Annotated in this window: 48 protein-coding genes, 2 tRNA genes and 3 pseudogenes (1 of these 53 running past the window's edge); 31 read left to right on the forward strand and 22 right to left on the reverse strand. The window is 65.4% G+C overall.

The window, feature by feature from the left end:
- Nucleotides 1-348 precede the first annotated feature (348 nt).
- From ACGFI7_RS32785 to ACGFI7_RS32795, 3 genes are all read left to right on the forward strand, one after another.
- Nucleotides 349-2,817 (forward strand): DrmE family protein, encoded by a 2,469-nt coding sequence (locus ACGFI7_RS32785; RefSeq protein ID WP_393411415.1) that lies wholly within the window; start codon nt 349-351, stop codon nt 2,815-2,817.
- Nucleotides 2,814-6,281 carry a helicase C-terminal domain-containing protein gene (locus ACGFI7_RS32790; protein WP_393411417.1) on the forward strand — a complete coding sequence of 1,156 codons (3,468 nt, stop codon included), beginning with the start codon at nt 2,814-2,816 and terminating at the stop codon, nt 6,279-6,281. The genes ACGFI7_RS32785 and ACGFI7_RS32790 overlap by 4 nt, the downstream gene beginning before the upstream one ends.
- 713 nt (nt 6,282-6,994) lie before the next feature.
- Nucleotides 6,995-8,185, forward strand: coding sequence for a hypothetical protein (locus ACGFI7_RS32795; RefSeq protein WP_393411419.1), 1,191 nt, complete (start codon nt 6,995-6,997; stop codon nt 8,183-8,185).
- A gap of 738 nt (nt 8,186-8,923) precedes the next feature.
- Here ACGFI7_RS32795 and ACGFI7_RS32800 read toward each other — a convergent pair.
- On the reverse strand, nt 8,924-9,640 hold the full coding sequence (locus tag ACGFI7_RS32800) for an Eco29kI family restriction endonuclease (RefSeq protein WP_393411421.1): 717 nt from the start codon (nt 9,638-9,640) through the stop codon (nt 8,924-8,926).
- Nucleotides 9,641-9,743: 103 nt separating this feature from the next.
- Nucleotides 9,744-10,358: an Eco29kI family restriction endonuclease gene (locus ACGFI7_RS32805; RefSeq protein WP_393411423.1), complete on the reverse strand. Its 615-nt coding sequence runs from the start codon at nt 10,356-10,358 to the stop codon at nt 9,744-9,746.
- Between the two features lie 132 nt (nt 10,359-10,490).
- Here ACGFI7_RS32805 and ACGFI7_RS32810 point away from each other — a divergent pair, with 132 nt between their 5' ends.
- Nucleotides 10,491-11,774: a DNA cytosine methyltransferase gene (locus ACGFI7_RS32810; RefSeq protein ID WP_393411425.1), complete on the forward strand. Its 1,284-nt coding sequence runs from the start codon at nt 10,491-10,493 to the stop codon at nt 11,772-11,774.
- A gap of 410 nt (nt 11,775-12,184) precedes the next feature.
- On the forward strand, nt 12,185-12,568 hold the full coding sequence (locus tag ACGFI7_RS32815) for a very short patch repair endonuclease (RefSeq protein WP_393412155.1): 384 nt from the start codon (nt 12,185-12,187) through the stop codon (nt 12,566-12,568).
- Between the two features lie 53 nt (nt 12,569-12,621).
- Here ACGFI7_RS32815 and ACGFI7_RS32820 read toward each other — a convergent pair whose 3' ends face one another.
- Genes ACGFI7_RS32820 through ACGFI7_RS32830 form a run of 3 tightly spaced genes read right to left on the reverse strand, consistent with a single transcriptional unit; the run spans nt 12,622 to nt 17,329 of the window.
- The gene (locus ACGFI7_RS32820; RefSeq protein WP_393411427.1) at nt 12,622-13,230 is read right to left on the reverse strand and encodes a hypothetical protein; all 609 of its coding nucleotides are present in this window, start codon (nt 13,228-13,230) and stop codon (nt 12,622-12,624) included.
- A gap of 2 nt (nt 13,231-13,232) precedes the next feature.
- Nucleotides 13,233-14,906: a DEAD/DEAH box helicase family protein gene (locus ACGFI7_RS32825; protein WP_393411429.1), complete on the reverse strand. Its 1,674-nt coding sequence runs from the start codon at nt 14,904-14,906 to the stop codon at nt 13,233-13,235.
- Nucleotides 14,903-17,329: an ATP-binding protein gene (locus ACGFI7_RS32830; RefSeq protein ID WP_393411431.1), complete on the reverse strand. Its 2,427-nt coding sequence runs from the start codon at nt 17,327-17,329 to the stop codon at nt 14,903-14,905. Before ACGFI7_RS32830 ends, ACGFI7_RS32825 begins: the two co-directional genes overlap by 4 nt.
- Nucleotides 17,330-17,729: 400 nt before the next feature.
- Here ACGFI7_RS32830 and ACGFI7_RS32835 point away from each other — a divergent pair, with 400 nt between their 5' ends.
- The 4 genes and pseudogenes from ACGFI7_RS32835 to ACGFI7_RS32850 all read left to right on the forward strand — a co-directional run.
- Nucleotides 17,730-18,350, forward strand: coding sequence for a DUF4365 domain-containing protein (locus ACGFI7_RS32835; RefSeq protein WP_393411434.1), 621 nt, complete (start codon nt 17,730-17,732; stop codon nt 18,348-18,350).
- Nucleotides 18,351-18,385: 35 nt separating this feature from the next.
- Nucleotides 18,386-19,525 carry a hypothetical protein gene (locus ACGFI7_RS32840; RefSeq protein ID WP_393411436.1) on the forward strand — a complete coding sequence of 380 codons (1,140 nt, stop codon included), beginning with the start codon at nt 18,386-18,388 and terminating at the stop codon, nt 19,523-19,525.
- Nucleotides 19,526-20,361: 836 nt separating this feature from the next.
- A complete protein-coding gene (locus tag ACGFI7_RS32845) occupies nt 20,362-20,676 on the forward strand; it encodes a hypothetical protein (RefSeq protein WP_393411438.1) in 315 nt (104 codons plus the stop codon).
- Nucleotides 20,677-20,816: 140 nt separating this feature from the next.
- Nucleotides 20,817-22,187: pseudogene (locus tag ACGFI7_RS32850) on the forward strand (IS481 family transposase); the annotation flags it as partial.
- Between the two features lie 21 nt (nt 22,188-22,208).
- Here the strand turns inward: ACGFI7_RS32850 and ACGFI7_RS32855 are convergent.
- The 4 genes and pseudogenes from ACGFI7_RS32855 to ACGFI7_RS32870 form a co-directional block, all read right to left on the reverse strand.
- Nucleotides 22,209-23,057, reverse strand: a pseudogene (locus ACGFI7_RS32855) (IS630 family transposase); the annotation flags it as partial.
- The gene (locus ACGFI7_RS32860) at nt 23,050-23,445 is read right to left on the reverse strand and encodes a hypothetical protein (protein WP_393411440.1); all 396 of its coding nucleotides are present in this window, start codon (nt 23,443-23,445) and stop codon (nt 23,050-23,052) included. The pseudogene ACGFI7_RS32855 and the gene ACGFI7_RS32860, both read right to left, overlap by 8 nt.
- 779 nt (nt 23,446-24,224) lie before the next feature.
- Nucleotides 24,225-26,321 carry a hypothetical protein gene (locus ACGFI7_RS32865; protein WP_393411442.1) on the reverse strand — a complete coding sequence of 699 codons (2,097 nt, stop codon included), beginning with the start codon at nt 26,319-26,321 and terminating at the stop codon, nt 24,225-24,227.
- 17 nt (nt 26,322-26,338) lie between these two features.
- A complete protein-coding gene (locus ACGFI7_RS32870; RefSeq protein WP_393411444.1) occupies nt 26,339-26,572 on the reverse strand; it encodes a hypothetical protein in 234 nt (77 codons plus the stop codon).
- Between the two features lie 478 nt (nt 26,573-27,050).
- On the opposite strand from ACGFI7_RS32870, the gene ACGFI7_RS32875 reads away from it, so the two are divergent.
- Entirely contained in the window at nt 27,051-28,931 is a 1,881-nt protein-coding gene (locus tag ACGFI7_RS32875; RefSeq protein ID WP_393411447.1) for a DNA/RNA helicase domain-containing protein, read from the forward strand.
- A 61-nt stretch (nt 28,932-28,992) separates the two neighbouring features.
- Nucleotides 28,993-29,538, forward strand: coding sequence for a GIY-YIG nuclease family protein (locus tag ACGFI7_RS32880; protein ID WP_393411450.1), 546 nt, complete (start codon nt 28,993-28,995; stop codon nt 29,536-29,538).
- A 64-nt stretch (nt 29,539-29,602) separates the two neighbouring features.
- Here the strand turns inward: ACGFI7_RS32880 and ACGFI7_RS32885 are convergent, their stop codons facing one another.
- Nucleotides 29,603-29,902: a hypothetical protein gene (locus tag ACGFI7_RS32885; RefSeq protein WP_393411452.1), complete on the reverse strand. Its 300-nt coding sequence runs from the start codon at nt 29,900-29,902 to the stop codon at nt 29,603-29,605.
- A gap of 122 nt (nt 29,903-30,024) precedes the next feature.
- On the opposite strand from ACGFI7_RS32885, the gene ACGFI7_RS32890 reads away from it, so the two are divergent.
- From ACGFI7_RS32890 to ACGFI7_RS32905, 4 genes are all read left to right on the forward strand, one after another.
- The gene (locus tag ACGFI7_RS32890; protein ID WP_393411454.1) at nt 30,025-31,038 is read left to right on the forward strand and encodes an HNH endonuclease; all 1,014 of its coding nucleotides are present in this window, start codon (nt 30,025-30,027) and stop codon (nt 31,036-31,038) included.
- Between the two features lie 610 nt (nt 31,039-31,648).
- Complete coding sequence (locus ACGFI7_RS32895; protein ID WP_393411456.1) at nt 31,649-32,344, forward strand: NUDIX domain-containing protein; 696 nt, start codon at nt 31,649-31,651, stop codon at nt 32,342-32,344.
- Nucleotides 32,345-32,357: 13 nt separating this feature from the next.
- Nucleotides 32,358-33,500: a purine phosphorylase gene (locus ACGFI7_RS32900; RefSeq protein WP_393411458.1), complete on the forward strand. Its 1,143-nt coding sequence runs from the start codon at nt 32,358-32,360 to the stop codon at nt 33,498-33,500.
- Nucleotides 33,497-35,155, forward strand: a complete 1,659-nt coding sequence (locus ACGFI7_RS32905; RefSeq protein WP_393411460.1) for a hypothetical protein — start codon at nt 33,497-33,499, stop codon at nt 35,153-35,155. Before ACGFI7_RS32900 ends, ACGFI7_RS32905 begins: the two co-directional genes overlap by 4 nt.
- 438 nt (nt 35,156-35,593) lie before the next feature.
- Here the strand turns inward: ACGFI7_RS32905 and ACGFI7_RS32910 are convergent, their stop codons facing one another.
- Entirely contained in the window at nt 35,594-36,061 is a 468-nt protein-coding gene (locus tag ACGFI7_RS32910; protein WP_393411462.1) for a hypothetical protein, read from the reverse strand.
- A gap of 354 nt (nt 36,062-36,415) precedes the next feature.
- A tRNA-Arg gene (locus tag ACGFI7_RS32915) sits at nt 36,416-36,488 on the reverse strand.
- Nucleotides 36,489-37,579: 1,091 nt separating this feature from the next.
- On the opposite strand from ACGFI7_RS32915, the gene ACGFI7_RS32920 reads away from it, so the two are divergent.
- Nucleotides 37,580-38,674 carry a D-alanyl-D-alanine carboxypeptidase family protein gene (locus ACGFI7_RS32920; RefSeq protein ID WP_393411464.1) on the forward strand — a complete coding sequence of 365 codons (1,095 nt, stop codon included), beginning with the start codon at nt 37,580-37,582 and terminating at the stop codon, nt 38,672-38,674.
- Here ACGFI7_RS32920 and ACGFI7_RS32925 read toward each other — a convergent pair.
- Together ACGFI7_RS32925 and ACGFI7_RS32930 are read right to left on the reverse strand one after the other, a co-directional pair.
- Nucleotides 38,671-39,237 carry a Flp pilus assembly protein CpaB gene (locus tag ACGFI7_RS32925; protein ID WP_393411466.1) on the reverse strand — a complete coding sequence of 189 codons (567 nt, stop codon included), beginning with the start codon at nt 39,235-39,237 and terminating at the stop codon, nt 38,671-38,673. The genes ACGFI7_RS32920 and ACGFI7_RS32925 overlap by 4 nt on opposite strands.
- Complete coding sequence (locus ACGFI7_RS32930) at nt 39,234-40,040, reverse strand: S-methyl-5'-thioadenosine phosphorylase (protein WP_393411468.1); 807 nt, start codon at nt 40,038-40,040, stop codon at nt 39,234-39,236. The genes ACGFI7_RS32925 and ACGFI7_RS32930 overlap by 4 nt, the downstream gene beginning before the upstream one ends.
- Nucleotides 40,041-40,183: 143 nt before the next feature.
- Here ACGFI7_RS32930 and ACGFI7_RS32935 point away from each other — a divergent pair, with 143 nt between their 5' ends.
- The gene (locus tag ACGFI7_RS32935) at nt 40,184-42,151 is read left to right on the forward strand and encodes a DHA2 family efflux MFS transporter permease subunit (RefSeq protein WP_393411470.1); all 1,968 of its coding nucleotides are present in this window, start codon (nt 40,184-40,186) and stop codon (nt 42,149-42,151) included.
- 534 nt (nt 42,152-42,685) lie between these two features.
- Here the strand turns inward: ACGFI7_RS32935 and ACGFI7_RS32940 are convergent.
- The 3 genes from ACGFI7_RS32940 to ACGFI7_RS32950 form a co-directional block, all read right to left on the reverse strand.
- Nucleotides 42,686-43,003 carry an FmdB family zinc ribbon protein gene (locus ACGFI7_RS32940; RefSeq protein ID WP_393411472.1) on the reverse strand — a complete coding sequence of 106 codons (318 nt, stop codon included), beginning with the start codon at nt 43,001-43,003 and terminating at the stop codon, nt 42,686-42,688.
- A gap of 69 nt (nt 43,004-43,072) precedes the next feature.
- On the reverse strand, nt 43,073-44,578 hold the full coding sequence (locus ACGFI7_RS32945) for a potassium/proton antiporter (RefSeq protein WP_393411474.1): 1,506 nt from the start codon (nt 44,576-44,578) through the stop codon (nt 43,073-43,075).
- Nucleotides 44,579-44,602: 24 nt separating this feature from the next.
- Entirely contained in the window at nt 44,603-45,172 is a 570-nt protein-coding gene (locus ACGFI7_RS32950) for a 5-formyltetrahydrofolate cyclo-ligase (protein WP_393411476.1), read from the reverse strand.
- A 24-nt stretch (nt 45,173-45,196) separates the two neighbouring features.
- On the opposite strand from ACGFI7_RS32950, the gene galU reads away from it, so the two are divergent.
- The 10 genes from galU (at nt 45,197) to ACGFI7_RS33000 (ending at nt 50,784) form a co-directional block, all read left to right on the forward strand.
- On the forward strand, nt 45,197-46,099 hold the full coding sequence (gene galU, locus ACGFI7_RS32955; RefSeq protein ID WP_393411478.1) for a UTP--glucose-1-phosphate uridylyltransferase GalU: 903 nt from the start codon (nt 45,197-45,199) through the stop codon (nt 46,097-46,099).
- Nucleotides 46,086-47,273, forward strand: coding sequence for a gephyrin-like molybdotransferase Glp (gene glp, locus ACGFI7_RS32960; RefSeq protein WP_393411480.1), 1,188 nt, complete (start codon nt 46,086-46,088; stop codon nt 47,271-47,273). Before galU ends, glp begins: the two co-directional genes overlap by 14 nt.
- The gene (gene moaC, locus ACGFI7_RS32965; RefSeq protein ID WP_393411482.1) at nt 47,270-47,740 is read left to right on the forward strand and encodes a cyclic pyranopterin monophosphate synthase MoaC; all 471 of its coding nucleotides are present in this window, start codon (nt 47,270-47,272) and stop codon (nt 47,738-47,740) included. Before glp ends, moaC begins: the two co-directional genes overlap by 4 nt.
- Complete coding sequence (locus ACGFI7_RS32970; RefSeq protein WP_393411484.1) at nt 47,725-48,213, forward strand: molybdenum cofactor biosynthesis protein B; 489 nt, start codon at nt 47,725-47,727, stop codon at nt 48,211-48,213. The genes moaC and ACGFI7_RS32970 overlap by 16 nt, the downstream gene beginning before the upstream one ends.
- A gap of 45 nt (nt 48,214-48,258) precedes the next feature.
- The gene (locus tag ACGFI7_RS32975) at nt 48,259-48,891 is read left to right on the forward strand and encodes a GNAT family N-acetyltransferase (RefSeq protein ID WP_393412157.1); all 633 of its coding nucleotides are present in this window, start codon (nt 48,259-48,261) and stop codon (nt 48,889-48,891) included.
- Between the two features lie 124 nt (nt 48,892-49,015).
- Nucleotides 49,016-49,579, forward strand: a complete 564-nt coding sequence (locus tag ACGFI7_RS32980; RefSeq protein ID WP_393411486.1) for a hypothetical protein — start codon at nt 49,016-49,018, stop codon at nt 49,577-49,579.
- 50 nt (nt 49,580-49,629) lie between these two features.
- Nucleotides 49,630-49,703 (forward strand) — tRNA-Ala (locus ACGFI7_RS32985).
- A gap of 83 nt (nt 49,704-49,786) precedes the next feature.
- A complete protein-coding gene (locus ACGFI7_RS32990; RefSeq protein WP_393411488.1) occupies nt 49,787-49,960 on the forward strand; it encodes a hypothetical protein in 174 nt (57 codons plus the stop codon).
- A 150-nt stretch (nt 49,961-50,110) separates the two neighbouring features.
- Complete coding sequence (locus ACGFI7_RS32995; protein ID WP_393411491.1) at nt 50,111-50,245, forward strand: hypothetical protein; 135 nt, start codon at nt 50,111-50,113, stop codon at nt 50,243-50,245.
- A gap of 86 nt (nt 50,246-50,331) precedes the next feature.
- Nucleotides 50,332-50,784 (forward strand): hypothetical protein, encoded by a 453-nt coding sequence (locus tag ACGFI7_RS33000; RefSeq protein WP_393411494.1) that lies wholly within the window; start codon nt 50,332-50,334, stop codon nt 50,782-50,784.
- Here the strand turns inward: ACGFI7_RS33000 and ACGFI7_RS33005 are convergent.
- On the reverse strand, nt 50,748-51,638 hold the full coding sequence (locus tag ACGFI7_RS33005) for a haloalkane dehalogenase (RefSeq protein WP_393411496.1): 891 nt from the start codon (nt 51,636-51,638) through the stop codon (nt 50,748-50,750). The genes ACGFI7_RS33000 and ACGFI7_RS33005 overlap by 37 nt on opposite strands.
- A 129-nt stretch (nt 51,639-51,767) precedes the next feature.
- Here ACGFI7_RS33005 and ACGFI7_RS33010 point away from each other — a divergent pair, with 129 nt between their 5' ends.
- Nucleotides 51,768-52,628, forward strand: coding sequence for a MarR family winged helix-turn-helix transcriptional regulator (locus ACGFI7_RS33010; protein ID WP_393411498.1), 861 nt, complete (start codon nt 51,768-51,770; stop codon nt 52,626-52,628).
- Between the two features lie 338 nt (nt 52,629-52,966).
- The gene (locus tag ACGFI7_RS33015; protein WP_393411500.1) at nt 52,967-53,296 is read left to right on the forward strand and encodes a hypothetical protein; all 330 of its coding nucleotides are present in this window, start codon (nt 52,967-52,969) and stop codon (nt 53,294-53,296) included.
- Between the two features lie 92 nt (nt 53,297-53,388).
- Here the strand turns inward: ACGFI7_RS33015 and ACGFI7_RS33020 are convergent, their stop codons facing one another.
- Nucleotides 53,389-53,568: an ATP-binding protein gene (locus ACGFI7_RS33020; RefSeq protein WP_393411502.1), complete on the reverse strand. Its 180-nt coding sequence runs from the start codon at nt 53,566-53,568 to the stop codon at nt 53,389-53,391.
- Nucleotides 53,569-53,997: 429 nt separating this feature from the next.
- On the opposite strand from ACGFI7_RS33020, the gene ACGFI7_RS33025 reads away from it, so the two are divergent.
- Complete coding sequence (locus tag ACGFI7_RS33025) at nt 53,998-54,459, forward strand: hypothetical protein (RefSeq protein WP_393411504.1); 462 nt, start codon at nt 53,998-54,000, stop codon at nt 54,457-54,459.
- Nucleotides 54,460-54,476: 17 nt separating this feature from the next.
- On the opposite strand, the pseudogene ACGFI7_RS33030 reads toward ACGFI7_RS33025, so the two are convergent.
- From ACGFI7_RS33030 to soxR, 3 genes and pseudogenes are all read right to left on the reverse strand, one after another.
- A pseudogene (locus tag ACGFI7_RS33030) lies at nt 54,477-54,734 on the reverse strand (IS21 family transposase); the annotation flags it as partial.
- A gap of 81 nt (nt 54,735-54,815) precedes the next feature.
- Nucleotides 54,816-55,673 (reverse strand): class I SAM-dependent methyltransferase, encoded by an 858-nt coding sequence (locus ACGFI7_RS33035; protein ID WP_393411506.1) that lies wholly within the window; start codon nt 55,671-55,673, stop codon nt 54,816-54,818.
- Between the two features lie 328 nt (nt 55,674-56,001).
- The gene (gene soxR / locus ACGFI7_RS33040) at nt 56,002-56,484 is read right to left on the reverse strand and encodes a redox-sensitive transcriptional activator SoxR (protein WP_393411508.1); all 483 of its coding nucleotides are present in this window, start codon (nt 56,482-56,484) and stop codon (nt 56,002-56,004) included.
- A 54-nt stretch (nt 56,485-56,538) separates the two neighbouring features.
- Here soxR and ACGFI7_RS33045 point away from each other — a divergent pair, with 54 nt between their 5' ends.
- Nucleotides 56,539-57,671, forward strand: partial view of an MFS transporter gene (locus ACGFI7_RS33045; protein WP_393411510.1) — the 5' portion only. 406 nt of this gene lie beyond the right edge of the window; 1,133 of the gene's 1,539 nt are visible here — the first part of the coding sequence; it begins with the start codon at nt 56,539-56,541; the stop codon falls past the right edge of the window.

Consider the following 57,671-nt stretch of genomic DNA (forward strand, 5'->3'; position numbering starts at 1 on the left):
ACAGCCGGGCACCCACGCTGACCACAGCGAGGCAATCGACCTCCAGCCGAATCCCTCAGCCAACCAGCTCAAGGTCGAGAAAGATCGAGGCTAACTCTACCCATATATCCTATTGCGTGTTCTTGATGGCGCTCGATGCAGATTAGAGTTGATTTATGGCGTCGAGTCCTATCGAGAATAAGTTTCATGTTTTCGGAAGAATGTGCTGCATCAACCCCAAATGCGCAGAATCGGTTGCGTGGAGTCGCTCGGTAGGGGATAGTTTTACTTGCCAGAGAACCTCGACAGATAAAACTTGGGCGTCGTGCCCTCGTCACTCCGAGGTCCGTACAGGCATTGGAGTTCGTCGTGGACGCTGTCCCTTATGGAACTGCGGACGATCGGTGTCCGCAGGTTCCCCTGCCACCCGCCTTAGGTGCGGGCCTTTCTTCTTGCCTGCTTGAAGGCCGTCTTTCATCTGGTGGCAAAGTCCTCGAGGCCTCTCTCCTGGATGTCGACGCGTTGCGAGCTGTCGAGTACGCAATGACCTGCCGCGGCTCGGTCATGATCTGTCCTGCCGATCCCCTTTCTCCCTTGGCTGCGCTCCTCGCAGCGGCAGCGCACATCGACGCCATGGTGCGCAACCGCCTGATGGTGGGACAGGCTGGCCCCAGCCCTTTGCGTGTGGGTGTCGTGACGACTGACTACCGGTTGCGGGGCTTCTATCGTGGGCTGGCCGTGCAGGAACGCGTCGGCGTCGGTGGCGTGCCCATGCGTGCGATCGTGCCAGCTGCGACGGTCGGTGCGAACGGCATGTTGAGCGTGATCGACAGCGAGAATGGGTGCTGGTCGACGGTATTCGTTGACTCGATTGATGCGGTCCGCCGTCTGGGCGAACTGGACCTACTCATCGTCGATCTGCCTGCCGAGGGTACGGCGAGCCTGGCAGAGATTGGCATGCCGACCGTTGTTGTTGCTCGGGATCCTGCTGACGCGGCTGCTCTGCGCGCTGCTTCTCAAATGGCGGTTTTCGGGTACGACTGGGCGGTGCAGTCAGGGACTGCCTATCACGCACTCGTCGAGGGGGAGGGCGCGGTCCGAGTTGCCAATCGCGCGCGCCGACGGGTGCGTATCGTGCCGGTCTTGGCGCCGGCTGTGTGCGACAACGCCCGTTTGTTCTGGGATGACATCGCGTCGCTGGTGCGACTTGCCGGTCGCTCGCTGTTCGTCCGCAAGCTGGTCGTAGCTGCTTTTGGCCTGTTCCATGACCTGGTAGGGCTGGCCATGCCCGTGAGCAGCTATGAGCAGCTATGTAGTCGTTCGTTGGATCGTCGTATCGACGAGCTCGCCCGTGGCGCGATGATCTGCAGCGTTGGCGAACTTCGTGACGAGTGGCTTCCCATGATCGAGGCGGAGCTGGCGGGGCTTCTGAGCGCACTGCGTGCGGCCGAGCGTGCTGGCCTGGCGGATGGCAATGGGTATGGCTCCAAGGCCAGCGCTCTACCACCGTTGCTGTCTGCGGGCCTGGACGAGGGCAAGGACGTGCTGGTGGTGACCCGTACGGCGATGCTGGCTCGCGTGTATCGGGAGTACCTGGCGCAGCGGTGGCCGCTGGTGCGGGTAGCATCGCTGGGCGAGTTGGAGGACACCGCTCCTGCGGATGTAGCGGTGCTACTGGGTATGTCACCGAGTTGGGGACGTTGGGTCTACCGGTCCGGCATCGCCGCAGAGCTGGTGGTGTTGGCCTACACCGCATCGAATTCCGACCGGCAGGCTGAGCGGGACATTGATGACGGCTTCGACGAAGCCACCATCGTGGCAAAAGCCATCATGATGCAGACGAAGGTCGGACTAGAAATGTCCGTGCCGAGCCAGCGCATACGAGCCTGTGCCGCTTTGCGCTCTGGGCAACCAATGGCAGGCGGCTTTCAATACCAGGACTTCGACGCAGTCGAAGCAGACATCGACATCCAGGTAAGTGTGCCGCACCCGCCGGAACTACCTCCTCGACTATGGGACGGCCTCCTATGGAGCGGTGTCGAATTCGACCGGATCCCTTCCTCCAAAATTGCATCCGAGGTGGACACTTCGGAGCTTGGCGCAGGTCTTCGTGTGCGGTTTGTGGACGGTACCTGGGCATGGCTGCACGCCCACAGTCTGGTGTGGCGGTGGTGCCGTTCTAGCGGGCGCACCGAGCAGGTCGAAGCCGACCGTCTGGATGCTGGCGACCAGTTGGTGTTCATTGACGGTGACGCCCACAAAACTCTGTTGGCCAAGGTATTGGAGGTTGCGGGGGAAGTCCCGGAACTCGCGGTGGCTACCGTCTGGGTAGAGCAGTGGCGTGCCGCAGTGAGACGTGCCCATACCGTGCACCGCACTTACCATGGGTTACATCGGGCATTGGTGAAGTTTGGCTGCCGTGTCCAGGCACAAACCGTTCGCCTTTGGTGCACTGGGACCACCATCGGTCCCGACGACCCGGCTGACGTGCGGCGCCTGGGTGATCTGCTCGAAGACCGCGTCTTGACGACCAACCACTGGGAGATATGGCGCGCGATGCGGACACTGCGCCATTCGCATGTTCGGCTGGGCCGTCGCCTGACCATGTTGACTCGTCTGCTCGGGCCAGCGACCCAAAAGGGCCGTTTACCTTCCGACGAAATTCTCGATCAAGCTAGTGGGTTGACGGCGGGCGATGTTGAGACCGCAGTGGTGGTGGTGCGCGTGGCACAGATCGAGCGCTACGCCGCCGTTCCACTGATTGTGACCGGTCAGCGCCGCGATGCCGACGATCCTGATGAGCCCTTCGACACCGACCAATGCGGGGAGCAACCATGAGTATCTTCAACCCAGAGTTCACGCCGACCAGGGCGCATCAGGAGGCGATGGCAGATTACCTGGCGTCGGCGGTGGTGGAGGACGCCACTGGGGTAAGCGGAGGAGATACCTGTGTGGGCGAGCCCCCCTCGGCTCGGTATTACCTCGCCAGCCTGGCACCGACGGACTTGAACCTGTCAGTGAACGTTGTGCGCATGGGCCGGGCCACGCCATCCTCTTTGGGATTCGAGTTTGAGATCACGGGCGATGCCGCCGAGCTATTGGTGAGCGCATCGGCGAGCTGCTACTACCGGCGGATGCCGACCTACACCGAGCAGATCAACTATCTGGCAGACAGACTGGGCACGGCCGATTCCTATCGACTGGCTCCAGTATTCCAAAAGGTCGACGTCGAGGTGGGTCCCCTGCCGGTCGCGGTAGGTACTGGCACGCCGACCGTTGTGGTTACCGGCCAGCAGCAGTTCGCGTCGGAGTTCGCCCGCGTCCGCGGCACAGCTGAGGCCGATCGACGTGTGGAGCGACGACATGGCGACGACCGACGTGAACGCTCTGTTCCCTCTGATGCCCTGACATCAGAGGAGGCCTTCGAGACCTGGGTTGAGCAAACCAACGCCGGCGATGCGGTCTTGCCGTCCTTCGAGGCACACATCCACCTGACTAGCAGGCCTGTGGAGGGCCGAATTCGGGTGGCGGTGAATCTAGAGAACAAGTCTACGGACCCAACCGTTGTGGTTCAGGGACGTGGCCGCTCAGCTGGCCAGGAGCGCCACGACGAATCGCGTGACCATTTCCTGTTCCGGGCGCGGCTTGCCGTTCGTGCACAGGCAGGGGTTGTACTTCCAATCCGCATGAATTTGGGTCCTGACGCCTACCGCTATGACCGAGATCTACCCGGCTATGCCAGTAACTGCGGAGTGGAGAAGCTTACCGACTCCGAAGACCGACTCGTGGGCCTGTGTAGCGTCCCAGCGCCGGTACATCAGACCAGCAGAGCCTTTGCCCGCCAGCATGCGGCCACCGAATACGCGATCTTGGAGTCCGACCCGCTGCCGGTCCTCCGTGAACTGGCTGAGGATCTGGCCGCCTACCATGACGATCCCGCGTGGAGCATCGACGGTCTCGAACCAGATCTTGCTTCACGAAAGGCTCAAGACCGGGAGGCATTCAGTCACGAGATCGCCCGCTTCGCCGACGGGCTGCAGTGGCTGGAACGGGATCCGCGACTGCTGTTGGCCTTTAAGCTGACCAACAAGACGATGTACCGCCTCGGGCAGAAATCCGAGCGCCTGCACTCCGGGTGGCGTCTGTTCCAGTTGGTTTTCCTTGTGAGTCAACTGTCTGCGCTGGCTTGGCGTGAACACGACCCTGATGAGTTCACTAAGGGTCTGTGGGGCGACCCGAACTCCGGTGACCCCACGCAAGCGGTCAGCGTCCTTTGGTATCCCACTGGAGGAGGGAAGACCGAGGCATATCTCGGTTTGACAGTGTGTTGCCTGTTCTACGACCGAGCCCGTGGCAAGATCAGTGGCATCAGCGCGTGGTGCCGATTCCCGCTACGGCTGCTGTCATTGCAGCAGACTCAGCGACAGTTGGACGTCGTGGCTATGGCCGACCTCGTACGAGCTGAAGCGGCTGATGAACTGCGGCAGGTAGGGGGCGCCCCCGGTGCGCCATTCAGGATCGGCTTCTACGCCGGTGGCTCCAACACGCCGAATTCCTTGAACGAGGCTGGACTGGTCGACCGGCTGCGCCGTGACGAGACGGCTCGCAACCGGTATCGGCTGGTCGACCGGTGTCCCTATTGCCGACAGCGCAGCATTGTCGTGCCGCCCCCCGATCCAGACGCCCTGCAGCTCCAACACCGCTGTCAACACCCAGAGTGCGGCAAGACGCTACCTCTGTATGTCACTGATCGCGAAATCTACCGATACCTGCCAGCAGTATTGGTCGGCACGCTGGACAAGCTCGCCGCCATCGGCCTGTCCGACCGGTTCGGTTCGTTGCTTGGGGACGTTGACTGCAAGTGCAAACTGCACGGCTATGGGCGCGGCGGTAAATGTCACGAACGCGCGTCACATCACCCGAAGGTGCCTCTGACCGAACTCGATCGGCCGCTGCACGATCCGTCCCCAACGCTAGAGATCGTTGACGAACTGCACATGGTGAATGAGGAACTGGGGGTCTTCAGCGGGCACTATGAAGGGCTCCTGGCTGCGGTGCAACAGACCCTGTCGGCCTCTACCCGCCCCGACCGCCGTGGTGTCCGGATGAAGGTGATCGCCACTAGTGCGACGATCCGTGGAGAGGATCGCCAGTGCGAGCACTTGTTCGGGTTGCGTTCGGTCGTGGTTCCACTTCCTGGTCCGTCGCTGCACGAATCCTTCTACTGGCAAGTCGACCCCGAGGCGCCACTGCGCCGCTTCGTCGGGGTGCTGCCCACCCGGACCACGGCGGAGATGACGGTGGTCCGCATCCTGACCGCGGCGCACACCGCAATCCGCCGCCTGCAGGAGCGCGTCCTCGTCCCCGAGTCGCTGGCAACCCTTCCGGCCGCCGACCTAGACGCCCTAGTGGACCTGTATCGCACCAGCCTTACCTACGTCACTAGTCTGGTGGATTTCGGCAAAATCCGGCGCTCGATGGACACCCAGGTCAACGAATATCTGCGCCAAGACGGCTGGGAGGAGGTGAAGGTCGCCGAGCTCAAGGGGGAGACCCCGTTCGACCAAGTCGGCGAGACCCTCAAAGACCTCAGCACCCCTGGGGGACATAACGAGGCGGTCGTGGCTACCAGCATGGTTAGTCACGGCGTTGACGTCGATCGGCTCAATCTCATGGTGTTCAATGGCATGCCCCGGGCCATGGCCGAATACATTCAAGCTAGCTCACGGGTTGGCCGTGCGCATCTCGGCATTATCTTCATGATCTTCAATGCGGTTCGGGAACGCGACCGCTCGCATTTCCGTTACCATGGGAAGTTCCACGAATACCTGGATCGCATGGTCGAGCCGGTTGCGATTAACCGGTGGAGCCGTTTCGCAGTGCGTCGGACTCTGCCCGGGGTGTTGATGGGCTATCTACTGCAGGTAGCAAACCGCGCATTTTGGGATGCTGGTGGGGCGCCCGCCCACTTGCACGAGTTGGGCCGCGTCAAAGCCGCGTTGCGTGTTCCCTCGGCGGGTGGGTTGCCTGCGGTGCAACTACAGGCGCTGCTGGATTCCTTGTACCAGGCATATCTCGGCGACCGAGATGAGGCACATGAACTAATCAACGATCTCGACGAGCGCGTCCGCAGGGCGGTGGACACATTGCGAGCGGCTGGCGCGGCTGCTGGGGCTGTGGGGGGCAGTCGTGCCTACCGTGCCACTGCGGACAATCTTGGGATGGAGCACCAATCGATGACGAGCCTTCGAGACGTCGCCGAGGGCATCCCGTTCATCACTCTTCCGGACCGGAGGTCCTAGTGGCGTTTGACCCTCACGACCGCGATATGCAGCGCGCCCGTGGTCAAGTCCTATTCCGATACCGGCCTGACCAGACCTTCGATCACAATGGTGGTTTCATCGCGCAGGTCCGCCAGTACGCTCACGACGAGACCTACGATGGCCCGACCCTGGACCGAGATTTTCTAATTACCGAAGCAATGCGGTTGGTCCGTCGGTGGCGAGCTGAGGGCCGAGCCCAGGGAGGCGTGGATCGAGCTCCAGAGTTCCCCACCGATCAACCACTCGCCTCCGCCCATTACCAGATCGTCATTCCAGGCAAGGTCTTCTGCCGCGTCTGGCCACGCGTGATCCGCTGCGCCCGCGCCGTTTGCGGACGTGTCTGGGAAGCCCAAGATCCCCGCGCCGGCCACGACTGGCCCGGCCCATGCCCCAGCTGCGGCCATGTCAACGGCAATCGGCAACTGCAGTTCGTGTTCGCCCACCCGTGCGGTGAACTCCAACCGATGAAACCTCCCGGAAACTGTGGGCGTGGCCATAGCACCTTCCGACTCAATGACCGTGTCAGCCGGTTCAAAGACTTCCGGTGGGAGTGTCTGTCCTGCGGTATTAGCCTGCATCTTCAGGCTTTCTGCCCCAACACTGCGGGATGCTCATGGCCGACCAAGACGATGGCCCCTCTGCTGCATACCGCCGGGTCAGCCTACGCCGGACAGGGGTTGAACCTAGTTAACGTGCTTACCAAGGCCCAAGCCCGTACCACCAAAGCGCCCGGCTACATCGTCGCGACTCTGGCGCGCTGGCTGGGGGAGTGTAGTCAGGAGGACTACCAGCGCCTAGTGTCCGCCCCTACTTCCGCAGAGGTCCCGCAAGAGGTACTCGACTCGATCGCCGCCATGTACAACGCGGGGCTGACGGAACAAGCCGAGGCGCTACGTCGCCGGTTCGTTCCCGTTGACCTGGAGCGACTCGCGGATTCGGTACAGAAAATCCTCGGCTACGACCCGCTACAAGACGAACGAGGCCAGGCGCTAGCCGCCAGCCTGTCCACCTACCAACGAGTCCTGGAACTGGACCAACTCACCCTCGACCGGTTGAAGCAACAGGCCGCCACTCCTGCACGGCGTGACCTGTACTCTACCTACCCGGCCGTGCTATCCCATGCCGGCTATGACCCCGACCGTACCTGCCTCCTGGGTGACTTCCCGGTGACATATCTCGCAGTCGGTTACTCCCGCACCGGCTTCAGCCCGGCCGAGGCCGATCTCGTCCCCCACCGGGGAAAGGTCTCCCGCGGGTCACCGATGACCACCCTGCTCTTCGCGCACCCCACCACCACCGAGGCCTTGCTGTTCGCGCTGGACGAAGATCGCGTCCGACGATGGATCTTGGCCAACAAGCTCGTGCATTCGTCTCGCGTGGGCAACGCTGCCGACCTTCGACGGTGGTTCGTCGCTCACCTCAACCCTGCGGACGGACAACTCCCCGACTTCCCTGCCGATATCAAACCGAGCCATCCACAATGGGCCGCGCGCCAACTGTTCGGATTGCTGCACACCCTTGCCCATCAGATGCTTCGCGCGCTATCTGTCGACTCGGGCTACTCGGAGACTTCTCTCTCGGAGTACCTGTTCCCCTACGAACTATCCTTCGCCCTGCATCCCAACGGACACAGCGAATTCAGCATCGGCGCACTGCGTACTGTCCTGGAGCAAAATCTCGACGCCGTGGTTAACAGAGCACTCGACAATGATACTTGCCTCTACGATCCCCATTGCATGCACGCTACTGAAGGCGCCGATCACGGCTGTCTCCTCCTCCCTGAAACCGCCTGCCGTTGCTGGAACCGCTACCTCTCGCGCTGGTATCTGTACGGATCCCCAAAACGCAACATAGTCGGATATTGGAGTCCCGAGTTGCAGTGATATTGGAGTTAGCCCGGTTTGTGGGCACCTGTTCTCTGGGGAACCCTATTCCCAGATAGTCGTTTGGCACAGCAGACATCCTTCCGCCGGAGTTTCGCCGGCAGATGGTGGAGCTGGTGCACGCGGGACGAACGCCGGAGGAGCTGGCCAAGGAATTCCAGCCGTCCACGCAGTCGATCTGTACCTGGGTGAGTCAGACATACCTGGATGACGGTCGCCGCCGTGCTGATGGCCCTGGCCAGCCCCGAGAAGGACGAGCTGGCCCGGTGGGTTCGCTCGTTTTTCGCTGCACAGCTGGTCATCGTCGCCGGAGTAGCAGCCGTGAAGGTACGTGGCGCCCTGGGTGTCATAGTAGACGGCCGGCAACCGGTTCGGCTGGCTGCGGATGCCCAGCCCGTCCGGCGTGGGCCGGATGCCGAGCACCGAAGACGAAGGTCCGCTCGGGCAGCCGAGCCAAGGCGTACTCAATCTGATTGAGCGTGGTCTCGAAGTTCCGGTCGGGTGAGTCTTCAAATCATATGCTGAGCAGCAGCACCTGGACGCCCTCACCACCGCCTGTTCACCTCGGCCATGCTTTACGACCATGTCCGCGCCTTCGCCGACATGATGCTCAACCAGCTCAAGGCAGGCCAGCCCGATCTCGCTGTAGGCGGTGGATCACATCGCGAACGATGTCCTCGTCACCTTGGACGAGTCAGGCGATGACCGGCGCAGCTATTGTCCCTTTGGAGCCCAGTTTCAATCGATGGAGAAGAGTGTGGTGGGTTCTTCGGGTCTATCGGTCAGGAGGGACTCGGGTACGGGCTGATGCTGAGTGATCGCCGCGATTGCAAGACGGACTCGGTCTTCATGTACGTTCGAGGGCTGGGGATTAGGAGTCAACCTCTCCGCCCAGGTACGGCCCGGATGGAGGGTATCCCAGGGAGAACGGGCTTGATCGTAGCGGCCCCTGCCAGGGTCGTTGTTTCCGAACCCATCCAGAACCTTGTTCCAGACGGGGGTGTATCGCTGAAGTAGCCCATACTCGCCAAGAGGGATCCATATATCACGTACACGCAGATAGCGAACGCGAAAATCGCTGGCCTTGAGTGTGCTCTGAGCGGCTTCGATCGAACGCAGGTGCTTGCCGATTCTAAGGTGCAAGGTCTTGTCCTTGGCGCCCTGCACGTTGCCGTGACGACTCCCACTGGCCGCGGCCTTGCCGACGTAGATGGGTATGGCTCCTGGGCCGACGTCCAAGCTGTCGGGTCCTGCTTGCCGGCGACAGAGTTCGGCGAGCGGCGCATAGAGATCGAAATCCCCCACGTAGTACAAGGCGTAGAGGCCGGGCCCGAAGAAGGCCGGAGGAGGCAGCCGATGGACAGGTTGACGCTCAAGCGCGTCCGCGACTCCTCGCGCGAGATTCTCCTCGTCAAGAGGGTTGTAGGGTTCGTTGCCTCTGTGAACGCTCGCCATGATCCAAGGCTATGTTGTAGCGATATATTGGCGGACATAACGATCTGGGTCATCATGTGGATCACGGTCGGAGAGCTTGTCGAGTGCTCTCTACGCACTGGGTTCACCGCCAAGGAACATCCCCAAGCTGGGCGATCCGGGTGCTGATGTGCCTCCGCGCTTCTTTGATCAGCTTGTCGCGGTCGTGGGTGCTCTCGCCATAGGTGCGGTTGCGACCCTGATGCACGGTATCCCATTTGCTTCGGGCGCTCTGCCGTGTCGACGATCCTTGTTCGTTACTGCCGAAGCCGCGCAGGATGGCGTTCCATACGGGCTGGTAGTTGACGCGCAGGCCATTCTCGCCAAGATCGGCGTGAACGTCGGGCATGCGCAGGAGGCGTACAGCGAACTCCGCTAGGCGGAGCCCACCGCCCTCGATGGAGCGCGCATGTCCCCGGACTCGGGACCAGAGTGGGGTCCTGCCTCTGACCGCGACACCCGTCGCGCTGTTGTGTGATAACGACTGCCCGACGTAGACCGGGATGTCGTGCGGGACGAGCGGTGCGTATAGGGGCTCGGTCTCGCTTATGTAGTAGATCGCGTAGAGGCCCGAGCCATCGAACCGCGGGATCTCCGGCGCCAAGGGGATCAGCGGCTGAGCCTCGAGCTCTCGGCAGATGACAGAGGTGATGTTCCTGGTGTCTAGCGGATCATAGAACTGGGGGGCGTAGTCCGGCACTCGTGAAAGGTTACCCGTGAATCGGATCACGGCGGGCTGCTCTCGCGGTCGGTCTCCCATAGGTTCTCGAACAGGTCGAATAATTCTCCGGAAAGGGCTTGAAGATCAACAACTCCGCGGTATGCTTTCATAGTGCTTGATCAGGGAGAAGGGCAAGTCCGGGATCGTTCCGCCGTAGAGCTGTTCGCCGGCGGAGGTGGACTGGCGATGGCGGTCCACCGTGCTGGCTTCCGGCCGCTGCTGTTCAATGAGTTCGCCAAGCGGGCCTGTGAGACCTTGGCGTCCAATGGAGCTGAGCGGGTGCCGGAGGGAGAGGCGCCTTGGATCCCCGAGCCCGGCGAGGCGTGGCCACTGATCGAAGGTGACGTGCGCGGGGTTGATTTTGAGTACCTTGCCGGCAGGGTCGATGTGCTCGCGGGCGGCCCTCCCTGCCAGCCGTTCAGCTTGGGGGGAGTGGCCAAGGGGGATGAGGATGAGCGGAACATGTTCCCGCAGATGTTCCGCGCCATTCGAGAGATGAGACCCCAGGCGGTTATCTGCGAGAACGTCCGTGGACTTCTCCGACCCTCCTTCAAGCCCTACTTCGAGTACATCCTTCGCGAGATGGAGCTCCCCTTCGAGGAGCGTCTTGAGAATGTGACCTGGCAGGAGCATGATGCTGTGCTTCGCGAGCGCATCGCGGAGGGGGATGGAGATACATCGCGGCGCTATCAGGTAATCATGACTCCTGTAAACGCTGCCGACTACGGCGTTCCTCAGATCAGGCAACGGATCATCATCGTCGCCTTTCGTGCTGACCTTGGTGTTGATCTCGAGAGGTTCAAAAAGCTCATCGAGCCGACGTTCTCAGAGGCGGCACTAATCCGTTCCATGGTTGAGGGTGACTATTGGGAGCGGCACAACGTGCCCGAACAGGTCAGGAAACGTGTACTTGAGCGGCTGCCGACCGTACTTCCGCTGGCTGACGGCAAACGTCCTTGGCGTACCCTCCGAGACGCGATAGCGGGTATCGAGGGCATCGAGGGCTGCGAGAAGCCGCTTCCTCCTGTTCCTGCCGAGTGGCTTGATAGGCAAGAGCACTATCTTGGGGGCTTCAGAGACCATATTGGCTGGCCCGACGCGCGGATCTATCCTGGGCACACGCCCAACGAGCTGGATCGTCCCGCGAAGACGGTCAAGGCGGGCGTCCACGGGGTCCCTGGGGGCGAGTCGGTCATGATGCTCGATGATGGTACACATCGTTATATGACCGTCCGGGAGGCTGCTCGTGTCATGACCTTTCCTGATGACTGGAAGCTTCAAGGGCCGCGCGGAGAGAAGATGCGTCAGCTCGGCAACGCTGTGCCGGTTCTGCTTGGGGAGGTCTTCGCTGAGGCGGTAGCCGACGCGTTGGATGAGGCTGAGCACAGGTCATGACCGAAGGGGTCTCCAGCTCAGGCCGGTGGAAGGACAAACCGCCCCCTGATCGGGCGTGGAAAGGGCGCAAGGGCCGCAGCCGGGAGGCAGCCGCAGTCGAGCAGGATCGGGCTGCTGGCGGGCGGCACCGTCGAATGGTCGATCTCGGCGACGGGCGTTACGCATGTGCCTCCATCTACCTGAAGCTCCTTCCGAAGACTCGACGTATCCGCGCTTATCTCCGCTGGTCGGATCGGGGACGTTCTCCAGCTCGGTATGTCGGCGAGGTTGACCACGAGACGCGAGAGGAGAATCTCGCCCAAGGGTGGCGGATGGCCATGGAACGGGGTCTCCTCGTCGATACACCACCTTCAGGGGAACGCGCCCAGGAGCCCGTGTCATGGGCTTCCACCCCGGCTGTCCGCGCTGTAATGCGCGGGAACAGGAGTCGTGACACTCGTCCGGAACTCGCACTCCGCTCGGCAGTGCATGCTCTTGGCCTCAGGTACCGAGTCGGTATTCGCCCGCTTCCTGTAGTGCGGAGGACCGCCGATCTTGTGTTCACACGGGACAAAGTCGCGGTCTTTCTCGATGGCTGCTACTGGCACGGCTGCGACAAGCACTACCGGCCTGCACGCAAGAACTCAGAGTTTTGGGCGGCCAAGATAGCGGCGAACCAGAGCCGAGACCGGGAGACCGATCGCCTTCTGCAGCAAGCTGGCTGGGAGAGCATCCGTGTGTGGGAGCACGAGCGCCCGGACGTCGCCGCCGCTCAGATTGCTGAGCTGCTCAAGCTAAAGCGCCCTCGAAAATAACATGACAAGCTCTATCTCGTTGCGCTGACATCCTGACCGGCGACGCGCATGGATTAGGACGAAGCCGGCTCGACTCTCCACATCCTGAGGACGGTGTGCCGAACTTCGAGATCAGCCACACGTCCGAGGAGGACGTGCCTCCGCTTCTCGCCGGGGTCAAGTTCCTGCCCTTGAGGGCTAGCGATCACCAAGATCGGTTGGGGCTCCGTTCCATCGACGACGGCGTTGATGCCGGCCCACACTAGGTCCCGAAGCGTCTTTGGCGGCCCCCAGATCATGAGGCGTTTGTGCTGGCCGTTTTGGATATGGCAGCGAAGGGGTTTCTCGCGGATCGAGTTCTCGACGGCCGACCATTCTGCGCCCATGACCTGCTTGGATATCTGATCCGGGCTGGGAAGTCTAATGCTGACGAGGTCGGCGAGGTTGCCGATGCCGCTGCGGGCTCGGGCGTACTCCTTTATGGGTACATCCTTCAGCCAATAGCGGATCTTGTCGCGGTGCAGGTAGCGTGATAGCTCGCCGCCGATCTTTGGGTCGTCCAGCCATCGGTTGTACTGGTTGGTGCGCTGTCGGTCGGTCATGCCGTCCCAGTCGAGTTCGGCTGCCTGCCGGTAAACCTCAATGATGACGGAGCGGCGCAGATCTTCGGGAAGTTGGCTCATGGTCAGTGGAATGCCTCAGGGTGGGGGAACTGGAGTCGGGCTTCGTCGAGGGCGGTCTCCAAACTGGCCGCGTCATTGATCCATTCTCGCATGAGACTTTCGGCTCGTTGGTCGCTGAACTCGAACGTAGTGCCGCGTTCGGCCAGCCTGAGAGTTTCGATCTCGTCGGCGGCGATGCGTTGGCTCATGTTCAAGATTGCGGCGACGCGGCGGATGTCACTGACGAAATCGAGGACCTCGACGTGTTTCTTGCCGGGCCGGAGGCGGAGGCCACGACCAAGCTGCTGGACGAAGATTCGGCGACTGTGCGTTACACGTGCGAAGCACAAGATGTTGACGTCAGGGATGTCGACGCCCTCGTTGAGAATGTCCACAGCGGTGATGATCGGAACATCGCCGTTGCGGAAGCGCATAAGACGTAGCTGACGCTCGCGTCGGTCCAGGCGTGCGTGAACGGCTTCCGCGCCCTTCCATTGCGGAACGTGGTTAAGCATCTCGGCCAGGCGTTCTGCGTGCTCGATAGTTCGGCAGAAGACCACAGCTCGAGGGTCCGGTGTTTGGCCCCACACGTTGATTAGGCGGTCGCGGATGGCCTCATCCCGCTCGGGCAGGAACAGCTTGGCGTTGAGATCCTTGATCGTGTAGCTGTGCTCGCTAGCATCCTGCACGAAGTCCCAGTCGATGTTGTCCGCGTAGAGTCGGTAGCGGACTTCGGCGAGGTAACCGAGGTTCATGCCGTCCTCGATGCCGAGGCAGAAGCTCGGCTCACCGAACGCCTCGCGGATGTCGAACTGGTCGCCTCTCCAAGGGGTGGCGGTCACACCGAACTGTTGGCTAGCCGAGAGGATCTCAAGGAGTTCGGATAGCTGCCCATCTTCTCCCACGTGGTGGGCTTCGTCGACCATGACAAGTTCTGGGCGGTATCCCTTCTTGGCGAAGTTGAAGGCGCTCGCGACCGTCGCGCAGGTCACGCCGCGCAGATCGTCGGGTTTAGTGTCGCCGGTGAGGAGCTGTGTCCGGACGGTCTTGGGCAACTGTGACCACAGTGCGCGTTCGAGTTGTTCAACAAGGTCCTTGGTGGGTGCGACCACGAGGATCTTGGCGTTCGGAGCTCGGTGCAGGTGCCTGGCTATAACCTCACCCCCGACCACGGTCTTGCCGAGGCCGGTTGCGAGGATCAAAAGGGCTCGCCCGGAGCTGTCGAGGTCCTCAACAACGTTCTCGAAAGCCTTGATTTGGTACGGGCGCAGCGTCTGTGCTGGTAGTCGTGGGGCGCTGTATCGGTCGTCGCCGTAGAGATCGAGAAGTTCTTTGCCGGACCAAAGCTCGACGCGGATGCCTACCGCCGCGAGTTCGTCCCGCCGCTTTCGCGTTTGAGGGCCGTAGTGGGCATTCGTCACGACGACCGCGTGGTCGGCTGCGTAGAAGGCCTTGGCGTTGATGACCTCGTCGATGGCGGAGGCCGGCACAGTACCGCTGTCCTTCCACTTGGCTTGGAACACCCATCGTTGCCCACCGCGAATGGCAAGCAAATCGCCGCCCTGGTCGTATGAGCCATCGATGTTGATTACATCGCTGAAGCCGAGGTGCCAGGTGAGCCGTTCCAGCTGTCGAGTGAATCCGGTGGGGCCAAGCGCTCTGAGGAACGCCGGGTCCACGAAGGAGGCGTTCATCATTTCCCCATCCGAATGACGATGTCGTCGAGCGTGTCGATCGCGAGTCTCGTCATCGCGAGCTCTCGGCGGCTCTTGAAGCTGTGATCCGACAGAAATCCGCCGATCGTTTCCAGGAGACGTGCTACGTATCCCACTTGCCTGTCGCGAGCTTCAGCGGCGGTCCAGCTGGCCCATGCTGCGGCGAAGACTTTGTCGTCCATGAACGCCGCTGGAGCACTTCGGAGCAGTGAAGCAACGGCCTCGTAACTCAGGTACGAGCTGAACCGCCCGTCTTGCGTGGCGGCAAGCCAGTCAAGGCGGGGATCCACGCGCGCCGCCTCGCTCTCAGCTTGAAGCTTGCTCTCGTTTGAGAGGCGTGCCCACATCTCCGCAGCGACAGGAGCGATCACCGGACCGGCCAGATCACGGATTCTGCGGAGGCATGATTCGGCTCGATCGCGGAGCGCGGAGCTCGTTGTGCGCTGGTCGGGAAACTGCCGAGTCACCTCGGCGGCTATGACGGTGAACTTGGTATCTGTGTCACGGGCGAGCGCGCGAAGGACCTGAGCGATTTCCATGATCGCGTAGTCGCGAGGGTCCCGACCGAACTCGCGGAAGATCTCGTGATCCCCGTACACGTAGACTTCCAGGTCCACACCCGAGGTGACCCTTGCGACAGCGGGCATAGGATCACCGCTTGCGTCAGTGACCGGCACGGTGGTCTCGTAGACAGACACATGGCGCTTGCCCATGCCGAGCACGATGATCTGGCCATCGAGATCGTGTAGACGTCGGCCATGCTGCCGATACCGAGCGTAGCGTTCGTCCTCTGTCTCGGCTGGCGGGTCGGGCTCACGCGAGACCGGAGGTTGTGGTTCCTCACCATCGGCCGGCGGCTCGGCGGGAGGTAGCGGGTCTAGTCCGGTACGGCCCGAGAGGTCATCGTCGCCAGTCTGAGGAGGTGACTGGTCTTCGCCGGTGGTCTCCCTATTTTTCGCTTCCTCGTGCGCAAGGACGGCTTGATACCACTTGTCGTCCGGCTGATACTCGGGCAGGCCTCGGTGGAACTGGTTACCCCAGTCGTGAGCCAGTTTGTGAGTTGCGCTGCTCCCATTACCGGGGATCAGGCAGCGGAGCCCGGGGTCGTTCTCCTGGAAGGCTTTGAAGAGGATCGCTAGAGGCGAGTCGTTTTCCTGGAATCCGCGTTCCTTGGCCTTCTTAGGGCGCATCGGACCTTCTCCGCGCAAGTAGCGGACTGTCTCATGCCAGTCGCGGGAGGACCGGTCGAAGTCGGTCTTCTGATAGTTAACCGGCACATGATCGATGTGGATTTCGCCGACCAAGCGGCCCTGGTTATTGGGGATCTCGATCGGATATTCGGTCAAGGTTTCGCCACTGTCGAGGTCGACCCATGTGAACAGTGACTTGTCGCTGGAGAGGATCTTGCGTCCGTGGCGAAGGAAGTCGATGCCGTAGTCGGACTCGTCCAGGTAGCGCTGGACCCCGAGCCAACCGTGCATTTTGCGGTGGCGGAGCTCAAGCCGATCACTTCCGCACTCAACGCACTTGGCGACGTCGAAGTGATGGTGCCAGTACCCGCACTCCATGCAGGCGTAGGCGTCGGTCAGCTTGCGGTCGATCTCTCGGACTGCGCTGATTTCTGTGCCGTGGCGCTTGACCGAGCGGGAGGCGGACCAGACGCAAGGGATGTGTGGCCGCACCCGCTTGCCGTTGATATACAGACTGATCCCCAGGCCAGCCAGGGTGCCGTCGTCCGGGAGCTCGGGGACCGGGCTTCGATCACGCAGCAAGTACGAGTAGACGCGTCCCAGCTGCTGGTGGACCGTTGTGACGGTCTTGGGCCTCTTGAGAGCCTCCAACATGTTCGACTTGAGCTCGCTGACAGTGATCATCGTGCCATGGAGGCCGGGATCGTCCTTCGCCTCACGGCGCAGTGGCACATGAAAGGACTCCCTGTGCTGCAGACTTCGGAGGTCGATCTCTACGGCGAGCCAGAACATGTCGCCGGCGCGGGTCGTCCGGACAGTGGTCTTATTCCCAAGCCGGGCTGTGGCGATATTGAAGCCCATCCCGAAGAGCCCGAGGCTGCCGTAGCGCGAATTCCCCGAGAAGCCTGCGCGCAACGCGTTCTCCAGCGTTGACTTGCTCATGCCGCGGCCGTTATCGAATACGGACACCTGGGCGTCCTCCGGCGCGCTGGTGGCCTTCGGCAGGGTGATGTGTATGGTCGGCGGCTCTGCAGGGTCCCTGTCGGGATCCGACTGGAACTCATCGAAGGAGTTGTCGACCAACTCGGCGAGGCACTGCCACGGCTGATAGGGGATGTCCCCCAAGACCTCGAGCAGACGTGGCGACGGGGTGAGGTCCAGCTCGTCGGGTCGGTCCTCGACTTCGGGCCCCTCGTCGTACTGGCCGGTGGTCAAGTTGTCCTCCAGGTGCTCGGCCGCATGTTCACGGCGTCGTGTGTCAAGTGAACACCAACGGACTGACATCTCGTGGGCACATAGGGACGTCGCGATCAACCTGCGATCCAAGAAGCGCGCCCGACGTTTCGCCCTTCGAGAAGGGGCTTGCCGCGGCCGCCTTCGCAGCCTTGCTGTAGTCGGCCATGCTCAGCGTGGCGACGCTTGCGCTCCTCCTGATGAGCACAGCCTTGAGGTGAGAAGACTAAGGGACACACATGGCTACTAAAAGTGTGTGAGTGTACGCGCTACGTAGTTATCCGGTTGTGTTTTCTTACCGCTTGATATGCAATGTACGGAATGGATTGTCGCGTATGTGGAGGTTGATGCTCGAAGAGGACAAGCTGCCGAATCTTGATCAATGGTGGCCAATCTGCTTATATCGTTGATCGGGCAACTCCTCTGGTTGGCCTATTCCAAGCGAGGCACGATGGTCTTAGCGCGAGAGCACGAGCAGAACGTGCTCCAAGGGGACTTCGGTGAGGCGTGGATCGAGGCGGTTGCGGCGGGTTCTGGCATCCTGCATGGAAGACCCACGTCCCTAGACCTACAGAAAGCGGACGTTCAGCTGTTTCTGCGAGGTCTCGTGCGGGGTACGTACAACCCCGCAGTCCTCGTTCAGGTCAAGACCGCGATAGATCTTCGTCAGCTCGATGACGGTGATTACAGCTACGACTTGGATGTTGAGACATACGAGATGTTAAGACGTGATGATCATTCTGTTCCGAGGATACTCGCCGTGATCCATGTACCTGCGGATGGTGACTACGTGCGTCTCTGCGCTGATGGGACGCTTCTCGTCGGCCGTGGTGCTTGGGTGTCCTTGGAAGGTCATCCACCATCAAAAAACAGCAGCACCCAAGTGGTGCGCCTCCCCGCGGTCAACACTCTGGACCGTGAGGGACTGCATCGAATGCTAGAGGCTCACGGCGTGCGCAGGTCCACCCCAGTGCCCGACGTAAAGGCGTGGGAATTAACGTGAGTATTCAGGGCAATACTTCTGGGGAGGGAGCCAATATGACGGTCCCCCGGTTGGCTGCGATCGTCGAATACCTTCGAAGCGCGGGCTGGACTCTGGAAGACGATGATGAGCGCACTACGTTGTGGCGCCAGCGCACGGATACAGATTCGGATATGCGAGTTGTTCTTCCAGCTAGCCAAGAAGTCCGAGACTATGCCGACCGCATAGGCGAAGCTATCCGAACGCTGGCGTATGTAGAGCAGCGCCTGCCAGAAGAAATAGCTACAGATATGCGCTATGGTGGTGCGGACAATGTTTCTGTTCGCCTTACGCCCAACGCTCCTTCAGGAGAAGCTCCACTATTTGTTGCGCATGCAGCGATATCAGCGCTGCGTGATTATGTTATCGCCTCAGCTTCAGCGCTCGACAATAACGAGCTGGTCTTGCCGCCACGGCGACCTCAACGAGCGGAGGCATACGCCTCTGAGACTCGCATATCTACGCAACCAGGAAGTTTCATACTCTCCTTAACCCTCCCATTGCTGAATGAGGATGACGGAATTAGGGTCGAGTCGGCTGGCGGACAAGAGGCACTGGTCGGCGTTCCCTTTCACATGTATGGCCGTAGGGTTGCAAACAGGATGCTTGCTGCCGCCGAGAAAGCCCAACGTCTCGCACACGAGGTTGCCGAAGGGGCGCGGCACATATCGACCTTCGGGCGACAGAAGGAATTAGGCTTGAATGCGACCGAAATAGAGGCACTGGGCTCTCTCGGCGGCCCCGATCATGACGTCTATCAGATTCGGTTCTCGCAATCACCTTTAGTATCTGGATCAAAGGAACCTAGAAGGTTCAGGATAACTCCAGGTCAACAACGGATTCTGCATGAGGCCGCCGAGTTCCTCCGGACCAAGCAGCCAAGAACCAACGTTACTGTTATAGGGTTGGTCGTTCGCCTATTTCGCGAAGGTAAGTACGGCAGCGGTGAGGTTGTCATACAAGGTGTAGACGACGACACCGGTCAAGCGCGAAGAGTTCGTGTCGAGCTGAGTGAACCTGATTACAACCTTGCGGTTAACGCGCATAGTCGGGGCCTCCGGGTGGCGGCTACAGGAGATCTGGACATTCGAGGAACCCGACGCTCGCTTCGTCACCTTACTTATTTCTCGATCATTCCTGGTATTGAGGACGACTGATGGCGCAGCACTAGTGCTGTCGGACGGCGTGTTGACAGTATGCTGTCCGTTTCGTGGTCCCCTATAGCTCTGAAGAGCACCAATTGCACCAGAATGGTGCCTTGGCCCTGGTCCTACCGCTGCACCTTCTAGCGAGGCCTCTGGGTGGAAATTGGAGGCCGCTGGCCGACATATTCAAGCGGTTTGCAACGAAGCTCATCATTTGACGGTTAGCCTTCACGAAGGATAGCTGCGGCAGCCGGGAACTCATTACTGCGGCCCTCAACGGAGGGCGATTTCCTGATGCCGATCTGGACGCCCTCGTCCCGGCGGAGCCGGCGTACTGCACGCTTGCTGCCAAAGTGGCGATCCGATCGCGGGCCATGCACCAGCCGAGCCGAGAGGTGACAACCCTTTCGAAGGGCTGCCTACCCAGGATTTCTTGTTGAGCCGATCGCCCCAGCCCCCTACGAGGAGTGCCGACGTCGGCGATCGTCACGGTCGCACACCATGCAAGCCTGCAATATGTATCTCTCCAGCCTTCCTCACATCTTGCTGTAAGACCGAAGTGGATTTCCAAGCCCATGCCGCGAACTGGGTGCCTGTGGTTTCAGGAATCCAGCGTATAGCTATTTGGGTTGCTACCTGGACGTGCCCAGAATTTAGGCACCGACCTCAGCCCTCATGCTCAGTGGCAAGGGCCGGCGAAGCCGGTCTGCGGCAGCCGATCGCCCCGGCCCCGTACGTCGAGCACCGAAGTGAGCGATCGTCACGGCCGGACTGAGCGATTGTGTAATGGGATCGGCAGGCCGAGACCCTGCCGGTCGAGCAAGGAGGCCACGGCCATCCGCCGGGAGTTGGCCACCACCTACCCCAACTGCTACCGCCCCGACCTCGCCAACTCCCTGACCAACCTCGGCGCAACGTTCTTGGAGCTGGGCGCACGGTTGAAGCAGCGGAGATGCAACGAGAAAGCCGAATTGGGGCGGACTATGAGGATTTCTGATCGCTGCCGATCTGCGGCCTATGCCTCCGGGGTCAACGTGCGCGTGGGCGGTGCTGGCCCGGACCGGCCGAAGAGCCGCAGCCGGGCCAGCTTGCCGCCCACGCGCGGCCGAGACGCCGCAGGCGGCTCGGCCCTTGAAGACGTGAAGAAAGTACTCATCGAGTGATCTTGAGCCCTGCTGTGCTGTCCCGGGACATGCTTGACGGGTGAGTCCCAGGACATGGGTGACAGGTGCCGTTATCGGCCAGTCTGGCGTGCGTCGTTGCGGCGTCGTGCGTCAGGAGGCCGGGATTGGCCCTGGTGGATATGTCCGTGGTGGAGCAGCGGTATCGGGCTGTGCTGGCGGTGCTGGTCGGTGGTTCGGTGACCGAGGTCGCCCGCGAGGTCGGGGTGGCGCGGCAGACGTTGTCGGGCTGCGTGTCGCGTTACCGGGAGTCCGGGCTCGGCGGCCTGGTGGACCGGTCGCGGCGCCCGCATTCGTCTCCGTCGCAGATGCCGGCTGAGGTGGAGGTGCTGGTGTGTGAGCTGCGGCGCCGGCATCCGCGGTGGGGACCGGTCCGGCTGGCGCATGAGGCGGGGCGACAGGGTGTCGATCCGCCGCCGTCGCGGATGGGGGTGTATCGGGCGCTGGTGCGTCACGGCCTGATCGAGCCCGGTGCGGGGCGGCGCAAGAAGGTGTATCGGCGCTGGCAGCGGGAGGCACCGATGGAGTTATGGCAGCTGGACATCGTCGGCGGGGTGCTTTTGGCCGATGGGCGCGAGGTCAAGGTGATCACCGGGGTGGATGACCACTCGCGGTTCTGTGTGATCGCCAAGGCGGTGGTGCGGGCCACCGGCCGGGCCGTCTGCCTCGCCTTCACCGAGGCGTTGCGGGCGTTCGGGGCGCCGGGTGAGGTGCTGACGGACAACGGCAAGCAGTTCACCGCGCGGTTCGGTCATGGCGGTGAGGTGTTGTTCGACCGGATCTGCCGGGACAACGCCATCGTGCATCGGCTGACCCAGCCGCGTTCACCGACGACGACGGGCAAAGTGGAGCGCTTCCACCAGAGCCTGCGCCGTGAGCTGCTGCAGGACGCCGGCCCGTTCGAGGACCTGGCCGCCTTCCAGGCAGAGCTGGATGCGTGGGTGGAGCATGACAACACCGCCCGGCCGCATCAGAGCCTGGACATGGCGGTCCCCGCTGACCGGTTCCGTCCGGTGGGTGCTGCGGAGCGGGAGCTGCTGCCGCTGCGTCTGCCGGCGATCCTGACCGCCGCGCCGGATCCGGCTCCTGCTGCCGACGCTGCTGCTGCAACGCCCAAGCCAAAGAGCAGCGACGAGGACATGCCGGCGGCCAGGCGGTCGACGGGGACGGCGGCGTCCTGGTCGGGTGGGCCGGTCGAGTTCGAGCGGGTGGTGCAGGCCAGCGGCAATCTGGGGGTGACGGGTAAGCAGTTCTGGCTGGGTCCGGCCCGCGCCGGTCAGGTGATCACGTTCTGGGCGGATGTGAATGTGATCCATCTGCTGGTGGGCGGGGTGCGGTTGAAGAGCCTGCGCTCGCATCTGTCGACCCGTGATCTGGCCCGGTTGTTCGCCGGCGGCGGCCGGTCGGCGGGGCCGTCGCCGCTGCCGCGGGCGGAGAACGACGCGGTGGTGGAGGTGGAGCGGACGGTGACCAACTCCGGTTTGGTCAGCCTGGCCGGCCGGTACCTGCTAGTGTCATCCGCCTGAAATTCGTCGGCAATATTTGGCGAGGGATTCGAGGATCTCCTCGGCGGTCTTGGTCCAGACGAAGGGCTTGGGATCGGCGTTCCAGCGATCCATCCAGGCGCGGATGTCGTGCTCCAGCGCTTGGACGCTCTTGTGCACTCCTCGGCGGATGAGCTGGTCGGTCAGGTAGCCGAACCAGCGCTCGACCTGGTTGATCCAGGAGGAGCCGGTCGGGGTGAAGTGCATGTGGAAGCGGGGGTGCCGGGCCAGCCACGCCCTGATCGCCGGTGTCTTGTGGGTGCCGTAGTTGTCGCAGATCAGGTGGATGTCCAGCTCAGCCGGCACCGTCTTATCGATAGTGACGAGGAACTTCTTGAACTCGGCAGCGCGATGCTGGCGGTGCAGTTCGCCGATGACGCTTCCGTCGGCGATGTTGAAGGCGGCGAACAGGCTGGTGATGCCATGACGAACGTAGTCGTGGGGGCGCCGTTCAGGCATGCCCCGCATCATCGGCAGCACCGGCTGCGACCGATCCAGCGCCTGGATCTGCGACTTCTCATCGGCGCACAGCACCACCGCGCGTTCCGGCGGGTCGTGATAGAGGCCCACTACGTCGACGACCTTCTCTACGAACAGCGGATCGGTCGACAGTTTGAACGTTGTCGTGCGGTGCGGCTTAAGGTCGAAGGCCCGCCAGATCCGGCCGATGGTCGACTCTGACAGTCCGCTGCGCCGCGCCATCGAGGCGCGGGTCCAGTGCGTGGCGCCGGCCGGTGTCTCCTCCAGCGTGGCTACCACCACCCGCTCGACCTGGTCCAGACTGATCGACGGGGGGCGGCCTGGGCGCGCCTCATCGATCGACCTCGCTGCGGGGGAACAGCTCGGGGATGCGGTGGTAGGCGAGTTGGCGTTTGAGCATGAACAGCGCCGAGAACGCCTCCTGCGGCCGGTTCTCGCCCGCTGGCCGGGCGCCGAAGTCGATCCTGGCCACCGGCACCTGGTGGCCGTGCTCGGTCAGGCGGTCGAGCAGTTCGGTGTCGGGGGTGTCGTGGATGTCCGGCCATCGGTCCGTACGGAGGCAGGCGCGTTTCTCCAGGTGGCGGAGGAGTAGCGACTTGCCGTTGCCGCCGAGACCGTGCAGGTAGAGGATCCGCTCTGGAGGTGGGTCCTCGTTGATGAGGATGACGACGTGGCGGGTCAGCTCGAAGCGGTTGGCGAACAGGTCGAGCGAGCGGTCGTGCGCCACGACTGAACGGGCTGCGCCTTCTTGGAAGATCGGCACGGTCAGCCCTGTACGTATGTGAGTCGCAATGTGGTGTCCCGTCCCGGGTAGACGAGGGTTCAACGGCGTTGCACAGCCTCGGTCTCATCATGAGGGTCGCCGTCTCGATCGGTTTTACACCGGACGCCGGTTCGCTTCCACCTGGTTAGGCCGGCTCAGGAGTGCATTTGTGGAGCTCGCCGTAGCGTTTACGAGCAATGGTGAGCAATTGTGTCAAGTCACTCACGGGGTCACGCCCCTTCCTCACTTCGGACAAATCAACACTGATCCACGGTCGCTCGTCCCCACATTGAAACAACATCATCGTGTAGTACGGCCTGGTCCGCGGCAATCGAGCGGTATAAGCAATGAGCCCGTTGCCAAGATCTTTCGGAAGCGCAGCCAGTTGATGCTTGCCGAAGTTCTCGCGTGCGATGCCCAAGACACTGTCACCATCTCTTACCGACCACACGAGAGAGAGACGGTCATAATCATTACGAAGCGCACACTGTCCATGAGTCGTGGGCACGCCAGTCTTGCGCTCCTCTATCGTCACAGTAAGGCCGGTGATGGCCTGGACTGCCTGCTGAGGGAGGAAGTCGCACCAGTAGGGTGGGGAGTCGACGACAGGGCTGATCGAAGTTTCGGCCTCTGGACTGGGCGATGGCGCTGAAGTGGCATTGGTGCAGCCGGCGGCCAGTACGAGTAGCAGTGTCAGGCCAGCGACGGCGCTGCGGGACTGTCGGGTAACTCGAAACGGCATGTCAGTATCCGGTGATGTTGAGGTTGTCATGCGTATTGTCACGGGCTGTGTGCACGGTGTTCGCCAACTCGTTGGAGGTGCTTTCGATGGTGGAATGCCGACGTGCCCATTCCATGAAGTCGTCGAAGGTCTTGGGGTTCGCGATGATCTCATGCATGGGCCTGAGCTTGGGTGGATCGTCGTCGGTAACGTAGCTGGAGCCCTTGGCGTCCTTCATGGCCTCTTCTGGCCAATCGCCGGTAGCGATCTTGGCGCTGATGACAGCGCTTTGCATTAGCCAGTTGACCATCTCATTCTGATTCGACGCGGTACTCAGGGCCTCGCCGGAGGTGACACTCGTCTGGATCATGCGATTGGCGATGTACGACGAGAGCTGGTCGAATGTGAACTCGGCACCTTTTCCACCGGCCAGCCCGCCGAGTTCGCCTGCTACTTTCGTGCCCAGGCTCCCGACGGGTGAGGTAAGCAGGCCAAACGCGGCGTTCAGCGTATTTTTCACATCCTTCTTCGTTTGCTCTTCGCTCCATGCGTTGGCGAGCAAAGCCAGCCTGCGCGCCTCCACCAGGTGGCCGAAGACTTTGGCTTCGGGGATGAGCTGTTCCTTGATGCCTTTCTCGTCACTTGTCGGGTAATGAGCGTTGACTCGCTCAACCACGCGTGCCGCTTCGGCCGCCTGGAGCTCGACGGCGGCGTCTCTGTCGCTGCTGACCAGCACCAGCAGCCGATCCATGTCAGCCTTATCCAACCCGTCGAATCCGCCGGACTTGGTTATGTAGGTGCCGTACACCTGGTCGATATGCGCGGCCAGGGCGCTGCCCATAGGTTGTCTGAGAAAACCCAGTTGGTCGTACAGCTTACGGTCGGCAATGGAGAGCCGATCGTCGTCACCAGGCAGGAACACCTTTCCGGCATGCACCTTGAGGGTGTTCAGTGCCTCTGTGGTCAAGGCCAGGGAGACCGGGTCCTTCCCGGTCATCGCCTTCCGCAGCGCCTCTGCGAACGGTTCGGTGTTGCCGTGGAACTGGAACGCGGGGAGGCGGTCGGTCAGCATGTACGACAGCACCGACTGCTTCCACCCGGCCGGCGTGTGATTCAGCAGCGCCTGGGCGGCCTTCCGGTCGCTCGACGCCGCGTGGAACAGATCATCGATGACCGCCGAGCCGATCCGGTGCGGCGACTGGTTGACGGGCTGCTTCGCGGGGCCGATCGATGGAGTTCCGGGGATCATCCATTCGGTGACGCCGAGCACGGTGGCCAGGTCCGCCATGGGCACCTGCCGGCTGCCCAGAGCGCTGCCGATGGCGTCCTTGGACGCTTTCCAACGGTCCTCGAACTTCTCCTTCTCGAAGACGATGGCGTCTCGTCCGACCACCTGCATGGATTTCTCCGAGAACGGCGGCTTCCCCTCACTCGCTCGCCAGATCAGCGCTTGAGCCTGGTAGCCGAAGTAGGAGGTGCCGTTCACCTTGAACTCGCTGCGTCCGTGCTTGACCAGGTCGTCGAGGAAGGCATCGCCCATGTAGGCGGGATCGTTGGGATCGGTGCCCTTGGCCAGCGCTGTGGCCAGTAATCGCATCGCCTCCCGAGCTTCCTTGGACGTCGCACCCGCGTTTCCTGCTGCGGCGTCGGCACGCAGTTGAGCGGCGATCGTGGCCGGCAGCTCCGTTATCCCTTTGGCGCCGAGCTGGCGAAGGAATGCTTTCACGAAGGATGGGTCTCGCGCCCTCGATGCGTACGCCTGCAGTTGTTTCAACGCATTCTTGTCTCCGGCAGCCGCGGCCTTGGCCGCCTTGGCCGCGAGCGTTCCATCGAGCAGCCCTTGAGCCTCTGGGAGTGAGTCCGGCACTGTGATGATGGATCCTGTCGCTACGGACGCTCCAAAGGCGATCTTGTGTCGCTCCATCTCACGGACGATGCGTTGGCGTTTGCGAAGGTCTTCGGCTTCCTGCTCAACCTGCGCCGCGAGTTTCCTGATCCGCTCCGCGGGAGTGGTGTCGAGCCCGGCGCTGGTGAGCTCTCGATATAAGCGGGAAGCCAGCTCTTCCATTTGGGTGGCGGCTGCCGTGTGGCGGGTGACAAGTGTGTCGAACTCTGGCAACTTGACTCCGCTGAAGCTCATTTCGCCCTCGCCAGTTCGTCCCTGGCCATGGCGACGGCCTGAGTGAGCATCGCGTGCAGTTCCCGCTGGTAGCTGTGCACCGACTGGTCGAAGCGGTTACCGGCCGGGCCCACCCATGCGTCGGCTTCCATGAGCTGACAGGAGGCATGCAAGGCCCACCAGTTGTCGTCGGACAGCTTCTGGATGCGTGCCAACGCTGCCTGCATTGCCTCGCGATCAGGACCAGGCATGCCGATCTCCTCGTGCAGCTGTCAAGGGCCCCAACCGACGATAACCCCGTACGGGCCAATTGCCTCGTTAACCAACTTTCTTGTGATTCCTCCCAATGAGGTTGACCCAAGAAGCGAAAGCCGTGCGTACAAGTAGAGATGATGGCAACGGCCTCGGTTATGTCCACCGCGCCGCGATCGGCTCGAGTTCGTGCGCCGGCCACCTCCCTCGGCCACTCCAGATCCTGCGGAATCCCGCAACTTGAGCGCCTTCGAATGTGGCGATGAGGTTGTCGCACATCATCCAACCGGCCTCGGCAAGGCGGGGTCCGCATCGGAAGCCAAGCGGTGCTGTTCAGCGAACTTCACGACCCAGCGCGGCGACGAAGATCCAGGTAACCTTCTGGCGTATTGGTGATGCGGCCCGACGGGCTTCCGCTCTGATGGCGGACATGCCCCCATACCGCACGAGTTCTTCGTGCTGCCTGGGGGTAGATCCGTGGCCGTCTTCCGGCACTCGGCGGAAAGCCTGGTCCAGCTGGTATCCGAGTCGGTGCCCGAGCGCGTCCTCAGCGACGTGATCGCCGACTACCTGCGCGCTACGCAAGGCATCAATCCGGGCAGGAGCGAACGCAAGTCCTGGGACCGGAGCATCCCGATTCTGGCCCGGGACCTGGTCGAGGCCGGCCTCGGTGGGGTGGAGATGCTCATCGAGTACCAGCTCCCGTTAACCAGCAAGCGGGCCGACGTCATCCTCGCTGGACGCGACCGCCGGACGGGTGCCGACTCCTATCTGATCGTGGAGCTGAAGCAGTGGAGCCAGGCTGAGCTGTATGAGGACGACGCCGAGCTGGTTCTGGTGCCGGGCATGGGGGATCGACCCAAGCTTCACCCGGTCGTGCAGGTACGGGGCTACTGCGAATACCTCGCCGACTTCGTCGGAGCTCTGGAGCAGCACAAGAACGCGGTGCGTGGAGTGGCGTATCTGCACAACGCCAGCGACCCTGACATTCACGATCTCTACGACCACGTCGAGGACGAGCGCACCCGGCTCTTCAGCAAGACGCGCCGCGGCCAGTTCGTCGACTACCTCAAGGCTCAGTTCGCGCCCGAGCCCGGAGCCGCGGCGGCCGATCGCCTGCTGTCCAGCGCCATCCGCCCGTCCAAGCAATTGTTGAAGGTCGCCGCCGGCGAGATCAAGAAGCGTGACCAGTTCGTCCTGCTGGCCGAACAGCGCTTGGCCTACGAGATGGTGCTGCACGCGGTTGAGAAGGCGCGGGCCGGCAACTCGAAACAGGCCGTGATCATCACCGGCGGCCCGGGTTCCGGCAAGAGCGTCATCGCACTGTCCCTGCTCGGTGAGCTCTCCGACCGGGGATACTCGGCGCTGCACGCCACCGGCTCACGCTCCTTCACCGAGACGATGAGGCGAGTCGTCGCCAAGGGCTCGACCCGGTTGAAGGGGATGTTCAAGTACTTCAACAACTTCATGACCGCGAAGCCGAACGAACTGGACGTGCTGATCTGCGACGAGGCCCACCGCATCCGCGAGACCTCGGAGAACAGGTTCACCAAGTCGGCACAGCGGACGGGCCGGCCACAGCTGGACGAGCTGATCGCCGCGGCACGGGTGCCGGTGTTCCTGCTGGACGAACATCAGGTGGTACGGCCGGGCGAGGTGGGACGGGTCGCCGACATCATGGCCTACGCCGAATCGCTCGGTCTGGCCGTCCACCAGGTCGACCTGGACGCGCAGTTCCGTTGCGGGGGGAGCCGCAAGTACGAGGAATGGGTCCTGCGGCTGCTGGGCCTGGACGGTCGTGCTCCGGAGCCGTGGACGGGTGACGACCACTTCGCCGTTTGCCTCACCGAGTCGCCCTACGAGTTGGATGCCCTGCTGAGGAGCAAGCTGGAAGCGGAGTTCTCAGCGCGGATGACGGCTGGGTTCTGCTGGCCTTGGAGCGCCCCGGTGGATGACGCCCTGGTCGCGGACGTACGGGTCGGCGACTGGGCACGGCCGTGGAACGTCAAGGGTGACAGGGCCGTGGGGAACGCTCCGGCCAGTGCCCTGTGGGCCACCGCAGATGGCGGGTTCGAGCAGGTGGGTTGCGTCTACACCGCCCAGGGCTTCGAGTACGACTGGAACGGAGTGATCTTCGGGCCGGACCTGGTGTGTCGGGACGGGAAACTGATCACCGTCCGGAGTGCCAGCAAGGACCCGGCTCTGATGAAGAAAGGAGTTAGCGACGAGCAGGCGGACCGCCTGATCCGCAACACTTACAAGGTGCTGCTCACGCGCGGCATGATGGGCACCGCTCTGTACTCAGTCGACCCGGCGACGCAGGCGTTCCTCGCAGAACTGCTGGAGCAGCGGGCCTAGGCTGCGCGTTTGTCGGTGGCGTGCTCTAGCTTCCTTATACCGACCGGCGTGGGAGGCAAGGGTGAATGCTGCCGAACTGCTCAAGCCGACCAAGCTGTGGGAGGCGGCGGAAGTTCTCGGCCGTCCGGGGCCGGTGCCGGCTGCCGCAGGCATCTATGGGTGGTACTTCACTCAGCCACCGCATCCCAGCTTGGCCGCCGACCGTCTCCTCTATGTGGGGATCGCGCCGCGCCGCATGGCGACCCGGGCCAGCAAGCAGAACCTCCGTAGCAGGGTCCGCTATCACTTCCGGGGCAACGCCGAAGGATCTACCCTGCGGCTCACTCTTGGCTGCCTGCTCGGGCTCGAACTCCGCCGGGTAGGCGGCGGCAAGCGGCTCACCTTCGGCCAGGCCGGCGAAAAGGAACTGACGGACTGGATGGCCGAGTACGCTCGTGTGTGCTGGATCGAGCATGATGCGCCTTGGGAGGGCGAATCCGAGCTGATCGCTCGGCTGGACGTGCCCCTCAACCTAGATCAGAACCGTCACCACGCCTTCCACTCCTACTTGAGCGGCGTCCGCGCCTCCGCTCGTGCGCTGGCGCGGAGCCTTCCGATCAGCGTCTGAGAGCTCTGGTCGGTTGTGGTCGAATCGGACATAGGACAGCTGTGTTCGCGTGGACGGGGTGCGTTCACGCGAGGTAGAGGCGTTCGCGGAAGGCTCCGCGCTCTTCGCGTTTGGCCGCGGCCACCTCTTCGATCGTGGCCCAGTCGTGCCCGTGGACCGCGGCTAGAGCGCGAAGGACCTCATACACATCAGCTATCTCACCGGGCACCTCGCCGGGAGACGCCTGCCCGAGCTCGGTGGACTCCTCGAACAACTTGGCCACCAGGGCATCCCGGTACGCGCCCTGGGGGAGCACCGTGACGGCCGGTTCCCTGCCGCCCTGGCGAATGATGTCCGGAATTTTGTCTCGCACCAGTTTCCCCATGTCCCAGGGTCCTCCAAAGTCAGTACGGCAGAGAAGCTGAGCCTACTGACCTTCAGTGACATCCTTCTGATCGCGAACTACCCTTAACCGGTCGAGATCGTGATCAACGCTGGCATGTGCTGATGAGTGTGGAGTTCTTTCGCGAAGAGCCGACTGCCCGCTCCTCCTGGCGGCTGGCGGTGCTCATGGGCGTCAACGTGCGTACGTACAAGTTCGCGGTGGGGGAGGCGTTGCTGGGCGCCGCTGGTGAGGGACGTACCGACATCCTGCTCAGCGAGTTGGCCGAGCCGTACGCGATGAGCCTGGTCGAGCACCTGGCCCATGCGCCGCAAGCGTCATCGAAGACCGCCGCCGGCGAACTGGACTTCCTGACCGTGGCCCAGCAGGAAGCCGCGGAATCCGTGCGGCAGGGTTCTCCGACCGAGAAACTGCTCGCGGCTGCGATGAAGTCGATGCCCGCAATGGTGATGCAGAAGTTTCACAACCTGCGGGGCAGTGGCGCGTCTGAGGTGCCGCACCGCTTCTACGAAGTGACCGGCGCTGGCCAGAAGCGGGTGGTCAGGCTGACCGAACACCTGCGTGCAGTCGCGCTGTCTGAGCAGCGGGAGAACCTCCAGACGGAGTTGGTGGCGAGGTGGAGCATCGTCGAGACGTCATTCGCCGCCGGCGTGGGACGGAGCCTGATCGAGGAGGGCATCGAGGTCGACCTCGAGACGTTTCGCATTACTGACAAGGCGCGGCGACGTTCGGTCGCGGGAGTCACCGATGCCGTCATCGGCTTCCAGCATGGCCGCTGCATCATCTGTGCCGAACCGCTCATCGCCGGCGTCGACGCGATCGCCGTCGACCACGTCTTCCCGTACTCGTTCAAACGGCTCCTGCGTGGCTCTGCCATCGACTTGGACGCCATCTGGAACCTCGCCCCGGCCCACGGAGCCTGCAACGGGCAGAAGAGCAACCAGCCGCCTACAGAGGGGCAGCTGACTCGCTTGGCGCTTCGGAACGAGGCGATCATGCAGTCACCCCATCCGTTGAAGAAGACGCTACAGCTGATCTTGAAGCGCCATGGCTACACGGGCGGGCGGGTTGGAGAATGGTGGGACTTCATCCAGACGGTGCGTAACGAGCTGCGGTGACCGCAGCCGGTCCAGGTTCTGACGGCGCGGATGGACCGCTCGGTTGCCATGTCGGCGATACATCCACACGTATCGGACCGGCCGCGACTACTTGAACCACCGATTGTGCTGATACTTGGGGGCATCGAACCTGTCGAGCTCATGCGTCGTGGGCGCTGGGCGGACAGGGGGTGGCTGACCTGCATCTCGTGTTCGCCGATCCGGTACAGCCCTTGTTCCATCGCATTTCTGGTGACTGGCCGGCTGTGTCGATCGCCAATCCGGCGTTGCCGTGCCGACTCCGATGCCTGTTGACGAGGACGGTATACGGGGAGCGGCTGCTCGCGGTGGGAGCTGACCTGGTCTCGTTGGTGCGGGTGTTCCTGGACGACCTCCGATCTGGTCGACCCGTTCCGCCGTGGGCCGCTGCTCGATCCGGTGCGTCGAAGTACTCGTACGGGTGGGGAACCGGATATATCGACAATGCGTTTGGCCGCAACCGCCGTGCGTGCGGGGACACCTGCGGTGCCTGAAGCTCATAGCGAGTCCGACACTACACCTCAGCGCTAGACATTACTGTCCATGCCTGGAAAGGGTTCCTGTCGATCTGACAAAAACTTATGGTGTGCTCATGCCCAACGACCCATGGCAGCCGCCGCGCATCCTGCTCGCGGTCGATCTGGTGATCCTGACCTTGCGTGATGCGCGCTTGCACGTCCTGCTTGTGAAACGTGGCATCGACCCGTTCCTCGGAGCCCTCGCCCTACCGGGTGGCTTCCTGCACGACGAGCACGAGGACCTCGGGGCGGCGGCGCGGCGAGAACTGCTGGAAGAGGCGGGCCTGTCCGACGTGCACCTGGAGCCGTTGGCCGTGTACGGCGAGCCGGGCCGCGACCCGCGCGGTCGCGTCGTGTCCGTCGCCTACCTGGCCATCGCACCCAGGCTTCCGGAACCGGTCGCCGGCACCGATGCCGCGGACGCCTCCTGGACCCCGGTGGACGACGCCCTGGCTCCAGACGCGCAGCTGGCGTTCGACCATCGCCGCATCGTCATCGACGGAGTCGAGCGCGCGCGTGTCAAGCTGGAGCACACCGCCCTGGCCACTGCTTTCTGCGCCGAGTCCTTCACCATCTCGGAGCTCCAGCAGGTGTACGAGGCGGTCTGGGGTGTCCGCCTCGATCCCCGGAACTTCTACCGCAAGGTACAGGGCGCCCGCGGCTTCATCGTCGCCGACGGCCCGATGCGCAAGACCCCGAACGGACGGCCCGCCCGGCTCTTCAGAGCGGGCCCGGTCCATGTCCTCAACCCCCCGATGACTCGGCCTTAGGAGGTCGGGGGTCATGATCGTGATCCTCACCGCGCTGGATCTGGAGTATCAGGCCGTCCGCAGGCACCTGAGCGACCCGCGCGTGCACCGTCACACCGCCGGTACCCGCTTCGAGGTCGGCCGCCTCGCCGGCGACGGGCGCCGGGTAGCTCTGGGCCTGGTCGGCAAGGGCAACCATCCGTCCGCGGTGATCACCGAACGGGCGATCGCCGAGTTCTCGCCGTCGGCGCTGTTGTTTGTGGGGGTTGCCGGGGCGCTGTGGCCCGGTGTCGGCCTGGGCGACGTGGTGGTGGCCACGCACGTCTACGCCTACCACGGCGGCACCAGCGAGGACGATGGTCTAAAAGCTCGTCCGAGGGCCTGGGAGATTGATCACGAGACCGACCAGATCGCCCGCCACCTCTACCGCACCGGGGCCTGGGCCCGTCACCTGCCTGCGGGAGCGGCTGTCCCCGAAGTGCGTTTCGGCCCGATCGCGGCCGGTGAGGTGGTCCAGGACTCCGCGATCTCCGCTCACGCTCAATGGGTGCGCCACACCTACAACGACGCGCTCGCTATCGAGATGGAGGCTGCCGGCGTGGCGCAGGCCGCCCACCACAACAGATCGCTGCCCATGGCCGTGGTGCGCGGCATCAGCGACCGCGCGGACGGCACCAAGATCGAGACCGACGGTCTGAACTGGCAGCCGAAGGCGGTGGCCAATGCCGCCGCCTTCGCCGTGGCCCTCGCCCAGGAACTGGCCGTGGAGCACGACAACCGTCCCCCGAGCAAGGCGAGAGAGGCGAGCAACATGTCCGACAGCGTGAAGAACGTCGCCCGAGACAACGCCCGGGTGGGCGTGCAGTCGGGGCGCATCCACGGCAACGTCACTGTCGGACATCCTCCTCAGAGCCAGGCGGTTGACCCGATCACCCGGCTCGCCGAGCTGCGTGACCAGCTTGCCAGGGCGCGCAAGGCCCAGGAGGTGGATGAGGACACCTTTACCGCGGCGGAGGAGGAGATCGTCATCGCCGCCGAGTCGCTTGCGGAGAGCACCGAAACGGGCAGGAGCAGAGCGATGGTCGCGCTCAAGAGACTCCGCGGGCTCCTGGCGGATGTGGCGGAGCTGGCCGCGCACGTGTCGGCCGTGATCGCGGCCATCCGGAGCGTCCTGTGAACGATTCCTCCTCTGGTACCACCAACGTTGCCCAAGACTCGGCGAACGTCGCCGTCCAGGCGGAGGCCATCCACGGGCCGGTCAACGTCTACCAGGTCGCCGCTGCCCGTTCGGCCGAGGAGATCTTCCAGGCGGGGCTGAACTGCCTTCGCGCGGGAATGGCTCCGGAGGCGCGCGAGAACCTCCGCGAGGCCGTGGTCGTGCGCAACTACGTCAACGGCCGCTCCTGCTTCTACCTGCTGCTGGCCCTGCTCAGCGGACGGACCCTGCAGCAGCTGCCGCCGAACGAGATCGACATGTTGCGATGCGTACGCGGTACCGTCAAGGACGACGACGCCTGGGCTGACGCGATCAAGCTGGTCGACCATCTCCTGACGTCCCGGCCGCAGGAGAGCCGGGTTGTCGGCCTGGAGCAGGAGTTCCAGAAGCTGACCGACGAGCAGCGTAACGACCTCCTCCAGCACATGGAGATGTTCCTGGACAGCTCCGCCGAGGACGCCCTCTGGGCGAGCGCCTTTGAGGCGGCCAGACACGACCGCTACGCGCTGAACCGGCTGGGCCGGGCGTGGAAGTTCTTCCAACCTGAGCCCATCGGTGCACGGGTACGGCCGACGGACCCCGTCCTCGTCGGACCCGGCGCCTGGACGGGGGCCATGGCGACTACCGCGCTGGCCCTGGTGACCGTCGGCTTCCTCGGCGCCACGGCCTGGCAGCACAACGAGACAGTGGCGCTGTTTGCCCTACTGACTCTCACGGCCAGCTGCTACGTGAGCGTGCGCAGCGGTGTGGAGTGGAGGTGGATGAAGGAGCGACGTCAGGCGAAAGACGCGGCGATCGTGGCAGGCGGCTTCCTGGTCTGGAGCGCAGCGCATGTCAGACCGCTGTTCGTGTCGCTGGCCGCGATCGTCGCTCTGGCCTCGGTCTGGTCGACGGCCCGCCTCTGGCTGCGCATCGCCGCGGAGTACAGGCGCCACTCGGCCGACAAGAGAGAGAAGGAGCGGCTGCTGGCCGGCCGCCGGGCGGCTTTTGACCGTTGGAAGCGCAAACTCGACGACAGACCGGACGACCTCGAGATGGCCCGATGGCTCGAGTGCGACCGCAAGGTGCTGATGGAGCAGGCGATGGATCTCTACCGATTGAAACGGCAGGACGTCCTCGCTCACGCGTTCATCGAGGCGCCCGCCACGCCCTTCTACGACCGGGCACGCATCGAAAACGGGCCATGGCGATATTCGAAATACAAGATCCTGCTCTTCCTGCTCACCAAGGACGGTGTGCGGCAATTGACCCAGCACCTCGACTTTCGCGAGGCCACCGCCCGCAGCCGGGCGCGCATCAATTACCGCTACGACGCGTTCACCTCCGTTCAGGTGGCCGAGACCGACAACGGAGAGAACGCCTTCGAGCTGACCCTGACCAACGGTGACCCGATCAAGGTCAAGGTGACGGATCCGCCCACGGATGTCACCGAGACCGAGGACAGGGATCCGCAGAACGCCTCACAGCTGACTCTCGGCACGGCCGGTCTCGGTAACGCTCTGCACGTACTGGAGGGGGTGGCCGCGGAAGGCAAGGCGTGGATCGCCTTAGAACGTCAACGCGAAAAAGTTCCCCAAGCGGAAGTGAGCCGGGCCGTGAACGCTATGTTCGCCTAACGCACCCTGGCTGATAGATACTGCCGCTGCTTGGAAAACGGATGAGGATCCACCTGTAGCATCTGATCGACCAGCGGCTTGAACGGACCCAGCCTGGGCGGCAGCGCCTTACGTCACTCGGGCTGGACCGGAGCCACCGCTTCCTCCAAGGCGCGGAGACCTGGCCGGTATGCGGATGCTAGAGCAGGGGGTGCTCGGCGGTGCCCTCGCAGTCCACACCCGCAGTCCACACCCGCAGGACGGGGCCGGCGACGTAAACGAGGCGTACGTGCGAGCCGCCGTGCGCAGTGGACCAATTACCTTCCTGCCTCAACGGCGCTCAGTCGGTCCCGGTTCCCTCGGGGAGATGCGTCCGGCCATACCCACCACGTGGTGAGGCTGCCGCTCGAACGTTCGGGTACCGCCCTGTCGTTGACAAGAAGGCGGCTGTGTTGCAACTCAGCCGGATTCTGAGCTACGTGTCCTGTGAAGGATGTCCTCTCGCATGGCTCGGTTGAGTGCGCGCGACTTGCCGGCACCGTCAACGGCTTTCGTGCTGCGTGCTGCAATGCGCGCTTCGGTGAGTCGGATGTGCTCTATGCCTGCTTCTAGTACCTTTTTGCCACAGATGAGGAACATGGCGTCTAGGGCTTGCCTCCAGAGACCTTCGGCAATGGCCAGATCGGCTGATCGGACGTTGTCGCGATCGCCTTCTAGGACGCGCATCAGCGCATTCCAGGCTGACCAGTACTGCGCGTATGTCTCGCGCCGCTCCTGGCGGACCTGCCTTGAGTGTTCCCAGTCGAAGTTTCGCTCGGAAGTTTCGGCTTGCCAACGATGATTGAGGGCGGCCGTGATCAGAGCGATTACGCCGCTGATGAGGACACCACCCAGGGCTCCTCCTAGTGCAAACCAAGCGCCCGCCACTGCATTGCCTCCGATCGTTGTCCTTGACAGACACGATGCACCCAGAGTTGCCTTCGTGTATTCGGAATGATCGAAAGGTCAAGACGATGTTGGCGGGATCTGAGATCTCGCATGTGGTGACGCCACAGAGAGCCCGCTACGGGAGCGTTATGGCTCCGTGGCTGGCGTGTTCTATCAGTCGTGGGGTCTCCTTGTGGCCGCACTGGGGCCGTCAAGATCATCCCCTGTATGTCCCCTGGCCGAAGTCCTGTGGCTGCACAGGGATGCCTTCGGCGGCCTACGGGAGGCTGGCAAGCAAACGACCTGCGGCTGAGAAACCGCAGGTCGGAGGCTAAATTGCTTGGTGGAGATGAGTGCCCCCGGCAGGATTCGAACCTGCGGCACCCGCTTTAGGAGAGCGGTGCTCTATCCCCTGAGCTACGGAGGCGGACAGACCAAGCCTAGCGAAAGTCCGGCGGTTCGTGTGCCACCTGGGCTCCGGGACTTGCGGGGCCGTGGGTTATGGGTGGTGTGAGCTGCGGTAAAGGCCTGGCAAGTGATCACCTTTGGGTGGGGGTGGCGTGGATAGCGTCCCTTCCGTGGATGCGAGGCGACGGAGGCAGGCGCGGCGGCGGCCGGTGGTGCTGTTCGCGGCGTTGGTGGCGCCGGCGATCTTTGCTGTGGGGCTGCTGGCGGGGGAGGTCCAGCGGTACGAGGAGGCCGGGGGGCGGCGGGGCGTGGGGGTGGGGGAGAGGCCTGTGGTGTTCGGGCCGGTGGTGGTGCCTGTGCCGGCGCATCCGGTGCGGGCGTTCGCTGCGCCGGTGCCTGCGCAGGTGATGCCTACTCCGTTGGTGGAGGAGGTGCCGGTGGTGACGGCTGTGGTGGCGCCTCGGGGGCGGTCGCGGACTCAGGGGCCGGATGACTCCGTGGGGGAGGCGTCGCGGGGTGGGGCGTCGTCGGGGGCGGAGGCGTGTCCGGGGGAGTGGGAGGACACGTGGCTGTGGGAGTTGTGCCGGGAGCATGAGCGGGAGGTGGCGGCCGGGGCCCGCCGTGACTGACTCCCGGTGCGGGTGTCTGGGGCTCGGTGCCGCGTCCTGAGCCCCAGGAGCCCGCCCGGTCCGTTCTGCTCGGAAGTTCGCTCGTTCTGTTCTCCGGAGCCCGGCTGGTTCGTGCTGAGGGGGATCGGGGGCGGGAGTCTCGCTTCTCCGGGATGGCTTGGTCGTGATCCGTGGAGGCTCGCTGGGTCAGGTGGCGGGTGGGGCGGGTCTTTCTGAGGGTGCCGGGTCCGGTTCTGGCTTGCTGTGGTTGGAATCTTGGTTGGCGTAGAACCGCGGGGCTGTTGGGCGCGTACTGACAGACAAGGGCAGTGGTCGTCATGGAGGGGCAAAACCGTCGTTCGTGTCATAACGGCTCTCTGGAGTTCGGTCCGGGCACTCGGGGGGCTGTAGTAACGTGCGTGCCGGACCCGCGTCACGAGATTGCAAAGCGGAGGAGTCGAACGTGCCAGCCCCTCGGTCAGCAGGTCTGATCGCGGTTGTCATGACGATGACCTCTTTGGCGAGCGTGTCGGTGGCAGGGTCGGCCCAGGCCGCCGGGCGGCACGTCGCTGAACCCGCTGTTGGAGTCGTTGTCGGTGGCGCCGGTGCGGGAGCTGCTGCGGCGACCGGGAATCCGAAGAATCTCACCGAGCTGCGCAAGGAAGCGCAGCGTTCCGCTCAGGAGCTTGAGGACGCCACCAAGGCGCTGGAGAAGCGTCGTACTGAGTTCGCCGCCGCCGAGAAGGAGCTCAAGGAGAAGCTGAAGGCCCTTGAGGTGGCCGAGAGGCAGCTCGCCCAGGTGCGGCAGCCGGTGTCGCGGCTTGCCGAGTTGCTCTACCAGCAGCCGGTGGGCGCGGACGGGGTGGCGTCGTTCATGGCGGGTGACTCCGACGGGGACACTCTGCGGGCGCTCGCTAAGGTCAACCACATGGTCAGCGTGCGGCAGTACGCGGTGGAGGAGACGAGCACGCTCACCCTGCACACCCAGCGGCTGGCTGGGTACGCGCAGGAGTTGCGGGCGGGGAACCTGCTCGCCGAGGCGCAGATGGCGGCCGAGATCGAGCTGCTGCGGAAGAAGTCCGACAAGGTCGTCAAGTCGTTGACCCAGGCGCTGGTGAAGCTCGGCATCAAGATCGACAAGGTGGAGAAGGCGGCGCTCGGGTGTAATCCGTTGCGGGCGGCCACGGCCAACGAATACCCGAACGGGTTGATCCCGACGAGCATGCTCTGTCCGTTGCAGCAGCGGGGGCACAGCTTGCGGGCGGACGCGGCGATCGCGTTCGTCAGTCTGAACGAGGCCTACCGCAGGCAGTTCGGCAGGCACATGTGCGTGACGGACGCGTACCGGAATCTTTCGGAGCAGCAGTCGATTTACTACCGGCGGCCGGGGTTCGCGGCTGTGCCGGGGAAGAGCAACCACGGGCTGGGGCTGGCCGTGGACCTGTGTGGCGGGGTGGAGAGGTTCCGGTCGGCGGAGTTCAACTGGCTGGAGAAGTACGGGAAGAAGTACGGGTGGTATCACCCGGACTGGGCCTACAGCAGTCCGTTCGAGCCGTGGCACTGGGAGTACGATCCCAAGATCGACTCGGTGGTCTAGGTCGGTTTGATGGTGATGGACAGGTGGCCCGAGGCCTGGGCGCCTGCCAGGGTCTCCGCCTGGGGCATGGTGGTGGCCAATACGACGAGGGCGCCGTGGTCGTCTTCGGCCGCCGGGATGGTCAGCACGGTCACGTCGTCGGCCACGAGGGAGGCGGCCTGGGCGTCGCCGGCGGCGAGGACGCCGATGCGGGAGCCTGGGGAGATCAGGCCCACCGCGTCGGGGTCGGAGATGCGTACAGGAGTGGCGACCATGCCGGGAGGCAGGCGCACCTGGTCGAGCAGACGGGCGTCGGTGAGCGGCTCGCCGCGGCGCATGGGCGCGGCGAGGACGCGGCCGGTGGCGCCCGTGCGGAGGGCGCCGTCGGGTGGGTCGGGCATGGGCACCGTGCGCAGGTCGCCGGGGCGGAGCGGGCCGGGGGACAGGTCGCGGGCGGCGACCAGGACCGGCGGGCCCGTGGGCGGGCGCAGGGCGAGATAGCCGGACAGGACGCCGAGGGCGGCCAGGACGGCGGCGATGAGGCTGCGGCGCCGCTCGAACCGCCGCAGCCAGGGACGGATCACGGGAGCTCGAACGGGAGCTTGATGCCGTCGAGGGCCGATCCGCAGGAGCACGTGCGCTCCTGTGGCAGGGCCTGGACGGTGTCGGCGACGAGGGTGCGCATGCGGGCGACGTTGCGGGCGAAGAACGCGAGGACCTCTTCGTGGGTGACGCCCTCGCCGGCCTCCACGCCGGCGTCGTGGTCGGTCACCAGCGACAGCGAGGTGTAGCAGAGGGCCAGCTCGCGGGCGAGCACGGCCTCGGGGAAGCCGGTCATGCCGACGATGGTCCAGCCGTTGCGCTGGAACCACTGGGACTCGGCCCGGGTCGAGAACCGCGGGCCCTCGATGACCACGAGTGTGCCGCCGTCGGAGGTCGGCCAGTCGCCGGCGCGGGCGGCGGCCACCGCGACCTCGCGGCCGGACGGGCAGTAAGGGTCGGAGAAGGAGACGTGGACGGCGCCGCCGGCATCGTAATAGGTCTGCACGCGGCCGGAGGTGCGGTCGACGAGCTGGTCGGGGACCACGATGGCGCCGGGGCCGATCTCCGGCTTCAGCGAGCCGACCGCGCTGGGGGCGAGCACCTGACGGACGCCGAGTGAGCGCAGCGCCCACAGGTTGGCGCGGTAGGGGATGCGGTGGGGCGGGAACCGGTGGTCCCGGCCGTGGCGGGGGATGAAGGCCACCGGGCGCGACCCGATGCGGCCGACCGTGACGACGTCGCTGGGCGGGCCGTAGGGGGTGGAGACCTCCACCTCCTCCGCCTCGTCGAGCAGGGAGTAGAAGCCGGAGCCGCCGATGACGCCGATGTCTGCGCGAATGACCATGGCGCTGAGATTAGCGGGCGGGTGGAGGGGGTTGAGGACGTCGAATCGGGTTCTGTGGATAAGGGGGTCGGGCCGGGGTGGGGCTGTGGATAAGTGGCGACCACGGGCGGTTGGCGGTGCATTACGCAGCGTATGATCGGCGCATGCGGCAACGGGGCCTCGGGCTGATCATCGTCGCGCTCATGCTCGGCATGTTGCTGGCGGCGCTCGACCAGACCATCGTGTCCACGGCGCTGCCCACGATCGTCGGCGACCTGGGCGGGCTGGATCATCTGTCGTGGGTGGTGACGGCCTATATCCTCGCCTCGACCGTGTCGACGCCGCTGTGGGGCAAGCTCGGCGACCAGTACGGGCGCAAGCGGCTGTTCATCACTGCCATCGTCATCTTCCTGGCCGGTTCGGCGCTGTGCGGGCTCAGCCGGAGCATGGGCGAGCTCATCGCCTTCCGCGGCCTCCAGGGGCTGGGCGGCGGCGGGTTGATGGTGCTGGCCCAGGCCATCGTGGGCGACGTGGTCTCGGCCCGTGACCGGGGTAAGTACCAGGGGTTCTTCGGCGGCGTCTTCGCCGTGTCGAGCATCGTGGGGCCGCTGCTCGGCGGCCTGTTCGTGGACCAGTTGTCGTGGCACTGGGTGTTCTACGTCAACCTGCCGCTCGGTGCGGTCGCGTTGGTCGTGATCGCGGCGGTGCTGCCCGCCGACCGCAGTCGTACGCGTCACACCATCGACTACGCGGGCGTGGTGCTGCTCGGCGGCGCGACCTCGTGCCTGGTGCTGATCGCCACCTGGGGCGGCACCGTCTACCCGTGGGCGAGTCCGGTGATCGTCGGGCTGGCGGTGGCGGCGATTGTGCTGCTGGGGGGTTGGGTGTGGGCCGAGCGCCGGGCGCGCGAGCCGGTGCTGCCGCTCGGGCTGTTCAAGAACCGGGCGTTCGCGGCCTCGTCAGTCGTGGGGTTCGTGGTCGGGTTCGGGATGTTCGGCGCGCTCACGTACCTGCCTCTCTATCTGCAGGTGGTGCATGGGGTGAGTGCCACGCTGTCGGGGGTTTACCTGCTGCCGATGATGGCGGGCACGCTGACGATGTCGATCGTGAGTGGGTTCGTCATCTCGAAGACCGGCAAGTACCGTTTCCTGCCGATCGCGGGGACGGGGATCGCGACCGTCGGCATGTTCCTGCTCTCGTCGCTCGACGAGGCGAGCGGTCTGCTCATGCTCTCGGCCTACCTGCTGGTTCTCGGCGTGGGCATCGGGATGACCATGCAGGTGCTGGTGATCGTGGTGCAGAACGCGGTCGCGTTCAAGGATCTGGGGGTGGCCACGTCGGGGGCCACGTTCTTCCGGTCGATCGGGGGCTCGTTCGGGGTGGCGGCGCTCGGGGCGGTGTTCACCGGGCGGCTCGCCGAGGACGTGCGTGAGGTGCTCGCCAGGACGTCGTTGCCGCCGGGGTTCGATCCGGCTGCTATCCAGCAGGATCCCACCGCGATCCAGCGGCTGCCCGCCGGGCTCGCGGCCGACTTCCTGCATGTGTACGCCGACTCGATCGCGATGGTGTTCCGGGTGGCGGCGCCGGTGATGCTGGTGGCGTTCCTGCTCTCCTGGTTCATTCCGGAGCATCGGCTCAGGGAGACGACCAAGGCGGCCGATCTGGGTGAGGGGCTGGGCGCGACGTCCGCCGAGCGTTCGTCGCTGGAGGAGGTGGAGCGGGGGCTGGTACGGCTCGCCGACGCCGATTTGCGGCGGGGTTACTACGCGAAGATGGGGGATCTGGCCGGGCTGGAGGGCATGCGGCCGGAGGGGGTGTGGATCATCGCTCGGCTGGGCGGCAAGGGCTGGGTGTCGGCGGCGGCTCTGGCGGAGCGGGCGCGGGTCAGCAGGGAGCAGGGCAGGCCGTACGCCGACCAGCTTGTGGACGACGGGTTCCTGGAGCGGTCGGAGGACGGGGAGATGCTGCGGCTGACCGGGCGGGGGGAGGAAGCGGCGTTGCGGCTGTTGCGTAGCTCGCGCGAGGCGCTGAGCCGGCTGGTCGCCGACTGGGGGCCGCATCCGCAGGTGGAGCAGTTGCTTGATCGGATCGCGCCGGAGTTGTTGGGGGCGTTGGCGGATCGGCCGCGATGATGGGGGCGGGGTGGGTTGGGTGGAAGTGACCGTGGTGGCCCGTGTACGCGTGTGTCGGTGGCCGGTGGCCGGTGGCTGGTGGCTGGTGGCTGGTGGCTGGTGGCTGGTGGCTGGTGGCTGGTGGCCGGTGGCCGGTGGCTGGGCCGGGTTTGAGCGTTGGGCTGGGGCGGCTAGGAGCCTGCGGGCTGTGGGCGGTCTCGTCGTAAGGCCGGGCTAGCAGACCTGGTGGCGGGATATGAGTACGCCACTTTTCCCGGGGTCCTGCGGTATGCGTCGGGCGCCGTTTCAGGTTCGGCGGGGCACAGGTCAGAGCCCTGGCTCAGGGGTCTGGGAGCCCGGCCCGTATGGAAGCCTCCGGTCCGCGTGACAGCCCAGCCCCGGGGATGCCCGGCCCGCGCAGTGGGCCCGAGCGTGCTCCCGTGGCGATACCCGCGAGGTCAGCGAGTAGCGGGCCTCGAGTGCCGATGAGGCGTGAGCCCGCCGAAAGGGGTGGCCGGGAGAGGGAGGCGGCCACCCGGGCTTGCGACCGATGCGTCAGTTGGACGCGGCGGCCGGGGCGGGGGCGGAGGCGGCCGGCTTGCTGTCCGACTTCGACTCGGACGAGGACGACGACCCCTCGGACTTCGACGAGGACGACGACGAAGAGGACGAAGACGAAGAAGAGGAGGAGCTCGACGTGCGGTTGTCGGTCTTGTAGAAGCCCGATCCCTTGAACACGATCCCGACCGCCGAGAACACCTTGCGAAGCTTGCCCTCGCACGCGGGGCACACGGTCAACGCGTCGTCACTGAACTTCTGAACGACCTCGAGCTGCTCACCGCAGTCGTTGCAGGCGTACTGGTAGGTCGGCACGCGCTCCTCCTTACAAGCCTTGGCACTCGAGCCTTGCGACTGCTAATGGTAACCGATGCGGTCAAACGCCTATTCCAACCCCCGCTCCCCGTACCATCCGGCCAGTTTGCCGCGGCGGCTGACGGCTCGTAACCGGTGTTCGACCTGTTCACGGGTGGCGGCGGTGGTGACGAGCAGGAGTTGGTCGTCGGCCCGGATCTGGGTGGTCTGGCCGGGGACGAACGATTTGCCTTCGCGTACGACCAGGGTCACCTGGGCGTCGCGGGGGAGCCGTAGTTCGAAGATCTCCACGCCGTGCAGCTGTGAGCCGGGCGGCACCGTCACCTGCAGCAGGTCGGCGTTGAGTTCTTCCAGGGGCGCCGCCTCCACCTCCAGTTCGTGTGCCTCGCCGGGGGCGCCCACCTTGAGCACGCGGGCGGCCCACGGCAGCGTCGGCCCCTGGAGCAGGGTGAACACGATGACGATCACGAACACTTCGTTGAAGATGGCCTTGGAGCCCTCCACCCCGGCGGCCCACGGGATCGTGGCCAGCACGATCGGGATGGCGCCGCGCAGCCCGGCCCACGACAGGAAGGCCTGTTCGCGCCACGGCACCCAGCCCTGGCCGAGGAGCCGCCCGAGAGCGGTGCTGACCAGCACGGACAAGGGTCGCGCGACTACCGTCATGATCGTGCCGGCGATGAGGGCGGGGACGATCGCCGTGGGCATCTCCTGGGGGCTGGCCAGCAGGCCCAGCATCACGAACAGCCCGATCTGCGCCAGCCAGGCCGTTCCCTCCGCGAATCCTCTGGTGTTGGCCCGGTGCGGCAGTTTCGAGTTGCCCAGGATGAGCGCGGTCAAGTAGATCGCGAGGAAGCCGGAGCCGTGCAGGAGGGCTCCGCCCGCGTACGAGAGCAGGGTGAGGGCCAGCACCGCGATCGGGTACAGGCCGGAGACCGGCAGCGCGATGCGGCGCAGCGCGTACGCGCCCGCGGGGCCGATCGCGAGGCCGACGGCGGCGCCGATGGCGAGCTCGCTTCCGGTCTCCAGGAGGAACGAGCCGATGCTCGGGGGCGCTTGGGCGGCGCCGCTCAGCAGGACCACGGCGAGCACCGTCGGGGCGTCGTTGAACCCGGACTCCGCCTCCAGGATGCCCGCCAGCCTGGGCGGCAGGGGCAGCCGGCGCAGGACGGAGAACACCGCGGCCGCGTCCGTCGGGGCCAGCACCGCCCCGATGATGAGGGCGGTGATGGTGTCGACGCCGAGCAGGAACTTGACCGGGAGGGCCACGGCGAGGATGCCGACCGCGACGCCGACCGTGGCCAGGATCAGCGCGAGCGGCACCGACCTGCGGACGTGGCTCCAGTTCGTGGTCAGGCCGCCCTCGGCGAGGATCACCGCCAGCGCGAGGAAGCCGACGTCCTTGGCGAGGTTGGGGTCGGAGAAGGGGATGCCGAACCCGGCGTCGCCCAGGATCAGCCCGAACCCGAGGAACACCAGGAGGCTGGGCAGGCCGCTGCGATGCGCGATGCGTACAGAGACGATGGCGGCGATGACGATGACGGCGCCCACGAGGAGCAAGACATCAAGCGTCATCCGCCCCCCTCTGGTCACATATGTCTAGCTAAGTTTAATTAGTCCCGATGGGGTTATCGCAAAACGGACAGCGCGGTCATGGGGCTCTGCGGGCACGTCTTCCCTCAGCTCGCCGTCGTGCAGAGGGGCCACGGTGGGCACGTTCGGCCCGACCCGGGCCAGCGCCCGGTCGAACGAGCCGCCGCCGCGGCCCAGCCGCACCCCGGTGCGCCGGTCCACGGCCAGCGCGGGCGCGACCACCAGCGCGGCGGTGCGGATCGCGTCGACCCCGCGCCGCGTGTCGACCGGCTCCATCAGCCCGAACCGGCCCGGCGCGAGCGTGTCGGGCCCGTCGTACACCGCCCAGTCGAGATCGTCGTCCTCACGCAGGACCGGCAGCATCACGGTCGCGCCGTGCTTCCACAGTGCGAACACCAGCCCGTGCGTGTCCGGCTCCGAGCCGATCGACCAGTAGCAGGCGACCAGCCCGGCCATCTGGACCCATGGCTGGTCGAGCAGGGTTTCGCGGATCTTGGTGGCGTTCGAACGGAGCTGCTCGGGGGTGAGCGAGGCGCGCGCCGCGAGCAGCTCGCGACGCAGGTGCAGCTTGTCCACAGGTACCTCCACTAGGGTCTAGGCATGGCTGACTTCGACCCTGTGACGAAAGCCGTCGTGCCCGCCGCGGGTCTGGGCACCCGGTTCCTTCCGGCGACCAAGGCGACACCCAAGGAGATGTTGCCCATCGTCGACAAGCCCGCCATCCAGTATGTCGTCGAGGAGGCCGCCTCCGCTGGCCTGCTCGACGTGCTGATGGTCACCGGCAAGAACAAACGGTCGATCGAGGATCATTTCGATCGCGCGTACGAGCTGGAGGACGTGCTCGAAGCCAAGGGCGACGAGCACCGGTTGTCCCAGGTCCGCGAGCCGGCCTCACTGGCGACCCTGCACTACGTGCGGCAGGGCGAGCCCAAGGGGCTCGGGCACGCGGTGCTCTGCGCCAAGCAGCACGTCGGCGACCACCCGTTCGCCTGCCTGCTCGGCGACGACCTCATCGACCGGCGCGACCCGCTGCTGCAGCGCATGATCGAGGTGCGCGGCACGTTCGGCGGCAGCGTCATCGCGCTGATGGAGGTGCCCAGGGAGCAGGTCTCGCTGTACGGGGTCGCGACCATCGAGGCGACCACCGAGGACGACGTCGTCAAGGTCGTCGACCTGGTCGAGAAGCCCCCGGTGGAGGAGGCGCCCTCCACCTGGGCGATCATCGGGCGCTACGTGCTCGACCCGGAGGTTTTCGCCGTCCTGGAGGAGACCCCGCCGGGCCGCGGCGACGAGATCCAGCTCACCGACGCGCTGCGCACCCTGGCCGCCCGCGACGCCGACAAGGGCGGGCCGGTGCACGGCGTGCTGTTCCGTGGCCGCCGCTACGACACCGGCGACAAGCTCGACTACCTGCGCACGGTCGTCAAGTTCGCCGCCGACCGACCCGATCTGGCGCCCGAGTTCCTGCCCTGGCTGCGAGAGTTCCTCGATGAAGTCGGTTGACGCGCACCTGGCCGACATCCTCGCCACGGTGCGCCCGCTCGCGCCGCTGGAGCTGGAGCTCGAACAGGCCCTCGGCGCCACCCTCGCCGAGGAGGTCGTCTCCCCGGTGCCGCTGCCGCCGTTCGCCAACTCCGCCATGGACGGATATGCCGTACGCGCGGCCGACATCGCGGACGTCCCGGTCACGCTGCCTGTGATCGACGACGTGGCCGCCGGAGCCGACGAACTGCGTGCCGTCGGCCCCGGCCACGCCGTCCGCATCATGACCGGCGGACCGCTGCCCGCGGGCGCCGACACCGTGGTGCCCGTGGAGTGGACCGACGGCGGCACGGTCTCCGTCCGCATCGACCGCACCGCCGCCGAGGGCAACGCCATCCGCCGGGCGGGCGAGGACGTCCAGGCCGGCGCGGTCGTGCTCAAGCCCGGCACCGTCATCGGCCCCGCCCAGCTCGGCATCATCGCCGGGGTCGGCCGCCGCCGTGTCCTGGCCCGCCCCCGGCCGCGCGTCGTGGTCCTCGCCACCGGCGCCGAACTCGTCGAGCCCGGCCTCCCACTCGGCCCCGGCCAGATCTGGGACTCCAACAGCTTCACCCTGACCGCCGCCGCCCGCTCCGCCGGCGCCGACGCCTTCCGCGCCCCCACCGTGGGCGACGACCCGGCCGCGTTCCTGGAGCGCCTCGACGCCCAGCTGGTCCGCGCCGACGTGGTCGTCACCAGCGGCGGGGTGTCCATGGGCGCGTACGAGCCGGTCAAGGAGGCCCTCAGCCCTCTCGGCACCGTACGGTTCGAGAAGGTCGCCATGCAGCCGGGGATGCCCCAGGGGTTCGGCACCGTCGGCGACGACCAGGTGCCCGTCTTCGCGCTGCCGGGCAACCCCGTCTCGTCGTTCGTCTCGTTCACCCTCTTCGTCCGGCCCGCGCTCGACCGCATGCGCGGGCTGCCCGCCGGGCTGCCCGCGACCGTCACCGCCCGCACCGCGGCGGCGCTGCGGTCCCCGGCGGCGAAACGGTCGTTCCTGCGTGGCATGCTCGGCTCCGACGGCACCGTCGCGCCCGTGCACGGCCAGGGATCACACCAGCTCGCCGCCCTGGCCTCCGCCGACGCGCTCATCGTGGTGCCGGAGGACGTGACCGAGGTGCCGGCCGGCGAGCAGGTGGAGGTGATCAGGCTGTGAGCGAGCTGACGCACATCGACGAGAGCGGCGCCGCGCGCATGGTGGACGTGTCCGCCAAGGACGTCAGCGCCCGCACCGCCGTGGCCAGCGGCCGGGTGCTGCTGTCGCCCGAGGTGGTGGCGCTGCTGCGGTCCGGAGAGGTGCCCAAGGGCGACGCGCTCGGCGTGGCCCGCATCGCCGGCATCATGGGCGCCAAGCGGACGCCCGACCTGATCCCGCTCTGCCACCCCATCGCCATCCACGGCGTCAAGGTGACGCTGGACGTCGCCGACTGGGGAGTGACGATCACCGCCAGGGTCAAGACCGCCGACCGCACCGGCGTGGAGATGGAGGCCCTGACGGCGGTGTCGACGGCCGCGCTCGCGCTGTTCGACATGGTCAAGGCCGTCGACGCGGCGGCCGTGATCACCGACATCCGGGTCGAGGAGAAGACCGGCGGCAAGACCGGCGAATGGCGGCGGCCGTGATCAGGGCGCTGGTCGTGACCGTGTCCAACCGGGCGTCCGCCGGGGTCTACGCCGACAAGTCGGGGCCGCTGCTGGTCTCCCTGCTCACCGAGGCCGGCTGCACGGTCGACGGTCCCGTCGTGGTGCCCGACGGCGAGCCCGTCGAGGGCGCCCTGCGCGACGGCGTCGCCCAGGAGTACGACGTGATCGTGACGACCGGCGGCACCGGCCTCACCCCCACCGACCGTACGCCGGAGATGACCGCCCGCGTGATCACCCGCGAGATCCCCGGCATCGCCGAGACCATCCGCGCCGCCAACCGCGACCAGGTGCCCACCGCGATCCTCTCCCGCGGCCTCGCCGGACAGGCGGGCCACACCCTGATCGTCAACCTGCCCGGCTCCAGCGGAGGCGTCCGCGACGGCGTCGCCGTGCTCGCGCCCGTGCTCAAGCACGCCGTCGACCAGATCCGCGGCGGCGACCACCCCCGCTGAACCGGCTGTGCCGAGTGTGGCGGCATCGCGCTCATTAGGGGGATGATGAGAGTTGTGGATCGACTACGCGGCTGGCCTGCGACGCTCACCGAGGGCCCGGTGTCCCTCAGGCCGCTCCGGCTGAGCGACGTACGCGTCTGGCGCGACACCCGGGTGCGCAACGCCGACTGGCTGCGTCCCTGGGAACCGAGCAACCCCGAGACGCCTCTCTTCCGTACCGGGCTCGGCCCGTACGTCTCCATGGTCGGCACCCTGCGCCGCGAGGCGAGGCAGGGCGTCGCCCTGCCCTGGGTGGTCACCTACCGCGGCCGCTTCGCCGGCCAGCTGACCATCGGCGCCATCGTCTGGGGCTCGGCCCGCTCCGCCCAGGTCGGCTACTGGATCGACGGCGCCCTCGCCGGCCGCGGCATCACCCCCACCGCGCTCGCCATGGCCGTCGACCACTGCTTCTTCACCACCGGACTGCATCGGATCGAGGCGAACATCCGCCCCGAGAACCAAGCCAGTCGTAGAGTGGTTGAGAAACTCGGGTTCCGGGAAGAAGGCATTCGGCGTCGCCAACTCCACATCGACGGAGCCTGGCGCGACCACATCTGCTACGCGCTGACCGCGGAAGATGTTCCCGGCGGCCTGCTCGTACAGTGGCGTCGCGCCCGTTCTTCCGTGGAAGAGGTTTGACGATCTCGCGACACACCGCATCGAATGCTCGTCAATCAGTGACACGCGGTCTTACGGTGCGTGACGTGAGCACATTGAGAGCGCCAGACGCCGACAGGCGCTTTCGTGCTGCCCGGAGGTGCCCGTGAGCGGTGCCCTCCTCTATCTCGCCATCGTCGTCATGTGGCTCTGCGTGCTGGTGCCCATGTGGCTGCGCAGGGACAAGTCCAACCTCGCGGAGCTGGCCGAGCTCGAAGAGCACTACACCGGCGAGCACCAGATCCCGGACCTCACCACCGCGCACGACGAGGAGCCGGTGGAGACCGAGCGCGTCGACCCGCGCCAGTTCCGCGTCCGGCGCCGGGCGATCATCGTAGCGCGCCGCCGGCGGCTGCTCTTCTTCACCGTCCTGCTGGTGCTGGCCTCGGTGATCACCGCCTCGGTCCAGATGATCCCCTGGTGGGGCGTGGCCCCGTCAGGCGGCGTCATGCTGCTCTACCTCGTGTTCCTGCGCATCGCCGTCAAGGTCGACCGCGAACGCCGCCAGCGTGCCCTCCAGGCCCGCGAACGCGCCCGCCGCCACCGCGCCCGCCGCCGCGCCGAGGAACTGGCGGCCAGGGAAGCCGAGGTCATCGAGTTCACCGGGGCGCAGGGGGACGTTCTCTTCGACCAGTACGCCGAACCGCCCCGGCGCGCGGTGGGAGACTGAATACTGTGGCGCGAGGACCCCTGAGAGTTTGCTAATCTGGTCGAGGTCTTGGGGATGTAGCGCAGTCCGGTAGCGCACTTCGTTCGCATCGAAGGGGTCAGGGGTTCGAATCCCCTCATCTCCACCCAGGTCAAAGGCCACTTCCAGATGTCGGAAGTGGCCTTTTTGATCTTCTGAGTGACTATCGGTTCTGCGACGATGACCACCATGTCGCGGATCGAGTTCTCCTATGGAGCGCCAGAGCATGGATGGTCTGTGGTCACCATCGCCCATGAAGGGCGTGAGGCCCGGATGGTCGTGTCCTATGTGACCGATGCTCTCCGGGACCTCCTGTACAGCCTGGTGCGGGTCACTCAGGGCGACGACATCCGCTTTTCCTGAGATGACGAGCTCACCGAGTACCGATGGATATTCACGCATGAGGACGATACGGTCCGAGTGCGCATCCTCAGGTTCCGGGACGGGAGGAGATCGGAACCGGACGAGGCAGGGCGAGAGGTGTTCGCGCTGCAGAGCGAGGTAAGCCCTCTGGTGCGAGCGGTAGTCCGCTCGGTCAGGCGACTGCTCTTCGAGGTGGGCGAGGAGGAGTACGCCCGGCAGTGGAGCGGACAAGCCTTCCCACTGCGCGAGCTGAACGTGCTGGAATCCTGGCTCAAAGATCACTGACCTGGGGTCGAAGATCCGGTCCATTGCCTTGGCGCCCTCCAGAAGGACGGGGAGGAGCTGTTGGGCTCGTCTGGGGGCTGGTGGGTGTGGCGCCAGACGTCGAGGAAGTGGTCGTTGGCGACCGCGACGAGCAGAGCGACCAGGATGGTCTGAGCGACGCGGCCGTGAGCGAGCCGGTTCTTCGGATCGTCCAGGTCGAGGTCGTGGCCCTCGGGGTGGCCGTTCAGCCCCTCCGTCGTAGCCCTGGCAGTGGAGTACGTCCCTCGCCACGAAGGGCTGAGGTATGGCAGCTCCTGCCGGAACTTGTCGAGGTGGCCGAGGTCGCCGGGGTGCAGGGTGATGGTGTGCTGGTGGCAGGTCTCCGGCAGTTCGCCGCTCTTGGTCAGGGCTCGGGGGCAAGACGCCGGTTTGGCCGCTGGGTGGGCGGCCCGCTGCCGGGCATCGGTCAGGTCGACCGCGGTGGCTCGGAACTCCTCATCTGTGAGAACTCAAGGGCGAGGGGTCATGTCCGGGAGGACGACGTCGGCGAGAGGAGGTGATGACGGTTCAGCCAGTCGGCGATGGCCTGGCCGATGGCGTGCGGCTGGTCCTCGGGGGCCTGGTGGCCGGCGGGTCCAATCCCGTCGATTTCGAGGGCGGCGATGTTCTGGCGGGCCCAGTCCACGATCTCGGGGGAGGCGATACCGACACCGTCCTCAACCGTGAGGAGCAGCTTGGGTACCTCGGGGCTGGTGGCGAGCCATTCGCCGTAGATGTCCATGCGCTCGGCCACATCGGCCGGTTCGCGGTCGTAGGGAATCTCGCGAGGCCACTGGAGCAGCGGACGGCGCGACGCCGGGTCGGTGTAGGGCGCGCGGTAGACGTTGTGGTCCTCCGGGCTGAGGCCTGTCTTGATGGCGAAGGGGTGCGGTAGGGCGTACTCGATGGCGGCGTTCTCCTCCAGCAGTAGCCGCTCGCCGAGCCCGGCGGTGCGTAGCGCCTTTGAGTGGTCGATCACGTCCTGCGGCAGTTCGGCCCACATCTGCGGCCGCAGGAACGTCTCCAGGAGGGCGAGGCCGCGCACCTGGCCGGGGTGGCGGGCGGCACGGTCCATGGCCAGTGCGCCGCCCCAGTCGTGGCCGACCAGGACGGCCTCCTCCAGCCCCATGGCTTCGAACCACGCATCCAGGTACCGGGCATGGTCGGCGAAGCGGTAACCGATGTCGGGCTTTCCGGAGGCGCCCATCCCGATCAGGTCAGGGGCCAGGACCCTGGCGCGATCGGCGACGTGCGGGATGACGTTGCGCCAGATGTAGGACGAGGTGGGGCTGCCGTGCAGGAACACCACGGGCGACTCGCCCTGCCCGGTCTCTGTGTAGGCGAGGTGGGAGTCGAGGACGGCGACAGTATGCAAGATCGTTAATCCCTTCGCTGAGTTGGCGACTGGACTCTAGATCCGCACTTCTCCAACTGTCAACATTCCAACTAATGCTGATGCAACCATCACTAGCTCAATTATCAGTCTGCTAGTATAATTCCGGAGGTGAGGCTCGTGCCTGACCAGGTAGAGAACGTCGACGACGAATCCGGACCGCTGTATGCAACCACCGGCCACCTGATGCGCCGCGTGTTCACTGCCGTCACGGCTCATGCCGTGCAGGACGGGCCGCAATCGCGCGAGTTTGTGGTGCTCGACATCCTCGCCGACGAAGACGCCCCCTCCCAACAGGACCTCGCCCACCGACTTGGCATCAACCGTACGATCATGGCCAGGCTGCTCGATCGGCTCCAGGAGGCGGGCCATGTCGTCCGCACCCGCAACCCGGCCAACCGCCGCACCCACGTGCTGTCGTTGACCGAGGCGGGCCGTGCCGCCCTGGACGGCATGCGCCACGCTGTCGCCGCCCGCGACGCCCGGCTCACCGGCGCGCTCACCAGCCCCGAACGGCAACGCCTCACCGCGCTGCTGACCAAGCTCGTCGCCGACGACGGGCCATCCGCCATCCACAGCATCGAGCACCTGATAGCTCAAGCCCACTACCGGCTGCGCCGTCTCGGCGATCATCTGCTCGCGGCGCACGGCCTGCGCACCCGCCACTTCGCCCTGCTGCCCGCTCTGGACCGGCTCGCCCCTTGCCCGCAAGAGAAACTGGCGCGATACCTGCACCTGACCGAACCGGCCACCGCATCACTCATCGAAGAGCTGGCGCAGGCCGGCATCGTCTCCCGCGGCCAGGACCCGCACGACCGACGCCGCCATGCCCTCCAGCTCACCGACCTCGGCCGCGCCCGCATCCCTGTAGTTCGTGAAGCCTTGGACAGCATGGAGCGCGACATCGACGACATCCTCGGCCCGGATCGCGCTCAAGAACTTCGCACGCTTCTCACCAAGCTCTTGCCGTAAGCAGATCGACACGCCCCGCCCCATCTTCGAGCAGTAGGGCCAGCGGCCCCCGCCGTCCGCGCAGCCGACAGGAGCGACAGCTAAGTCGTCCAAACAGCCCGACCCTGGGAACGATCAACTTAGATTCGGGAAGCGATCTTCAGAGCCTTGCTTCCGTAGTAGTTCAGATTGACTCGTGAACACCCCACCCAGGTCAAAGGCCGCTTCCAGGGCGTTGGAAGCGGCCTTTCGGGTTGAAGGCCGGGCACGGACGATAACGCCTTGCCAGCCTGATGGGATGCCTGTCACCGTTGTTTTCCGGGATCGAGTGGCCGGAGCGAGAAGTCATGGGCCGGAGCGTGAAGCGCAGGAAGACTCCGCAGGAGAAGAAGCGGCTGAGCTACACCAAAGATCGTCGCAACGACTACGGTGAGAATGACAAGAGCTCGCGCAAGAGCATCCGGCGCAACAAGCGGGCGCCCCACCGGGCCAACCGCCATCGTGATCATCAGATCCTCGAAGCCGCCCGGGGCGCTGCCGACGAGCAGTCAAGTGAAGCTACCGAAGAGCGTCTGTACGTGAGGTGGCCGAAGCGCTGGAAGAAAGTTCGCGACGCGCCCCTTGGTGAGATCTTGCTGAGGCGTATCGAGCGTCGGGTGAAGCGGGGCATCCATGCTGCTGACCGTTAGACTGCGGCGCTCGTAGGCGGCATCGACCAGGCGGTAGAAGCCCTCGGCGGCGTCGGGTGAAATGGGCAGGAGCCCGATGTCGTCGACGATGATCAGATCGGTCTGGGTGATCGGGCGATCGCCTTGGAGACGGAGTCGTCCACCCGATGGCGCCGGACCAGCGAACCGAGGTCCTCGATGGTGAACCACGCGACGGTCGTCCCGGCGTCGACGGCGGCCTGCCCGAGCGCCTCGCAGAAGTGTGATTTTCCGGTGCCCGACGGCCCGGCCACGCAGAGGTTCTGGCGTCGGCCGACCCATTCCAGGGTCCGCAGGGCGGACTGGGTGGGACCGGGATCGAGGAGGCTTCCTCGTGCCAGACGTGGAAGGTCTTTCCGGCGGGGAAGGCGGCGCGGGCGCGTCGGGTGCGGAGATTGGCCGCGTCCCGGCTGGCGGCTTCCTCGGCGAGCAGGGCCCGCACAATCTCGGCGGGATCCCAGCGAAGGGCCTTCGCGGTCGGGATGATCTCGGCCACAGCCCGACGGATGTGAGGCAGTTTCAGGCGTCGGGTCAGCGCGATCGCCTCGTCGAACGCGGCGCCGGAGGTTGCGGCGACCGCCGAGGCCGGTGCGGCCAGCCGGGGCCGGGCCGGTGCGGCGGCCGGTGGAGTCGTGGTCATCGGTCATGTCCTCCGTGTCGGAGTAGTCGGATAGGTTGCGGGCATGGCGGAGAGCGGTCGGGCCACTTTCGAGCAGTTGGCCCAGCGGGTCCGTGACGAGCTCGCCGCGGCCGGGCTGCCGGTGATCGCTCCCGGTCTGGCCCCCGAACTGGCCACCGGGGCGGAGGTCCACGTCGACATGTGGAACCACCACTTTCACGGTGAGGAACCCGAAGTGGTCGTGAGCTGGAAGGTGAGCCCCCAGCTGCGGAGCAACGCCATGGACGCGCTGCGACACGGGCGCCTGGACGATCCGGCGATCCGGCAGTCCGGCAAGGTCCAGATCGCGATGGCTGGTGCGGTAATCGCCATCCTGTCGGCGGCCGGGTTCACCGCCCTGGATCGCGACAACGACATGAGCCCGTTCGACGTGCAGGTTCTCGCCGGTCCTGATGTCGGCAGCAGGCCCGGCTGGGCCTTCCCGGACGAGGACCTGACCCCGCCCGGCGGACCCGCAAGGGCCTGACGAAGATCGGGCCGGGTTCAGTGGCCGAAGCCCGACCAGGCGGAGGTGCCCGGCTGCAGGCTGGGGGTCTCGCTGCGGCGGATCGGCTCGGTGTGGCCGTGCTCGCTGTGGTGGTCCAGGATCGACAGCAGGTCGCCCTCGGTGAATCGGCCCACCGTCGCGGCGGTGCCCAGCGCGCGGTCGACGTCGGTGGCCCCGTGCAGCTTGGCCAGTGCGATGGCGTCGGCCATCTTCACCCGGATCCGCCGGGTGCCGGCGGCCGCGGCCTCCACCAGGCGGCGCAGCGAGTCGAACATGCCGTCCTGGAGGAAGCGCTGGGCCGGGTGTCGTGCCCCAGGCGTCGATGATCGGCATGCTCATGCCCCGGGCCGGTCGATGTGGTGCGCTGCCCGGTCGGGCATGTCTGCCTGGGCGGTGGCCTCTCGTACGGCAATGACGTCTGACTGGTCGGCGCCGGCGGGAGGGTCGGCCGTGACGAGGCGGTAGCCGAGGTCGAGGGTGTCGTTGTCGAGGAGGTCGTGGTGGCGTTCGTGCCAGCGTCCGGTGGTGAGGTCGATCTCAAGGCGTCGCATCGCGCGCTCGACGAGGTGCTGGTCGAGGTTCACCAGTGCGGAGACGGCGGCGCGAGCTCGCGGGTCGAGGTAGCGGTGCGGGCGTCGCCAGTACGCGCCCAGGAATCCGTCGGTGCAGTCGGCGGCCACCGGCACGGAGACGACGCTCACCCGTGCGCCGTCGCGCCGCAACCAGGTCTGGACGAGGTCGAGGGAGGCGAGGCCGGCTTCGGCTTCGGAAATCTGCGGGAGGTACTCCTCGACCAGCCAGAATCGTGCGGTGACGGCGGGGTTCCAGGTGAGGACGATCTGCCGACCGGACACCCGGCGCAGCTCGGCGAGTCCGGCGGCCGGGTCGGTCCAGTGGTGGACAGTGAGGATGGCCATCGCGGCGTCGAACGACTTGTCAGGGAATGGAAGGGACTCGGCGTATCCCTGGATGACCGGCGCTGAACCGGGAGGACGCTGGCGTATCATCACCGTGGCCGGTTCCACGGCGGTGACCTGTCGATCGCGGGGCTCGTAGGAGCCGGTTCCGGCACCTACATTGATCACCGTTGTGGCGGAGCCCAGGGCCTGCTCTATCTGGCCGGCGATGCGGAGGTCGGGGCGGCGGTGGTGGGAGTAGCCGAGGCCGATCGTCTCGTACGGGTTGCCGTTCATGAAGCTCCTTCGCGGGATCGACGGGGCGGCGGTGCAGGTGGGGCGTTCGACGGAGAAGCTTCCTCAGGTCGTCCCCATCCAGCAAGGGCAGACCCCCGCGCAGCGCCGCGACCGCACTCCCGGTGCCCTTTCCGGCGGCCAGATCCACCGGGACGTGCGGCGTGCTGTCAGCGCTTATCTCACTGTCGTTCCATCCGCTGGCCCGGGCGGCCCTTGCAGGCCCGCCCTGGCTCACCGTTTCCGGGACCTCCAGGGTGGGATCGATGGCGAGGACTTCGTACGACGTGACCGCCGAGGGCACCCCAGGCGACAGTTCGGTCTGTCTGCGTCAGGGGAAGCGGCTTTCATCTGCCAGTCGTCGGCTCAGGAGGCGACGCGGGCCGGTGCCCTCGTCTCCGAGACGATCGTCGGGGTTGCGCAGCACGCACCGATCGATGGAAAGGCATCCGCAGCCGACGCAGTCGGACAGCCTGTCGCGCAGGCGGGTGAGCTGCTCGATGCGGGTGTCGAGTTCGGCTCGCCATGAGGCGGACAGGCGGGTCCAGTCCTCCCTGGTCGGTGTGCGCTCCTCCGGAAGACCTGCCAGGGCCTCGCCCACCATGCGCAGGGGAATGCCGACTCGCTGCGCCACCCGGATGAAGGCCACCCTGCGCAGGGTGTCGCGGGCGTAGCGTCGCTGGTTGCCCGCGGTCCTGCGACTGCGGATCAGGCCTTTCTCCTCGTAGAAGTGCAAGGCGGTCACTGCGACACCGGCACGGGCGGCGAGCTGCCCGACGGTGAGTTCCTTGGCATCGAAAGGGGGTTTCGTCACGCCTCTCAGGCTAGAGCTTGACCTCGTCTATAGTCGAGGTTTCATGCTTGACGGGTGACTGAATCACCTGCGGAAACCGCCCCGCTCACCACCGGCCGGGCGGGGCGACGGGAATGGATCGGGCTTGCCGTTCTGTCCATCCCCGCCCTCCTTGCCTCCCTCGAACTCACCGTGACCCACCTGGCGCTGCCCGCCATCGGCAGGGCGTTGGCAGCCAGCAGCGCTGAGCTGCTGTGGATCGTGGATGTCTACGCCTTTCTGCTCGCCGGATCGCTGATCACCATGGGTACGCTGGGCGATCGGATCGGCCGCCGACGCCTCCTGTTGATCGGCGCGGCCGCGTACGGCGTCGCGTCCGTGCTCGCGGCGTACGCTCCCAGCGCGGGCGCGCTCATCGCGGTCCGCGCGCTGCTCGGCATATCCGGCGCTACGTTGATGCCGTCCGTGCTCTCCCTGACCGTCGCCATGTTCCGGGATCCGCGGCAACGCACCTTCGCCGTCGGGATCGTCATCGCCAGCGTGTCCGCAGGCACCGCGATCGGCCCTCTCGTGGGCGGGTGGTTGCTGGAGCGTTTCTGGTGGGGGTCGGTGTTCCTGCTCGGTGTGCCGGTGATGGCGCTGCTCCTGGTGCTGGGGCCGGTTCTGCTGCCCGAGCGCCGCGACGCGGGGGCGGGGCGGCTGGACCTGATCAGCGCCGCACTGTCGCTGGCCGCGGTGTTGCCGGCGGTCTACGGTCTCAAGCAGATCGCCGCCGACGGTTCCGGCTGGTTGCCCGTGTTGTCCGTCGTAGCCGGGCTGCTGTTCACCGTCGTCTTCTTGCGCAGGCAGCGCGCGTTGCGGCACCCGCTGATCGACCTGCGCTTGTTTGGTAATCGGGCGTTCAGCACCGCCGTGGCCACGCTGGCGCTCGGGATCTTCGTGTTGTGGGGGTTCAACTATGCCTTCGCGCAATATCTGCAGTTGGTGCGCGGGCTCTCGCCGCTGGAGGCGGGCCTGTGGACGGCGCCTTCGGCTGTCGGGGTCATCGTCGGATCGATGCTGGCCTCCAGAATCGTGCGCTGGATAGCCCCGGGACCGGTCATCGCGGCCGGACTGGCCCTGGCTGCCGTCGGCTTCGTCGTGGTCGCCCAGGCGGGCATGACCGCCGGGACAAGTGCCCTGGCCCTCGTGGTCACCGGGGCCATCAT

This window comes from Nonomuraea sp. NPDC048826 (genome assembly GCF_043198225.1).
Classification (GTDB): Bacteria; Actinomycetota; Actinomycetes; order Streptosporangiales; family Streptosporangiaceae; genus Nonomuraea.

What these genes read in the sequence shown, in the direction of transcription:
- ACGFI7_RS32935 (WP_393411470.1), top strand. Translation starts at nt 40,184, where the DNA reads ATGCGGCAACGGGGCCTCGGGCTGATCATCGTCGCGCTCATGCTCGGC.
- ACGFI7_RS32825 (WP_393411429.1), bottom strand. Translation starts at nt 14,906, where the DNA reads ATGATGAACGCCTCCTTCGTGGACCCGGCGTTCCTCAGAGCGCTTGGC.
- ACGFI7_RS32895 (WP_393411456.1), top strand. Translation starts at nt 31,649, where the DNA reads ATGCCCAACGACCCATGGCAGCCGCCGCGCATCCTGCTCGCGGTCGAT.
- ACGFI7_RS32885 (WP_393411452.1), bottom strand. Translation starts at nt 29,902, where the DNA reads ATGGGGAAACTGGTGCGAGACAAAATTCCGGACATCATTCGCCAGGGC.
- ACGFI7_RS32975 (WP_393412157.1), top strand. Translation starts at nt 48,259, where the DNA reads ATGAGAGTTGTGGATCGACTACGCGGCTGGCCTGCGACGCTCACCGAG.
- ACGFI7_RS32820 (WP_393411427.1), bottom strand. Translation starts at nt 13,230, where the DNA reads ATGAGCCAACTTCCCGAAGATCTGCGCCGCTCCGTCATCATTGAGGTT.
- ACGFI7_RS32945 (WP_393411474.1), bottom strand. Translation starts at nt 44,578, where the DNA reads ATGACGCTTGATGTCTTGCTCCTCGTGGGCGCCGTCATCGTCATCGCC.
- ACGFI7_RS32890 (WP_393411454.1), top strand. Translation starts at nt 30,025, where the DNA reads ATGAGTGTGGAGTTCTTTCGCGAAGAGCCGACTGCCCGCTCCTCCTGG.
- ACGFI7_RS33035 (WP_393411506.1), bottom strand. Translation starts at nt 55,673, where the DNA reads ATGAACGGCAACCCGTACGAGACGATCGGCCTCGGCTACTCCCACCAC.
- ACGFI7_RS32900 (WP_393411458.1), top strand. Translation starts at nt 32,358, where the DNA reads ATGATCGTGATCCTCACCGCGCTGGATCTGGAGTATCAGGCCGTCCGC.
- galU (WP_393411478.1), top strand. Translation starts at nt 45,197, where the DNA reads ATGGCTGACTTCGACCCTGTGACGAAAGCCGTCGTGCCCGCCGCGGGT.
- ACGFI7_RS32790 (WP_393411417.1), top strand. Translation starts at nt 2,814, where the DNA reads ATGAGTATCTTCAACCCAGAGTTCACGCCGACCAGGGCGCATCAGGAG.
- ACGFI7_RS32930 (WP_393411468.1), bottom strand. Translation starts at nt 40,040, where the DNA reads ATGGTCATTCGCGCAGACATCGGCGTCATCGGCGGCTCCGGCTTCTAC.
- ACGFI7_RS32970 (WP_393411484.1), top strand. Translation starts at nt 47,725, where the DNA reads ATGGCGGCGGCCGTGATCAGGGCGCTGGTCGTGACCGTGTCCAACCGG.
- ACGFI7_RS32990 (WP_393411488.1), top strand. Translation starts at nt 49,787, where the DNA reads ATGTCGCGGATCGAGTTCTCCTATGGAGCGCCAGAGCATGGATGGTCT.
- ACGFI7_RS32840 (WP_393411436.1), top strand. Translation starts at nt 18,386, where the DNA reads ATGACGGTCCCCCGGTTGGCTGCGATCGTCGAATACCTTCGAAGCGCG.
- ACGFI7_RS32870 (WP_393411444.1), bottom strand. Translation starts at nt 26,572, where the DNA reads ATGCCTGGTCCTGATCGCGAGGCAATGCAGGCAGCGTTGGCACGCATC.
- ACGFI7_RS32920 (WP_393411464.1), top strand. Translation starts at nt 37,580, where the DNA reads ATGACGATGACCTCTTTGGCGAGCGTGTCGGTGGCAGGGTCGGCCCAG.
- ACGFI7_RS32815 (WP_393412155.1), top strand. Translation starts at nt 12,185, where the DNA reads ATGCGCGGGAACAGGAGTCGTGACACTCGTCCGGAACTCGCACTCCGC.
- ACGFI7_RS32835 (WP_393411434.1), top strand. Translation starts at nt 17,730, where the DNA reads ATGGTGGCCAATCTGCTTATATCGTTGATCGGGCAACTCCTCTGGTTG.
- glp (WP_393411480.1), top strand. Translation starts at nt 46,086, where the DNA reads ATGAAGTCGGTTGACGCGCACCTGGCCGACATCCTCGCCACGGTGCGC.
- ACGFI7_RS33025 (WP_393411504.1), top strand. Translation starts at nt 53,998, where the DNA reads ATGGCGGAGAGCGGTCGGGCCACTTTCGAGCAGTTGGCCCAGCGGGTC.
- ACGFI7_RS32800 (WP_393411421.1), bottom strand. Translation starts at nt 9,640, where the DNA reads ATGGCGAGCGTTCACAGAGGCAACGAACCCTACAACCCTCTTGACGAG.